Source organism: Sporosarcina sp. JAI121 (assembly GCF_013408665.1).
Classification (GTDB): domain Bacteria; phylum Bacillota; class Bacilli; order Bacillales_A; family Planococcaceae; genus Sporosarcina.
The window spans coordinates 284,914-342,584 of record NZ_JACCCL010000001.1; the positions used below are offsets into that span (position 1 = coordinate 284,914).

General features: G+C 46.3%; 58 protein-coding genes (1 of these 58 running past the window's edge). 52 read left to right on the top strand and 6 right to left on the bottom strand.

From position 1 onward, the window contains the following. Positions 1-523 precede the first annotated feature (523 nt). Both rpoE and HDC33_RS01425 read left to right on the top strand, forming a co-directional pair. On the top strand, positions 524-1,138 hold the full coding sequence (gene rpoE / locus HDC33_RS01420; RefSeq protein ID WP_370457390.1) for a DNA-directed RNA polymerase subunit delta: 615 nt from the start codon (positions 524-526) through the stop codon (positions 1,136-1,138). A gap of 266 nt (positions 1,139-1,404) precedes the next feature. Continuing rightward, a complete protein-coding gene (locus tag HDC33_RS01425) occupies positions 1,405-3,000 on the top strand; it encodes a CTP synthase (RefSeq protein ID WP_179390755.1) in 1,596 nt (531 codons plus the stop codon). Between the two features lie 5 nt (positions 3,001-3,005). On the opposite strand, the gene HDC33_RS01430 is transcribed toward HDC33_RS01425, so the two are convergent. Beyond that, positions 3,006-3,260: a hypothetical protein gene (locus HDC33_RS01430; protein WP_179390756.1), complete on the bottom strand. Its 255-nt coding sequence runs from the start codon at positions 3,258-3,260 to the stop codon at positions 3,006-3,008. Between the two features lie 3 nt (positions 3,261-3,263). Further along, positions 3,264-3,782: a DUF2529 family protein gene (locus HDC33_RS01435; protein ID WP_179390757.1), complete on the bottom strand. Its 519-nt coding sequence runs from the start codon at positions 3,780-3,782 to the stop codon at positions 3,264-3,266. 142 nt (positions 3,783-3,924) lie between these two features. Between HDC33_RS01435 and HDC33_RS01440 the strand changes: the two genes are divergently transcribed. The 34 genes from HDC33_RS01440 to HDC33_RS01605 all read left to right on the top strand — a co-directional run bounded on the left by HDC33_RS01440 (position 3,925) and on the right by HDC33_RS01605 (position 36,057). Continuing rightward, positions 3,925-4,284: a response regulator gene (locus HDC33_RS01440; RefSeq protein ID WP_179390758.1), complete on the top strand. Its 360-nt coding sequence runs from the start codon at positions 3,925-3,927 to the stop codon at positions 4,282-4,284. 109 nt (positions 4,285-4,393) lie between these two features. After that, entirely contained in the window at positions 4,394-5,251 is an 858-nt protein-coding gene (locus tag HDC33_RS01445; RefSeq protein ID WP_179390759.1) for a class II fructose-bisphosphate aldolase, read from the top strand. A 133-nt stretch (positions 5,252-5,384) separates the two neighbouring features. Further along, the gene (gene fsa, locus HDC33_RS01450) at positions 5,385-6,032 is read left to right on the top strand and encodes a fructose-6-phosphate aldolase (RefSeq protein WP_179390760.1); all 648 of its coding nucleotides are present in this window, start codon (positions 5,385-5,387) and stop codon (positions 6,030-6,032) included. A gap of 19 nt (positions 6,033-6,051) precedes the next feature. Continuing rightward, the gene (locus tag HDC33_RS01455) at positions 6,052-7,329 is read left to right on the top strand and encodes a UDP-N-acetylglucosamine 1-carboxyvinyltransferase (RefSeq protein WP_179390761.1); all 1,278 of its coding nucleotides are present in this window, start codon (positions 6,052-6,054) and stop codon (positions 7,327-7,329) included. Between the two features lie 86 nt (positions 7,330-7,415). Then, positions 7,416-8,381, top strand: a complete 966-nt coding sequence (gene glpX, locus HDC33_RS01460; RefSeq protein ID WP_179390762.1) for a class II fructose-bisphosphatase — start codon at positions 7,416-7,418, stop codon at positions 8,379-8,381. A gap of 132 nt (positions 8,382-8,513) precedes the next feature. Continuing rightward, positions 8,514-9,797, top strand: coding sequence for a transcription termination factor Rho (rho, locus tag HDC33_RS01465; protein ID WP_179390763.1), 1,284 nt, complete (start codon positions 8,514-8,516; stop codon positions 9,795-9,797). Between the two features lie 193 nt (positions 9,798-9,990). Then, positions 9,991-10,221: a 50S ribosomal protein L31 gene (rpmE, locus tag HDC33_RS01470; RefSeq protein ID WP_179390764.1), complete on the top strand. Its 231-nt coding sequence runs from the start codon at positions 9,991-9,993 to the stop codon at positions 10,219-10,221. 351 nt (positions 10,222-10,572) lie between these two features. After that, a complete protein-coding gene (locus tag HDC33_RS01475; protein WP_179390765.1) occupies positions 10,573-11,178 on the top strand; it encodes a thymidine kinase in 606 nt (201 codons plus the stop codon). Positions 11,179-11,395: 217 nt separating this feature from the next. After that, on the top strand, positions 11,396-12,472 hold the full coding sequence (prfA, locus tag HDC33_RS01480) for a peptide chain release factor 1 (protein WP_179390766.1): 1,077 nt from the start codon (positions 11,396-11,398) through the stop codon (positions 12,470-12,472). Further along, entirely contained in the window at positions 12,465-13,319 is an 855-nt protein-coding gene (prmC, locus tag HDC33_RS01485) for a peptide chain release factor N(5)-glutamine methyltransferase (RefSeq protein WP_179390767.1), read from the top strand. The genes prfA and prmC overlap by 8 nt, the downstream gene beginning before the upstream one ends. Before the next feature lie 44 nt (positions 13,320-13,363). Then, positions 13,364-13,930, top strand: coding sequence for a stage II sporulation protein R (locus HDC33_RS01490; protein WP_179390768.1), 567 nt, complete (start codon positions 13,364-13,366; stop codon positions 13,928-13,930). A gap of 60 nt (positions 13,931-13,990) precedes the next feature. Next, positions 13,991-15,019 carry an L-threonylcarbamoyladenylate synthase gene (locus tag HDC33_RS01495; protein WP_370457391.1) on the top strand — a complete coding sequence of 343 codons (1,029 nt, stop codon included), beginning with the start codon at positions 13,991-13,993 and terminating at the stop codon, positions 15,017-15,019. A gap of 69 nt (positions 15,020-15,088) precedes the next feature. After that, positions 15,089-15,592, top strand: coding sequence for a manganese efflux pump MntP (locus HDC33_RS01500; protein ID WP_179390769.1), 504 nt, complete (start codon positions 15,089-15,091; stop codon positions 15,590-15,592). A 58-nt stretch (positions 15,593-15,650) separates the two neighbouring features. Continuing rightward, positions 15,651-16,091 carry a low molecular weight protein arginine phosphatase gene (locus HDC33_RS01505; RefSeq protein ID WP_179390770.1) on the top strand — a complete coding sequence of 147 codons (441 nt, stop codon included), beginning with the start codon at positions 15,651-15,653 and terminating at the stop codon, positions 16,089-16,091. A gap of 2 nt (positions 16,092-16,093) precedes the next feature. After that, positions 16,094-17,410 carry a methyl-accepting chemotaxis protein gene (locus HDC33_RS01510; RefSeq protein WP_179390771.1) on the top strand — a complete coding sequence of 439 codons (1,317 nt, stop codon included), beginning with the start codon at positions 16,094-16,096 and terminating at the stop codon, positions 17,408-17,410. A 494-nt stretch (positions 17,411-17,904) separates the two neighbouring features. Then, positions 17,905-18,342 (top strand): ribose 5-phosphate isomerase B, encoded by a 438-nt coding sequence (gene rpiB, locus HDC33_RS01515; RefSeq protein ID WP_179390772.1) that lies wholly within the window; start codon positions 17,905-17,907, stop codon positions 18,340-18,342. Between the two features lie 48 nt (positions 18,343-18,390). Continuing rightward, positions 18,391-18,957, top strand: coding sequence for a TIGR01440 family protein (locus tag HDC33_RS01520; protein ID WP_179390773.1), 567 nt, complete (start codon positions 18,391-18,393; stop codon positions 18,955-18,957). A 4-nt stretch (positions 18,958-18,961) separates the two neighbouring features. Continuing rightward, positions 18,962-20,221, top strand: a complete 1,260-nt coding sequence (locus HDC33_RS01525; RefSeq protein ID WP_304625678.1) for a serine hydroxymethyltransferase — start codon at positions 18,962-18,964, stop codon at positions 20,219-20,221. A gap of 72 nt (positions 20,222-20,293) precedes the next feature. Then, on the top strand, positions 20,294-22,438 hold the full coding sequence (locus HDC33_RS01530) for a putative bifunctional diguanylate cyclase/phosphodiesterase (protein WP_179390774.1): 2,145 nt from the start codon (positions 20,294-20,296) through the stop codon (positions 22,436-22,438). 90 nt (positions 22,439-22,528) lie between these two features. After that, entirely contained in the window at positions 22,529-23,158 is a 630-nt protein-coding gene (gene upp, locus HDC33_RS01535; RefSeq protein ID WP_179390775.1) for a uracil phosphoribosyltransferase, read from the top strand. A gap of 19 nt (positions 23,159-23,177) precedes the next feature. Continuing rightward, entirely contained in the window at positions 23,178-24,296 is a 1,119-nt protein-coding gene (wecB, locus tag HDC33_RS01540) for a non-hydrolyzing UDP-N-acetylglucosamine 2-epimerase (protein ID WP_179392576.1), read from the top strand. A 594-nt stretch (positions 24,297-24,890) separates the two neighbouring features. Then, positions 24,891-25,262, top strand: coding sequence for an ATP synthase subunit I (locus HDC33_RS01545; RefSeq protein WP_179390776.1), 372 nt, complete (start codon positions 24,891-24,893; stop codon positions 25,260-25,262). Positions 25,263-25,349: 87 nt separating this feature from the next. Continuing rightward, positions 25,350-26,060 carry a F0F1 ATP synthase subunit A gene (atpB, locus tag HDC33_RS01550; protein ID WP_179390777.1) on the top strand — a complete coding sequence of 237 codons (711 nt, stop codon included), beginning with the start codon at positions 25,350-25,352 and terminating at the stop codon, positions 26,058-26,060. 66 nt (positions 26,061-26,126) lie between these two features. Further along, a complete protein-coding gene (atpE, locus tag HDC33_RS01555; protein ID WP_179390778.1) occupies positions 26,127-26,339 on the top strand; it encodes a F0F1 ATP synthase subunit C in 213 nt (70 codons plus the stop codon). Positions 26,340-26,491: 152 nt separating this feature from the next. Then, entirely contained in the window at positions 26,492-27,046 is a 555-nt protein-coding gene (gene atpF, locus HDC33_RS01560; protein WP_179390779.1) for a F0F1 ATP synthase subunit B, read from the top strand. Beyond that, positions 27,043-27,582, top strand: a complete 540-nt coding sequence (locus tag HDC33_RS01565) for a F0F1 ATP synthase subunit delta (protein WP_179390780.1) — start codon at positions 27,043-27,045, stop codon at positions 27,580-27,582. Before atpF ends, HDC33_RS01565 begins: the two co-directional genes overlap by 4 nt. Positions 27,583-27,607: 25 nt before the next feature. Beyond that, positions 27,608-29,116 (top strand): F0F1 ATP synthase subunit alpha, encoded by a 1,509-nt coding sequence (gene atpA / locus HDC33_RS01570; RefSeq protein ID WP_179390781.1) that lies wholly within the window; start codon positions 27,608-27,610, stop codon positions 29,114-29,116. A gap of 80 nt (positions 29,117-29,196) precedes the next feature. Beyond that, positions 29,197-30,054, top strand: coding sequence for an ATP synthase F1 subunit gamma (atpG, locus tag HDC33_RS01575; protein ID WP_179392577.1), 858 nt, complete (start codon positions 29,197-29,199; stop codon positions 30,052-30,054). A 180-nt stretch (positions 30,055-30,234) separates the two neighbouring features. Continuing rightward, on the top strand, positions 30,235-31,650 hold the full coding sequence (atpD, locus tag HDC33_RS01580) for a F0F1 ATP synthase subunit beta (RefSeq protein WP_179390782.1): 1,416 nt from the start codon (positions 30,235-30,237) through the stop codon (positions 31,648-31,650). Positions 31,651-31,806: 156 nt separating this feature from the next. After that, entirely contained in the window at positions 31,807-32,214 is a 408-nt protein-coding gene (locus tag HDC33_RS01585) for a F0F1 ATP synthase subunit epsilon (RefSeq protein ID WP_179390783.1), read from the top strand. 102 nt (positions 32,215-32,316) lie between these two features. Then, the gene (locus HDC33_RS01590; RefSeq protein ID WP_179392578.1) at positions 32,317-32,541 is read left to right on the top strand and encodes a DUF1146 family protein; all 225 of its coding nucleotides are present in this window, start codon (positions 32,317-32,319) and stop codon (positions 32,539-32,541) included. 431 nt (positions 32,542-32,972) lie between these two features. Continuing rightward, positions 32,973-34,271, top strand: a complete 1,299-nt coding sequence (gene murA, locus HDC33_RS01595; RefSeq protein WP_179390784.1) for a UDP-N-acetylglucosamine 1-carboxyvinyltransferase — start codon at positions 32,973-32,975, stop codon at positions 34,269-34,271. Between the two features lie 156 nt (positions 34,272-34,427). After that, the gene (spoIID, locus tag HDC33_RS01600; RefSeq protein ID WP_179390785.1) at positions 34,428-35,396 is read left to right on the top strand and encodes a stage II sporulation protein D; all 969 of its coding nucleotides are present in this window, start codon (positions 34,428-34,430) and stop codon (positions 35,394-35,396) included. Between the two features lie 10 nt (positions 35,397-35,406). After that, positions 35,407-36,057 carry a M23 family metallopeptidase gene (locus HDC33_RS01605; protein WP_179390786.1) on the top strand — a complete coding sequence of 217 codons (651 nt, stop codon included), beginning with the start codon at positions 35,407-35,409 and terminating at the stop codon, positions 36,055-36,057. 10 nt (positions 36,058-36,067) lie between these two features. Here the strand turns inward: HDC33_RS01605 and HDC33_RS01610 are convergent, their stop codons facing one another. Then, positions 36,068-36,385 carry a hypothetical protein gene (locus tag HDC33_RS01610; protein ID WP_179390787.1) on the bottom strand — a complete coding sequence of 106 codons (318 nt, stop codon included), beginning with the start codon at positions 36,383-36,385 and terminating at the stop codon, positions 36,068-36,070. 91 nt (positions 36,386-36,476) lie between these two features. Here HDC33_RS01610 and HDC33_RS01615 point away from each other — a divergent pair, with 91 nt between their 5' ends. The 8 genes from HDC33_RS01615 (at position 36,477) to HDC33_RS01650 (ending at position 41,515) form a co-directional block, all read left to right on the top strand. Next, on the top strand, positions 36,477-36,746 hold the full coding sequence (locus HDC33_RS01615) for a sporulation transcriptional regulator SpoIIID (RefSeq protein ID WP_179390788.1): 270 nt from the start codon (positions 36,477-36,479) through the stop codon (positions 36,744-36,746). A 215-nt stretch (positions 36,747-36,961) separates the two neighbouring features. Continuing rightward, positions 36,962-37,957 (top strand): rod shape-determining protein, encoded by a 996-nt coding sequence (gene mreB / locus HDC33_RS01620; protein ID WP_304625752.1) that lies wholly within the window; start codon positions 36,962-36,964, stop codon positions 37,955-37,957. Positions 37,958-37,997: 40 nt separating this feature from the next. After that, positions 37,998-38,837, top strand: coding sequence for a flagellar hook-basal body protein (locus HDC33_RS01625; protein WP_179390790.1), 840 nt, complete (start codon positions 37,998-38,000; stop codon positions 38,835-38,837). 30 nt (positions 38,838-38,867) lie between these two features. Next, the gene (locus HDC33_RS01630) at positions 38,868-39,704 is read left to right on the top strand and encodes a flagellar hook-basal body protein (RefSeq protein WP_179390791.1); all 837 of its coding nucleotides are present in this window, start codon (positions 38,868-38,870) and stop codon (positions 39,702-39,704) included. A gap of 50 nt (positions 39,705-39,754) precedes the next feature. After that, positions 39,755-40,081: a DNA-directed RNA polymerase subunit beta gene (locus HDC33_RS01635; protein ID WP_179390792.1), complete on the top strand. Its 327-nt coding sequence runs from the start codon at positions 39,755-39,757 to the stop codon at positions 40,079-40,081. A 52-nt stretch (positions 40,082-40,133) separates the two neighbouring features. Beyond that, entirely contained in the window at positions 40,134-40,580 is a 447-nt protein-coding gene (gene fabZ, locus HDC33_RS01640; RefSeq protein ID WP_179390793.1) for a 3-hydroxyacyl-ACP dehydratase FabZ, read from the top strand. 85 nt (positions 40,581-40,665) lie between these two features. Continuing rightward, entirely contained in the window at positions 40,666-41,055 is a 390-nt protein-coding gene (locus tag HDC33_RS01645; protein ID WP_179390794.1) for a hypothetical protein, read from the top strand. A 94-nt stretch (positions 41,056-41,149) separates the two neighbouring features. After that, positions 41,150-41,515: a hypothetical protein gene (locus HDC33_RS01650; RefSeq protein ID WP_179390795.1), complete on the top strand. Its 366-nt coding sequence runs from the start codon at positions 41,150-41,152 to the stop codon at positions 41,513-41,515. A 230-nt stretch (positions 41,516-41,745) separates the two neighbouring features. On the opposite strand, the gene HDC33_RS01655 is transcribed toward HDC33_RS01650, so the two are convergent. Further along, positions 41,746-42,189 (bottom strand): YwpF family protein, encoded by a 444-nt coding sequence (locus HDC33_RS01655; RefSeq protein ID WP_179390796.1) that lies wholly within the window; start codon positions 42,187-42,189, stop codon positions 41,746-41,748. Positions 42,190-42,454: 265 nt separating this feature from the next. On the opposite strand from HDC33_RS01655, the gene HDC33_RS01660 reads away from it, so the two are divergent. Together HDC33_RS01660 and HDC33_RS01665 are read left to right on the top strand one after the other, a co-directional pair. Beyond that, positions 42,455-42,895, top strand: a complete 441-nt coding sequence (locus HDC33_RS01660; protein WP_179390797.1) for a single-stranded DNA-binding protein — start codon at positions 42,455-42,457, stop codon at positions 42,893-42,895. Between the two features lie 396 nt (positions 42,896-43,291). Next, entirely contained in the window at positions 43,292-43,453 is a 162-nt protein-coding gene (locus HDC33_RS01665; protein WP_179390798.1) for a hypothetical protein, read from the top strand. Positions 43,454-43,529: 76 nt separating this feature from the next. Here HDC33_RS01665 and HDC33_RS01670 read toward each other — a convergent pair whose 3' ends face one another. Both HDC33_RS01670 and HDC33_RS01675 read right to left on the bottom strand, forming a co-directional pair. Beyond that, positions 43,530-46,274 (bottom strand): DEAD/DEAH box helicase, encoded by a 2,745-nt coding sequence (locus HDC33_RS01670; RefSeq protein WP_179390799.1) that lies wholly within the window; start codon positions 46,272-46,274, stop codon positions 43,530-43,532. Next, positions 46,271-47,851 (bottom strand): SWIM zinc finger family protein, encoded by a 1,581-nt coding sequence (locus tag HDC33_RS01675; RefSeq protein ID WP_179390800.1) that lies wholly within the window; start codon positions 47,849-47,851, stop codon positions 46,271-46,273. The genes HDC33_RS01670 and HDC33_RS01675 overlap by 4 nt, the downstream gene beginning before the upstream one ends. Positions 47,852-48,668: 817 nt before the next feature. Here HDC33_RS01675 and HDC33_RS01680 point away from each other — a divergent pair. From HDC33_RS01680 to HDC33_RS01700, 6 genes are all read left to right on the top strand, one after another. Continuing rightward, positions 48,669-49,118 carry a transcriptional regulator gene (locus tag HDC33_RS01680; RefSeq protein ID WP_179390801.1) on the top strand — a complete coding sequence of 150 codons (450 nt, stop codon included), beginning with the start codon at positions 48,669-48,671 and terminating at the stop codon, positions 49,116-49,118. A 508-nt stretch (positions 49,119-49,626) separates the two neighbouring features. Beyond that, positions 49,627-50,322 (top strand): hypothetical protein, encoded by a 696-nt coding sequence (locus HDC33_RS01685; protein WP_179390802.1) that lies wholly within the window; start codon positions 49,627-49,629, stop codon positions 50,320-50,322. Next, complete coding sequence (locus HDC33_RS01690) at positions 50,315-51,613, top strand: efflux RND transporter periplasmic adaptor subunit (RefSeq protein WP_179390803.1); 1,299 nt, start codon at positions 50,315-50,317, stop codon at positions 51,611-51,613. The genes HDC33_RS01685 and HDC33_RS01690 overlap by 8 nt, the downstream gene beginning before the upstream one ends. A gap of 167 nt (positions 51,614-51,780) precedes the next feature. Beyond that, positions 51,781-52,251 (top strand): general stress protein, encoded by a 471-nt coding sequence (locus tag HDC33_RS01695; RefSeq protein ID WP_179390804.1) that lies wholly within the window; start codon positions 51,781-51,783, stop codon positions 52,249-52,251. A 383-nt stretch (positions 52,252-52,634) separates the two neighbouring features. After that, entirely contained in the window at positions 52,635-52,763 is a 129-nt protein-coding gene (locus HDC33_RS16435) for a hypothetical protein (protein WP_255457266.1), read from the top strand. A 424-nt stretch (positions 52,764-53,187) separates the two neighbouring features. Beyond that, positions 53,188-57,671 carry the 5' portion of a S8 family serine peptidase gene (locus HDC33_RS01700; RefSeq protein ID WP_179390805.1) on the top strand. Its footprint extends 505 nt past the window's final position, so 4,484 of the gene's 4,989 nt are visible here — the first part of the coding sequence; its start codon is at positions 53,188-53,190; its stop codon lies off the right edge, out of view.

Below are 57,671 nucleotides of genomic sequence, written 5' to 3' on the forward strand. Positions count from 1 at the left end.
TTCTGCCCGGCTTATCGCGGGAGGCATCCACAAGCGCCAAAGCGTGTATGATGGAAAATCCTTTGTCCCATTCTATAATAATGGCCACCCCAGTTGTCTCACTTTTGGCGGAAGGCATCCCAAAGGGCCGTAGCGGATTCAGTATGATTTTCTATTTCAGCTTATAAAGTAACAATATTTTTCATTTTAATGGATATTGGTTGTTGCTACCACGTATAATAGTATAAAAGGAATGATTGGAATGGGGTGTCGGCATGAAACTTTATATACATATATCGATCATCGCCACCCTTGCCACTCTAACTTTTTTGCTATATGATAAAGGTTTAGGAGCAATCCCTTTTTTACTCTCCGGAGTATATTTGGGGTTTATTTGTGTGAAAGAACTCCGACACTTCAATAAGAGTAAAAGATTGTAGCATATTCCTGGCTGCATTGTTTATAATGATAAGTAAGTTTTTATTTATCCCGAAAGGCTTGGACCAATAGGATGTTGGTGACTCGAGGGAGAGGGATTAAGTTTTTGCTTTATAGAAAGGACGTGCGTTTATTGAATATCCGTGAAATGACGAAGGAACAACTGTTTGAAGAATCAATGATCGACATCGCTTATGCGGTCTTAACGGAAAGAAAAGAACCACTTACATTGCTACAGCTGTTGGACGCAATCCGTAAGCTGAATGGTATGACAGAACGGGTTATGAGAGCGAAACTGCAACAGTTCTATACGGACATGAACATCGATGGAAGATTCCTTGCCATCAATGACAACCGTTGGGGACTTCGTGAATGGTACCCGGTTGACCAGATCGAAGTAGAAACGGCTCCAGTCGTAAAAGTACGCAAGAAAAAGAAAAAGAAGAAAATCGAACTTGAAGACGATGATATCATTGAGGACGAAGACGATGAGGATGAGTTGTTCGACGAAGAATTCGACGAATTGATCGATGAAGACGACGAGGACGACGAAGATGATGATGACGATGACGACGAGGAAGAAGAGGACGTTGTCGAAATCGAAGTGGATCTCCTTGAACCTGATGACGACCTTGAAATCATCCCTGATGATGAAGATCTGGATCTTGAAGATGAAGACGAAGACGAAGAAGAGGAAGATGAAGACGAGATCAAAGAATAAATACTTGACTTCACTCGTCTGGCACTATAAGATTTTACTGGGCTCCTTATTAGGACAAGAACCAGTGTATACGCGCTCCTCCTGTAGATACAGACTACAGACGGGGCGCTTTTTTATTGTTTTTAACTTGATTCAAGTTAAGCCTCCGGCGGATGTCACAAATTTTGAAAAGAGTTAATTGCACAAGTGCAATTCAAAATTTGGACGCAATTACGCCGAGCCGTAATTGATTTAAGTAAAATGAAAAACAAATGGAGGAGTAAAACATGACAAAATATATTTTTGTAACAGGCGGCGTCGTCTCATCACTTGGTAAAGGGATCAATGCGGCATCACTTGGACGATTGTTGAAAAGCCGGGGACTTCAGGTGACAATCCAAAAGTTCGACCCATACATTAACCTTGACCCGCGGATGATGAGTCCTTTGCAGCACGGGGAAGTTTTCGTCACGGAAGATGGAGCGGAAGCGGATCTGGATCTTGGTCATTACGAGCGTTTCATCGATATTAAATTGAATAAATTCTCAAATGTCACGATGGGTAAAGTATATTCTTCCGTACTGAAAAAAGAACGTCGCGGTGAATATAATGGAGCGACTGTCCAGGTCATCCCCCATATTACAAATGAAATCAAGGAACGGATCATACGCGCTGGAAAAGAGACGCATGCGGAAGTCGTCATTACAGAAATTGGCGGCAGCGTAGGTGACATCGAATCTCTACCGTACCTCGAAGCGATTCGTCAGTTAAAAACCGATCTTGGGAAAAGTGACGTCATGTACATCCATAACACGCTGATTCCCTACTTGCATGCGGCGGGGGAAATGAAGACGAAACCGACGCAGCATAGCGTTAAGGAACTTCGAAGCCTCGGTATCCAGCCGAATATGATTGTCGTGCGTAGCGAGTATCCAGTACCGCAAGAAATGAAGGATAAAATCGCTTTGTTCTGTAATATCAAACCGGAAGAAGTCATTGAAGCACTTGACGCGGAAACACTGTACGAAGTGCCACTGCGATTGCATGAACAGCATATGGACAAAATCGTTGTCGATTTCCTTGAACTTGAAACGATCGAACCTGACTTGACAGAAATAAAAGAACTGATAAATAAGGTGAAATCCCTTTCGAAAAAAGTACGCATCGCGCTCGTCGGGAAGTATGTCGAATTGCAAGATGCCTATATTTCTGCGGTCGAGGCACTACGCCACGCAGGTTACGGCTTCGATACGGACATCGAAATGAAATGGATCAACTCGGAAGAAGTGACAGCACAAAATGCAGCTGAACTTTTATCCGATGTCGATGGGATCCTCGTGCCTGGAGGATTTGGAGATCGAGGAATCGATGGGAAAATTGAGGCAATCACATATGCGCGGGAAAATAATGTTCCATTCTTCGGAATCAGCCTCGGCATGCAATTGGCTGCAGTGGAATACGCACGTAACATCATGGGGATCAATAATGCTCATTCAGCTGAATTTGATAACGAGACTACAAATCAAATCATCGTGAGCCCTCCAGAAAGCAACGGCAATCCGGAAGATTATTTCCGTCTAGGCGTCTATCCGTGTAAATTAAAAGAAGATACAAAAGCGCGCGCTGCTTACGGCGAAGAATTGATTTACGAACGCCACCGCAACCGTTATGAATTTAATAATGAATACCGTGAACAATTCGAGGCGGCAGGCATGACTCTTTCAGGTATTAGCCCGAATGACCAGCTAGTGGAAATCATCGAATTGAAAGGTCATCCGTTCTTCGTCGGCGTTTCGTTCCATCCGGAATTCGCATCGCGCCCGACACGCCCGCAACCGCTATTCCGAGAATTCATCGGAGCAGTAATCGCAGGGAAAGAATAAGGAGTTCAGCCGAAAATTGAAAGACCGATTATATATGGCGCACGACCGACCATATAGGGTGCATGACCAATCATATCCGTCGGTCGACCGACCATATAGCATGCATGACCAATCATATCCGTCGGTCGACCGACCATATAGCGTGCATGACCAATCATATCCGTCGGTCGACCGACCATAACCGGCGACTCACCCATCAAATCAAACAACAAAAAAGCTGCACATGAACGGGAATCCCCGCATGTGCAGCTTTTTTTCAATCGTTAATCCTCATCGGAAACCATTTCGTCATATGCGAGCTTCACGGCTTCATAAACAAACAAAGCAGCAAGCGCATGCGGCTGGACGATGCGTCCTCCTTTATCATCCGGGAGTAAACCGCGCGTCAGACCGGTTGATATATACGTATAAGCTAAATCTTCTAGTTCATTGCCATTGCCCGGTTTTTCCGCAGCAAGCACCGCGAAAGGAATGAAGCTGTCCGCAAGTTGCTGTGCGAGTTCAAGCGCTTGTGCATCAGTAGCTGACCGGGTCAATAACCAGACGCGGTCGGCTGTCGCAAATTCCATTCCTTTTTCGTAACGCACGGCACCACTAAGCGGCTCGACTCCAAAAAGTGCGGTTTCCGTAACCGCCGCCATTTCGCCGAATCCCGCAAGAATGACACGTCCTTCGCCAATTGTCGCCTGTGCGAGCAGACGTGCTGTCTCCTCAATCGACTCTTCACTGTTTCCCGCGATGCGCTGAAGAAGTCCGTTAATTTGTGTCGTCAACATTTTCATAGAAAAACACCTCTCTTTCATTATAAGAAGTGAGTGCGTAGAAAGCAAAATGACAGAAGTTTGACGAAAAAGGAGGATATCTTAGTTGTATGTCAAATATAGATTAATAGGCTAACAGGACCAGGGAAAGAAGGGGTGCTTATTGAAGAATCTTTTAATCGTTGATGACCAAAAAGGGATTCGACTTCTGCTGGACGAAGTTTTCCGGCGCGAGGGCATTAAAACGACGCTTGCGGCCAATGGAATGGAAGCGCTTCAAGCTGTAGATGCGGAAGTTCCCGATTGTGTCCTGCTCGACATGAAGATGCCGGGTATCGATGGGTTGGAAGTGTTGAAAAGATTAAAAGCCGGTTGGCCGGACGTTCCGGTCATCATGATGACGGCGTATGGGGAAATCGAATTGACGGAAGATGCATTGAAAACCGGTGCTGTGAAGTATTTTACGAAACCATTCGATATATACGAAGTCCGTGATGCAGTGATTGCGATTTTTGAAGGATGACAAAGCAGGCAGTGGTAAACACTGTCTGTTTTTGTTATGATAATAGAGGTATATAAGATGTATAAATAAACAAACATAATTCATTTCGATATCCCGAGGAGGAATTCGCATGGCACTGGTTTCAATGAAAGAAATGATGATCAAAGGGAAAAAAGAAGGATATGCAATAGGTCAGTTCAACTTGAACAACCTTGAATATACGCAAGCGATATTACAGGCGGCACAAGAAGAACAATCCCCTGTTATTCTAGGTGTATCCGAAGGTGCGGCGCGTTACATGGGCGGTTTCACTACGGTTGTTCACATGGTGAAAGGACTTATGCATGATTATCAGGTCACTGTTCCTGTTGCAATTCATCTGGACCACGGTTCAAGCTTCGAGAAATGTAAAGAGGCGATTGAAGCCGGTTTCACTTCCGTCATGATTGACGCTTCATCGAAACCGCTTGCGGAAAATATTGAAATTACGAAAAAAGTTGTTGATTATGCACATGAACGCGGCGTTTCCGTAGAAGCGGAACTGGGTGTCGTCGGTGGTCAGGAAGACGATATCATCGCCGACGGTGTTATTTACGCAGACCCGGCGGAATGTAAAGAACTTGTCGATAAGGCAGGCATCGATTGTCTTGCACCGGCACTTGGATCTGTTCACGGGCCTTATAAAGGCGAACCGAACCTTGGTTTCAAGGAAATGGAAGAAATTTCGCAGCAATCCGACTTGCCACTTGTGCTCCACGGCGGAACGGGTATTCCGACACGTGACATTCAACAAGCTATTTCACTTGGAACAGCTAAAATTAACGTCAATACAGAAAATCAGATTCAAGGAACAAAAGCTGTCCGCGAAAAACTTGCGGCGGACTCCGATGTTTACGATCCTCGTAAATTCTTGACGCCGATGCGCGATGCCATCAAAAAGACGGTCATCGGCAAAATGCGCGAATTCGGCAGTTCACAACAAGCGTAACGATACGAAGATAGAAAGAAGAGGAGAAGCATCTGTAAGGATGTGTTCTCCTTCCTTTCATTTTTTGCGGACATGAATCAATTTGAAATACTTATCAACAGCTCTTTCCATACAAAATAGGGGGAATTCATCCATGAAATTTTTCATTGATACAGCAAACTTCGACGAAATCAAAGAAGCACACAGTTGGGGGATATTGTCGGGGGTAACGACAAACCCGTCACTTGTAGCGAAAGAAGATGTACCGTTCCATGATAGATTGAAGGAAATCACAGCGCTTGTTCCTGGTTCGGTAAGTGCGGAAGTTATCGCGCTTGACGCGGAAGGCATGATCAAAGAAGGACGCGAATTAGCGGAAATCTCCCCGAACATCACAGTGAAACTACCGATGACACCTGAAGGGTTGAAAGCTTGTTCAGTCTTCGCCCAAGAAGGCATCAAAACGAACGTGACGCTGATTTTTAGCGCGAATCAGGCACTTCTTGCAGCACGTGCAGGAGCAACATACGTATCTCCGTTCCTTGGCAGACTTGACGATATCGGGCAAGATGGGATGACTCTGATTTCCACGATTGCAGACATTTTCACAATCCATAACATAAAAACAGAAATTATCGCAGCATCGATTCGTAGCCCGCAGCAGATTACAGACGCTGCGCTAAGCGGTGCAGATATAGCCACGACGCCATTCAAAGTATTGACACAATTGTTCAAACATCCACTTACTGATAAAGGGATCGAAGCTTTTCTTGCAGATTGGGAAACAAGAAAGAATAAGTGAGGCACCAAAGGAGAGTAATATGGACGTTTATAAAATAACAGGCGGTAGACCATTGCAAGGATCCATTAAAGTGAGCGGTGCTAAAAATAGCGCCGTCGCACTAATCCCTGCTTCCATTCTGGCTGATTCACCAGTAACAATCGAAGGACTTCCGGAGATTTCAGATGTTTTGACACTTCAAGCGCTTCTGGAAGATATCGGCGGGAAAGTCGATTTTGATAAAGGCACGATGCACATTGATCCAACAGAAATGATAGCGATGCCGCTCCCGAACGGTAACGTCAAAAAACTACGGGCATCTTACTATATGATGGGCGCGATGCTGGGCAGATTCAAGCACGCGGTTATCGGACTTCCGGGCGGTTGTCATCTGGGCCCTCGGCCGATTGATCAGCATATAAAAGGTTTCGAAGCGCTTGGCGCAAAAGTGACGAACGAGCATGGTGCCATTTATTTGCGTGCAGATGAACTACGCGGTGCGAAAATCTATTTGGACGTCATCAGTGTCGGTGCGACAATCAATATCATGCTCGCAGCTGTTCTCGCAAAAGGGCGGACGACAATTGAAAACGCAGCGAAAGAGCCAGAGATCGTGGATGTAGCAACGTTGCTGTCCAATATGGGCGCGAAAATCAAAGGCGCGGGAACGAATGTCATCCGGATTGACGGTGTAGAAAAACTTCACGGAACAAGGCATACAATCATCCCTGATCGAATTGAAGCTGGAACATTCATGATCATGGCGGCGGCAGCGGGCGACGGGGTCACGATCGACAACGTCATACCGTTCCACGTTGAAGCACTGACGGCAAAGCTTCGTGAAATGGGCGTCGATATCGTTGAAGGGGAAGAGCAAATCTTCATCCCGAAATCCAGGAACCTCCAAGCGGTAGATGTGAAAACGCTCGTCTATCCAGGCTTCCCGACAGATCTACAACAGCCGTTTTCTGTATTGCTCACACAAGCGGCAGGACCATCCGTCATTACAGATACAGTTTATTCAGCGCGATTCAAACACATCGATGAGCTTCGTCTAATGAATGCCGATACTCGCGTTGAAGGACGTTCAGCCATACTTGCAGGACCGACCCCGCTTCAGGCGGCAACAGTCCGTGCATCCGACCTTCGTGCAGGTGCCGCACTCGTCATTGCCGGGCTCATTGCTGATGGCGTGACGGAAGTCCAGGAAATTCAGCATATCGAGCGCGGATACGGTTCTCTCATCGAAAAACTTCGAGGAATTGGAGCGGATATCCGCAAAGTGACCATTTCGGAAAAAGCGATCGTTAAAGAATAAACCGATTCGGTGCCAGAAATGAGTATGTTATAATTAATCAGAATGGCAAAAATTACGGGTTTGACCGTACATCAGGAGGAACACAAATGGAGCGCAGTTTATCGATGGAATTAGTTCGGGTCACAGAAGCAGCGGCGGTTTCGGCCTCTCGTTGGATGGGACGCGGTTTGAAAAATGAGGCGGACGACGCTGCAACAACAGCGATGCGTACCGTTTTCGATACAATTCCGATGCAAGGGATCGTCGTGATCGGTGAAGGGGAAATGGACGAAGCGCCGATGCTTTACATCGGTGAAGAGCTGGGGACAGGAATCGGTCCTGAAGTGGACGTTGCAGTCGATCCGCTTGAAGGAACGAATATTGTCGCGGCAGGCGGCTGGAACGCACTTGCAGTCATTGCTATCGCGGATAAAGGAAATCTGCTGAATGCACCCGATATGTATATGGACAAAATCGCTGTAGGACCCGAAGCGGTCGGCAAAATCGATATTGATGCGTCCGTGACGGAAAACCTCCTGGCTGTAGCTAAAGCTAAAAATAAAAATATCGGCGACGTTGTTGCAACGGTTCTTAACAGAGAGCGGCATACAGCGATCATCGATGAAATCCGTGCTGCAGGCGCGCGCATCAAGCTCATCAATGACGGTGACGTGGCGGCAGCTATCAATACTGCGTTCGATGAAACTGGAGTGGACATTCTATTCGGACTCGGCGGTGCACCGGAAGGCGTTATCGCTGCAGTCGGACTAAAATGCCTCGGCGGAGAAATCCAGGGACGTCTCGTTCCTTCGAACGACGCTGAACGCGAACGTTGCCTCAAAATGGGGATCGACGTCGACAAAGTGCTTTACATGGATGACCTCGTCAAAGGTGACGATGCTATATTTGCCGCTACGGGTGTAACCGACGGAGAGCTTCTTCGCGGCGTACAATTCAAAGGTGGTTTCAGCGAGACGCATTCATTAGTCATGCGCTCGAAGTCGGGGACAATTCGTTTTGTCGAAGGCCGACACAGCATGGAGAAAAAACCTCTGCTCGTCATGCAAGACTGACGGAGCTCATCGCCCGGCCATACGCCGGGCATCTTCGCTTGCACAGGAAGTACCTGGAAACGTTTGTATAAGAAGCCTTCCTTCATTAACCTCTACTAAATAACCCATTAACCTAAAGAGTGGTGCCGAAAGATGACAATGTTAACGATATCAAAGTTGGAAAATATGACTTTAAAAGAATTATATGCCCTCGCAAAAGAATACAAAATCGCTTATTATAGCAAGCTGACGAAAAGGGAACTTATATTTTCCATATTAAAATCAAGGGCCGAACAGGAAGGCTTCTTTTTCATGGAAGGTGTACTTGAAATCATCCAATCTGAAGGCTACGGTTTCTTGCGGCCTATCAACTATTCGCCAAGCTCGGAAGACATCTATATTTCTGCCTCGCAAATCCGGCGGTTTGATCTTCGGAACGGTGATAAAGTGAGCGGGAAAGTCCGTCCTCCGAAAGAATCGGAACGCTATTACGGTCTATTGCAAGTGGAAGCCGTCAATGGCGAAGACCCGGAAGTGGCACGTGAACGTGTGCATTTCCCGGCACTTACACCGCTTTATCCAGATCGTCATATCAAGCTGGAAGTAGACCCGGTTAAACTGTCGACGCGTATTATGGACTTGATCTCGCCGGTTGGTTTCGGTCAGCGCGGATTGATTGCTGCTCCGCCGAAAGCGGGCAAAACCTTATTGTTGAAAGAAATTGCAAATTCCATTACAACGAATCATCCCGACGCGGAACTTATCGTACTGCTTATCGATGAAAGACCCGAGGAAGTCACCGATATCGAAAGGTCCGTCAAAGCGGATGTCGTCAGTTCGACATTCGATGAATTGCCGGAGAATCATGTCAAAGTGGCGGAACTTGTTCTGGAACGGGCTATGCGGCTCGTCGAACATAAACGGGATGTTATCATTCTGATGGACTCCATCACGCGGCTGGCGCGTGCTTATAACCTTGTCATTCCGTCAAGTGGCCGCACACTGTCAGGCGGTATCGACCCCGCCGCATTCCACCGCCCGAAACGGTTTTTCGGAGCGGCGCGTAACCTTGAAGAAGGCGGTAGCCTGACTATTCTTGCAACGGCTTTGATTGACACGGGTTCACGTATGGATGAAGTCATTTATGAAGAATTCAAAGGGACAGGCAACATGGAGCTGCATCTTGATCGCAGTCTTGCGGAACGCCGGATCTTCCCGGCGCTTGACATCCGACGTTCAGGTACGCGGAAAGAGGAATTGCTCATCCCGGCCGATCAGCTTGAAAAGCTATGGGCCATCCGGAAAACTTTCTCCGACTCGCATGACTTCACGGAACGTTTCATGAAAAAGCTGCGTCTGACGAAATCGAATGAAGAATTCTTCGACAAACTGAATGAAGAGATGAAAGCCCATCGGAACGGCAAAGGACTGTTATAAGTAAATTCATGAGTATTTCAGCTTATGGATGAAATAAAAACAGTTGCACAGGACTGCTGAATTTGATATAATATATGGAGTAACTTGAGTACTATCTGCGTGCATATACGGTTGACGAACACGGGCCGTGTAAGGCATCAGTCTTATAATTTAACTCTGTACCAGATGGTCCAGGGCGAAGGGAGAGAGATTGATGAAAGCAGGAATTCATCCAGCTTATAAAGTAGCAACTGTTACTTGTTCATGTGGTAACACATTTGAAACAGGTTCTGTAAAAGAGGACATCCGTGTTGAAGTTTGCGCGGAATGCCACCCATTCTACACTGGTCGCCAGAAATTTGCTGCAGCGGACGGACGTGTCGACCGCTTCAACAAAAAATATGGTCTCAAAGAAGAAGGCCGTCAAGAAGAAGGCCAAGAGTAAGACTCTTAAAATACCCGTCAGGTGCACATGCGCCGGGCGGGTATTTCTTTTGGGGAAAATACGCAAAAAACTACATATATTTGCTGAACAAATGAATATCTATATTATCCAAGCAAAGGCGCCTTCCAAGGGGTAGCCGAAGCCATAAGACTAGTAACGAAGCAGCTAGGATTATGGCGGGAGGCATCCCCGAGCGCCATAGCGGATTCAATGGAATTCAATATTTCATCTTATATAGCACACATAGACGTGAAATAAAATACGTCAAATTTCACTGTTTTTAGGGTATGATAGGTATTCACGATGCAATTAAGAAATCTTTATATATAAGCAACTGGAAGGAGATTTAACATGTACGTAACGATGCAAGGCGGTTGGATTGAAGTAATTTGCGGCAGCATGTTTTCAGGAAAATCAGAGGAATTGATCCGGCGCATAAGGCGCTCACAATTCGCCAAACAGAAAATAGCGGTATTCAAACCGGAAATCGATGACCGTTACAGTGAAGAAGCCGTCGTCAGCCATGATGGGACAACCGTCATTGCGAATCCGATCGCCAGCTCATCTCATATCGAGGAGTTCATCACGGACGACTATGACGTCATCGCCATCGACGAAGCCCAATTTTTTGACGATGGTATCGTCGACGTAGTAATGGGATTGGCAAACCGTGGATTCCGCGTCATCGTCGCCGGACTCGACCAGGATTTCCGTGGCGAACCATTCGGACCGATGCCGCGTCTCATGGCCGTCGCCGAACACGTGACAAAACTGCAAGCGGTCTGCACAGTATGCGGCTCGCCTTCCAGCAGGACACAGCGCCTCATCAATGGCACCCCCGCCGGTTATGATGATCCTGTGATTCTTGTCGGGGCCTCAGAAGCATACGAGGCACGATGCCGCAAGCACCACGAAGTGCCAAAAGGCGTAACAGCCAAAGCGATTGTAAAAGGATAACAGCAAGGAGTGGAGCCCGTCCGGCACAATCGGGCGGGTTTTTTATTGCATGGCGGGGAGGAGTGGTCGGGTTAGTTTGAAAATGTTTCGAACTTCCACACACGCTCTATCCTGCCCTGCGCATCAAGAACGCCTGCATCAGCGAAATAACTGTATTTACCAAGCAAATTCCCGTACAATGAACGTACAAAACAGTCCTGAAAATGAGGTGTCCATAATGTTTGAAAGACTTCAAGCAGTAGAAGACCGCTACGATCATCTGAATGAAATGCTCAGTGATCCCGCGGTAGTGAGCGATATGACAAAACTTCGAGAGTATTCCATCGAACAATCCGGCCTGCAGGAAACGGTTGAAACGTACCGTTCCTATAAACAGGCAACAGCGGAACTGAAAAGCGCCAAAGAAATGCTGAACGAACAGCTTGACGACGATATGAAAGAACTAGTCAAAATGGAAGTATCCGAGCTTGACGAACAAATCGAATCATATGAAGAAAAGCTGAAAGTGTTGCTTGTGCCGAAAGATCCGAACGATAACAAAAACGTCATCATGGAAATTAGGGGAGCGGCAGGCGGCGATGAGGCGGCACTGTTTGCCGGCAGCCTTTTCCGCATGTACAGCCGCTACGCGGAGATGAACCACTGGAAAGTGGAGGTACTGGATTCATCGCCGACAGAACTCGGCGGTTTCAAAGAAATCATTTTCCTTATCAACGGCAATGGTGCCTATTCGAAACTGAAATATGAAAACGGGGCGCATCGTGTGCAACGGGTACCGGAAACCGAATCGGGCGGACGGACACATACGTCGACCGCGACCGTTGCATGTCTTCCGGAAGCAGAGGAAGTTGAAATCGTCATCCATGAAAAAGATATCAGAACCGATACATTTGCATCATCCGGTCCCGGAGGCCAGTCTGTCAATACGACGATGTCCGCCGTCCGCCTGACGCATCTTCCGACCGGTATTACCGTATCGATCCAAGATGAAAAATCGCAGATCAAAAACAAAGAGAAAGCGATGAAAGTGTTGCGGGCGCGCGTTTCCGATAAATTCACACGCGAAATACAAGATGAGTACGATGAAAAAAGGAAATCCGCAGTTGGTACAGGCGACCGTTCCGAGCGGATTCGCACTTATAATTTCCCGCAAAACCGTGTGACCGATCACCGTATCGGCTTGACGATCCAGAAACTCGATCAGATTATTGAAGGCAAACTCGATGAAGTCATCGACGCACTCATCCTGGAAGAGCAGGCATATCGCCTGGAAAGTTTGGATCGCAATGACTGAAAAAGTGTATGAAGCTCTCCAGAGGGCTTCTTCTTTATTGGGACAAAAAGGGTTTGAGCCTAATGCCGCACAACTTCTCATGGAATTCGTCACGAATAAGTCAAGGGCTTCCTTATTTGCTGATTTACGCGAACCGCTCACGGCCGAACAGCACAAAGATTTTTGGGATAAAGCCGCTGAACTGCTGGAAGGAAGACCCGTTCAATACGTCATCGGTGAAGAAGGTTTTTACGGATATACATTTAAAGTGGATGAAAATGTACTTATCCCCCGTCCTGAAACGGAAGAACTCGTCCACGGCGCCATTGAACGAAGCCGTAAGTTATTTTCTCACAAGTCAATCGACGTCGCAGACATCGGTACGGGCAGCGGGGCAATCGCGGTTTCATTCAAAAAAGAATGGCCCGAAGCGAGCGTCACTGCGACCGATATTAGTGAAGGTGCACTTACGATTGCGAAGCATAATGCACAAGCGAATGGTGCAGATGTCAATTTCCTTCAAGGAGATTTAACAACACCGATTGCAGGGGATAAGTGGGACGTCGTCTTATCGAATCCGCCTTATATCGCACGCGACGAAGCGGTTCTAATGTCGGGCACCGTTGTCGACCACGAACCGCATAGCGCTTTGTTTGCGGATGAGGACGGGCTTCACTTCTATCGGCGACTTGCAGAAACCTTGCCGCCGCTAATGAAAAAGCCTTCCTTCATCGCAGTCGAAATCGGTTATTTGCAAGGTCCTGCTGTGCATGATTTATTCACAAAGTCATTCCCGGAAGCTGTAATTGAAACGGTAAAAGATATCAACGGCAAAGATCGGATGATATTTTGCGAGATTCATGAATAAACTCCCTTTTCTCTGGCAACAATGCAGAGTAGGAGGGGATGAACATGTTACAAGACTACGAGATTATCAAAAAGAAAACTAAAATTGAAAAAGTATTGCCCTATATAGAATTTATCATCGTACTTATTATCATTCAGGCCTTCGTATCGGTATTCACGTCGGCGAATGATGAAGACAGTGCAATCCGTTTCAGATTGCTTGCCCATTCGAATGCGCCTGCCGATCAGCAGATAAAAATCGGCATTCAACAAGAAATCCAGCCGCTCATCGAACACGCAGTGAATACATCACGGACGAAAAAGGAACTTGGGGATAACTTGGCGGCGCTCGAAGGCACGATACTCGAAATTGCCAATTCGAAGTCAAACGGGGCAGCTATCTCCCTTGAACGGAAGGAAGCACTGTTTCCGCCGAAGCGATCCGGTTTATTTATCCTCCCGCAAGCTGAATACGATGCATATATTTTGACGATCGGGAGCGGACGTGGTGATAACTGGTGGTGTGCGATGTTCCCGAAAGTCTGTTTCCCGGATAAAAAAGAAGATGAAAAAGAAGAAGAGGAAAAAGTCACTTTTTTCGTCTGGGAGTGGATAAAAGGAGTATTCGTATAAAGTTACTAACAAAATTTGTGGATAAAGTAGATAAAATGTGTATAAGTGGGGGATTAATGCGTGGAAACGAAATTAGTTTCAGTGGATAACTTTCTGGATAACAAAATGAATTATGAACAGGCTGTGGATATATTAAAAAACGGCGGCGTCGTCGCATTTCCTACGGAGACGGTATACGGCTTAGGTGCATTGGCAACGGACGAATTGGCCGTACAAAGAATCTTCGAAGCGAAAGGGAGACCTTCCGACAACCCGCTTATCGTACATATTGGCAACAAAGAACAAGTTTCCGATTATGCGGAAGCTATTACGGAAGACGCGGATAAACTGATGGATGCATGTTGGCCAGGTCCTTTGACGCTTGTCTTCCATAAGAAACCCGGCGTCATCGCGTCGAACGTAACACCCGGTTTTGAAACGGTCGGCATCCGCATGCCCGATCACCCCGTGGCGTTGGCGCTTCTTCGTGCGCTTGGGCAGCCGCTTGCAGCTCCGAGTGCCAATCGCAGCGGGAAGCCGAGCCCGACGGAAGCAGCTCACGTCTACAAAGATCTTGAAGGGCTTATTCCGCTCATTTTGGACGGCGGACAGACCGGTGTCGGAGTGGAATCCACAGTACTGGACATGACAACAAACCCACCAACTATTTTACGGCCAGGCGGTACAACGCAAGAAACAATTGAAAGTATTATTGGAAAAATACACTCTGAAAATGAATTTCCTGGTGAACAAGCACCGCGTTCACCGGGCATGAAGTATTTGCATTATGCTCCGGAAGCTCCTTTATTCATCATTCAAAATGATGCACAGCACATCGGTATCGCGCTCGATTCGCTTCATGCTGAAGGGCGGAAAGTGGCGCTCATTGCTCCCGACGAATTTGGGGACTTGGGGGCGGACTGGTATTTTTCGACTGGTCCGGCACACAACAATGAAGCGACGGCGACGAATTTGTACGCTGCAATCCGCAAATGTGACGCGACGGAGGCGGATATTATTCTTGCAGTCGAAACCGATTTGGCGGGGGTGGGTGCTGCTGTCATGAACAGGTTGATGAAAGCAGCCGAAGGAAAACGTTATATGAACTGAATCTGCAATGAATGACCTCCCTGAATGCCGCATAAGATTGACAGACGCGGTATTCGGGGAGGTTTTACTTTGGCGGAAATTTTCGCGGCTGGCATCACGACCTTGGACGTTATAGTGGTATATTCATTTTTGCAGATAAAAAAAGGAAGATTTGTATTAGCATTATGGACGGCATTTCTAAATGTGGTTTTTCCGTTCCTTGGATTCGTAACCGGAGAGTTATCGGCGGATATATTTACAGTTTGGAGCAGTATTTTATCAGGCGTCATGCTCAGTTTGATAGGAATACATATGTTGTTGCAAGACGATGAAACGGGTTCTTCGTCAAAACAGATTCCACCATTTTTTATCGCATTTGCAGTAAGTGTAGATGCCTTTTCAGTGAGTGTTTCATTTGGTATGCTTCAGATGGATAAAACGCTTTTCATAGTGGCATCGGCATTATTTACATTAGTTTTTTCTTATGGAGCACTCATACTAAAAGGGCGTCTGGGTCTTAAAGATGGAAAGGGACTGAGGCTAATTGCAGGATTCGCTTTGTTGGCGTTAGGAATATTGTCATGCTTTAGTTGAAATTGGTTATTTCTTTACTCACAAAAATCAGCTATTCTATAGAAAGAAGGCGATAGTAATGAATATATATTTGATTTGTACAGGGAATACATGCAGAAGCCCGATGGCGGAAGCGATTCTTCGTTCCAAGGCGATTGACCATATATCCGTCCGCTCGGCAGGTATTCATGGACGGGACGGCTGGCCGATTTCCTTACATGCGAAAACGCTTATCGAAAAAGCGGACATGCCTTATACGCCTGTTTCAAAAGCTGTTTCAATCGAAGATTTGGAGTGGGCGGATGTCGTTTTGACGATGACAACAGCACATAAGGATGTACTTTTATATTCTTATCCAGAAGTCGATTACAAAGTATTTACGTTAAAAGAATTTGTTAGGCCGGATGCAGCCGGCGATGTACAGGATCCGTTCGGAGGGGACCTTGAAACATATCGACAGGCATTCAGTGAGTTGTCGGGGATCATCGATATGCTTGAACAGAAATTGACGGAGGAATAAGCATGAGGGAAAAAGGGAAAAAGAAGTTTGGATTAAAGAAAAAACTGGTTTTATTCATCACAATACTTGCCATTGTCACGTATACGACAAGTGCCTTATTCATCAACTTTGTGCAACCACAATTTTTTCCACAATTTAATCCGTTCTGGTTTGCGGTGATGACGTATGCAATGGGGATATTTTGGTCAGGTGTATTAGCAGCGCTGTTCAGTACAATCTTAACGAAACCGCTGCAAAATCTTGAAAAGGCGGCTATCAAAGTGGCGGATGGAGAAATCGGTACGGATATCGTGCTGCCGAAGTCGTCCGATGAAATCCACTCCGTGGCGGAAGCATTTCAGCATATGGTCCTCAACTTACGAACGATAGTGGGGCAAATTGAATCGAATTTCGAAAAGACAGCCAGTACAGTGGACAACTTATCGGTCGAAACCGGCGCTGCCGCAAGACAAGCGGATGCCGTAGCGTCAACGATCAAGGAGATTTCTGCGGGTGCAGAGGAATCGGCGATCGCTATCCAAGAAACTGCGGAAGCGATTGAAGATGTCCGGTTGCTTGCTGTTGAAGTGAGCAGCAGGGCGGAAGATTCCTCCGAACGTTCAACAGAGATGCTAGAGGAACTTGTGCGGACAACGGATGTATTCCGCATGCTCGTCAAGGGAATTCAAAATATGTCTTCCCAGAGCGAACTGTCACTCGGCACCATCAGGCAGCTGGATCATAATGCGCAGAAAATCGGAGAAATCGTCCAGCTCGTCGGCAACATTGCGGCACAGACGAATTTACTCGCGCTGAATGCATCCATCGAAGCGGCCCGTGCCGGCGAACACGGTAAAGGATTTGCAGTTGTTGCCGAAGAAGTCCGCGTGTTGGCGGATGAAAGTGCCAAGGCGGTAAAAGGGATTTCAGATCTCGTGGTGACCATCCAGACGGACGTAACGAAAGTCGTGAAGGATATGGAACAACAAGTGAAGACGGCGGCAATCGAAGCGGATCGTGCAAATGAAACAAGCGGAAACGTCGAAGAAATGGCGACAAAAGTAAATGGGATGGCTGACTCTGTAGTCGAAATCACAAAATTCGTCGAGTTGCAGCTGACGAACATTGAAACGACCGCACGCCAATCACAGGAAGTTGCCGCAATCGCAGAAGAAACATCCGCCGGAGCACTCGAAGTCGGTACAGCAACGGAAGAACAAGTCCGCTCGATTGAACAAGCAGACGCGATGGCAAGTGAATTAAAGAAGCAATCCGAAGAGCTTTACAACGTCATTAAACAATTCGATCGGGGTAATGAAAAGCAGAAGCGGCCCGAATAAATGCGACAGGCATAAGGCGGGTCGACGTAGCAGCGTACTTTGCCGCGTAGTTGAACTGACTTATGACCCGAGCATTTGGCCGCTGTAGCTAGACATAATGAAAAGCAAAAGCGGCCCGAATAAATGCGACAGGCATAAGGCGGGTCGACGTAGCGGCGTACTTTGCCGCGTAGTCGAACTGACTTATGACCCGAGCATTTGGCCGCTGTAGCTAGACATAATGATAAGCAGAAGCGGCCCGAATAAATGCGGGAGGCATCCACAAAGCGCCGAAGCATGTATAAAGGGAAATTCTTATTTCGGTCTATAATGGTAGGCTTTTTCAGTACCCTGAATAAACGCGATAGGCATAAGACGAAAAGGCATAATTGACCTATTATTTCCCAAGAATATGAATAATAAATACGAAATACAGCCCAATTACGACTGGGGCTGTATTTTTTACGTAAAAATGATAGAATGAGTTGTGAGTATATTATGAAAAGAGGGACGCTGTGAAAATCGCGATATCTTCAGACCATGGCGGAAACAATCTCCGACATGAAATCATCAAATTAATGGCAGAGTTAGGGTTGGAGTTCGTAGACTTTGGCCCTGATTCGAACGAGTCCGTCGACTATCCGGATTTTGCGGCACCTGTCGCAAATGGAGTGGCATCGGGGAATTTCGACCGTGGAATCCTAATTTGCGGAACGGGAATTGGAATGTCCATCGCGGCTAATAAAGTGAAAGGCATCCGATGTGCACTTGTTCATGATGTCTTTAGTGCGAAAGCGACGAGAGAACATAATGATTCGAACATCCTTGCAATGGGAGAACGCGTCATCGGACCGGGACATGCTAGGGAAGTCGCCGCCGCTTGGTTGAACACACATTTCGAAGGCGGTCGCCACGAACGCCGCATCGGGAAACTGATGGAACTGGAAAACTAAGAAAAGCGTAAGCGGTCTTCCGGAAACCAAAAAGGTAGGTGGAATAAAGTGGATGCTTTGAATTTATGGAAGCTTCAACTTGAACAACTGTTAGCGGAAATGGCTGAGCAAACAGATTTGATCCCTGGAACATTGTTCGTCGTCGGCTGTTCGACCTCTGAAATTGCCGGCAGACGAATCGGAACAGGTGGTGCGCTTGAAGTAGGAGAAGCGTTATACGCTCCGCTGAAAGAGTTTGCCGATCAACATAAACTGTTTCTCGCATTCCAAGGCTGCGAACACATCAATAGGGCTTTGACAATTGAACGTCAAGCAGCCGAAAAGTTCATGCTTGAACCGGTCGCGGTCATTCCTGTCATACATGCGGGCGGCTCAATGTCAGCCTACGCCTATCAGCAGATGAACGATCCTGTAGTAGTAGAAGAGATTCACGCAAACGCGGGTATCGATATTGGACAAACGTTGATTGGCATGCATTTGAAACGCGTGGCCGTCCCATTACGCACATCAATCGGGAAAATCGGCAATGCAGTCGCTACGGTCGCAACAACAAGACCGAAGTTAATTGGTGGAATAAGAGCAATATATAAAATAGATGATAATGAAGGGGATTGAGAAAATGGAGAAATTGGAATTGAACAAATTGGGCAACGTACAACGTGAAGATGGGGCAGTATACGAAGCGATTATGGCGGAGAAAAAGCGCCAACAATCGAATATTGAATTGATTGCATCTGAAAACTTCGTAACAGAAGCGGTTATGGAAGCACAAGGCTCATATTTAACGAATAAATACGCAGAAGGTTACCCGGGTAAACGTTACTACGGCGGTTGTGAGCACGTTGACGTTGTCGAAAACATCGCACGTGATCGGGTAAAAGAAATCTTCGGTGCGGAATACGCAAACGTTCAACCGCACTCCGGTGCACAAGCGAATATGGCTGTCTATTTTGCAGTGCTTGAGCCTGGTGATACGGTTCTTGGCATGAATCTTTCGCACGGCGGTCACTTGACGCACGGAAGCCCGGTTAACTTCTCCGGAGAACTATACAACTTTGTGGATTACGGTGTTAGCGAAGGGGACGAGCTCATTGACTACGAAGATGTCCGTCAAAAAGCGCTTGAGCACAAACCGAAAATGATCGTTGCGGGTGCAAGTGCATACCCTCGCGAAATTGATTTCGCTAAATTCCGCGAAATTGCAGATGAAGTCGGTGCTTATCTATTCGTAGACATGGCGCACATCGCCGGACTTGTTGCAGTAGGCGAGCATCAGAATCCGGTTCCACATGCACATTTCGTCACATCGACAACACATAAAACATTGCGCGGACCGCGTGGTGGAATTATCCTTTCTACACAGGAGTTCGAGCGTAAGCTGAACAAATCAATCTTCCCGGGAGTCCAAGGCGGACCATTGATGCACGTCATCGCTGCAAAAGCGGTTGCATTCGGCGAAGCACAGAAACCTGAATTCAAAACATATATTCAACAAGTGAAAAGCAATGCAAAAGCATTGGCTGAAGCGCTAATGGCTGAAGGCGTTGACATCGTATCAGGCGGCACAGATAATCACCTGGTCTTATTGAACCTACGTTCCCTTGAAATCACTGGTAAAATTGCAGAACATGTATTGGATGAAGTCGGCATCACTGTGAACAAAAACACGATTCCGTTTGATACGGAAAGCCCGTTCGTCACATCAGGAATCCGTATTGGTACACCTGCAGTGACAACTCGTGGCTTCAAGGAAGAAGAAATGAAGGAAATCGCATCTATTATGGCGAGCCTATTGAAAAACCATGAAGACGAAACTGTGAAACGAGAAGCACAGAAACGCGTTGCGGCATTGACGGATAGATTCCCTCTTTACGCATAATCGTGCATTGGGATAAGCCGCTATCACTAAGATGGCGGCTTATTTTTTCTTTTAATCGAAAGGGGGGAGAGGATGAAAATTCCTCGGAAAGCATATACGGATAAAGCGGAGAAAATGATTTTATACAGCTGGCTACAACGTTTCGGAAGCCGCTTTCAGACGGGTTTCATCTTGACGAACCCATCTGCCGGAAACGATCCTGTTGTTTTTGTAAATGAAGCGTTCACTGCTATTACGGGTTACACATCCGCGGATGCAATCGGGCGGAATTTGTGTTTTTTGCAAGGGGAAGAAACCGATATGGAGCTGATTGGTGAAATCGACAAGAAGCTTCGGGCTGGTATGCCTGCCAATGAGGAAGTCCTTTATTACAAGAAGGATGGGACTCCTTTCTGGAATGAGCTTGTCATTCAGCCGCTCTTAGACGAAAAAGGGGAAATTCTTTTCACGGCCTCTTTCATACTTGATGTGACCGAAAGGAAAAAAGATGAATCGCTGCTCCGTTTGCAGGAATCCATTTTTTCGGGCATCAATGAGGGAGAAGAACTCTGTGATTTATTGCAAAAAATAGGAACTGTCGTCGAATCGTTCTTTCCGGAAGGATCTGTTTGTGCAATCCTCTTCAAGGAGCAAGGGGACGGCTGGTATATCGGTGCGGCAGACTCCGTGCCGGATTGGTTGCTCGGCGAAATGTTGAACAGCAAAGCATTGGAAAATGGAAATGCGCCGGAAGAAGTGATTGTCATTGAAAATAGCCCGAAGGACGAGGCTGAGTTCCAGTCGAATTGGTCCGTGCCGACATTTGACAATGAAGAAGAATTGAGTGGGCTGTTAACCGTCTTTATGAAAAAATCGGGAAATCCGACGGAAACGCAAATACAATTCTTGAAAAAAATGGTGCCGATTGTACAACTGACGAGAAAATATTATGCCCAGCAAGCTGAGTACCGCAGGCTTGCTTTCACTGATCCGCAAACGGGGTTGCCGAATCGCCACGCATTTTTGACCAGACTTAAACAGAATATAGATGAGGGCGGGGAACATTTCGTTGCAGTCATTCAACCGGGCGAGTATGCAAAAATCGTCGATTTGTATGGAAGGGATGCCGCTGATGAACTGTTCATTCAGCTGGACAAACGGATTGAACGATTGGGATGGAAAAATCCGGTCTATATAGGCCGCTATTCTAGCGCATCACTCGTTATAACGAGCGACAGTAGCGAGGGTGACGAAAGTTTTTGTCTTCTGGAATTAGATACGATCGTCAGAGAACCATTCATCATTGCAGGACAGGAAATGTTCCTCACATTGAAAATAGGGGTTTCATTTTCCACAAGTGACCAAAGAAGCGAAGAGGAACTGGTGCGTAGGGCGGACGTTGCCATGTCAGATGCCAAAATGAAACCTGGCAGTGCAATGTCATTTTACAGAGACCTCCAAAATGAGGAAATGGTAAGAGAAATGAGGATTTTCAACGAATTGTCAAAGGCGCTTATGACGCAAGAAATCGATATCCATCTTCAGCCGAAAGTCAATTTGACAGATGGCGGGATTATCGGTTTTGAAGCGTTGGCCCGATGGTTTTCACCAAACCTCGGAACCGTGCCGCCAAATCTCTTTATTCCAGCAGCAGAGAATATGGGTAAAATCATAGACTTGGAAATCGTCGTTTTATCGAAAGTGATGGAGTGGCAACGGAAGCGCAACCAAGCCGGTGAAAAAATGTTCCCGGTCGCCGTCAATATTTCCGTCCACCACTTCTTTAACCCCACCTTCGTTGATGAACTGACGAGACTAGCAAACCGTTATGATCTTTCCCCGAGCCATATCATGCTTGAAATAACGGAGAGTATCGGACTCGTCGATTTACCAAGGGCGAAAACGATTTTCAAGGAACTGATTGCGGCAGGTTTTGAACTATCCGTCGATGATTTCGGTGTCGGATTTTCATCGCTCAGCTATTTACCTCAACTGCCTCTTTCCGAATTAAAGATAGATCGAAGTTTCATCAGTGCGCTAGACGAACCGGACACGCTTGCCGTCGTCAGAACGATTATCCAGCTCGCTGAAAACCTTAACCTGTTGACGGTTGCAGAAGGGATCGAGCAGGAAAGGCATATTGAAGTGCTGCGGAATCTGGGCTGCAAAGTTGGGCAAGGCTTTTACTATTACAAGCCGATGCCGCTGGATGAAATTGACCGATTGCTTGCGGAATAGTTAGACATCAAACGGTCGGCTGTTCGGTGTGCCTGAATGGGAACATATCTGTTATAATGAACAGGACATTCCGAAAAGGGGCGAATAATAATGCCGAAAGTACACGTTTTTGATCATCCACTAATCCAACACAAACTTACGTACATACGTGACGTCAACACAGGAACAAAAGAATTCCGTGAACTCGTCGACGAAGTGGCGACACTCATGGCTTATGAAATCACTCGCGAACTCCCGCTCATGGAAGTGGAAGTCGAAACGCCAGTTCGTCTGGCCAAATCCAACGTACTTGCAGGAAAAAAACTTGGTATCGTCCCAATTTTACGTGCAGGCATCGGAATGGTAGATGGAATCCTCAATCTCATTCCGGCTGCAAAAGTGGGACATGTCGGACTTTATCGCGACCCGGAAACATTGCAGCCGGTTGAATATTACGTGAAACTCCCATCTGACGTATCAGTGCGCGACTTCATTCTTGTCGATCCGATGCTTGCAACGGGCGGATCCGCAATTGCAGCGGTCGATTCATTGAAAAGCCGCGGCGCTAAAAACATTAAATTCATGTGTCTGATCGCTGCTCCAGAGGGTGTAAAAGCAATGACGGAAGCACATCCTGATGTGGACGTCTATATCGCTGCCATGGATGAAAAACTCGATGAAAAAGGCTACATCGTACCAGGACTCGGCGATGCAGGCGATCGTCTCTTCGGAACAAAATGATTTGGAAGGCGTGAAGGTCTTGACAAAGAAATGGAAAGTGATGACGATTTTCGGTACGCGTCCAGAAGCCATTAAAATGGCACCGCTTGTGCTGGAACTGCAAAAGCATCCGGACGATATCGAATCGATCGTAACGGTTACGGCGCAACATCGCGAAATGCTGGACCAAGTACTCCACACATTCGGTATCACACCTGATTATGATCTTAATATCATGAAAGACCGGCAAACACTCGTCGATGTTGCAACCCGCGGACTCGAAGGGCTTGACCGGATCATGAAAGAGGCGCAGCCGGATATCGTGCTCGTCCACGGCGATACGTCGACAACTTTCATCGGCAGTCTTGCGGCGTTCTATAACCGGATTTCAGTCGGACACGTTGAAGCGGGACTCCGTACATGGGATAAATATTCCCCGTACCCGGAGGAAATGAACCGTCAGCTGACAGGCGTCATCGCTGATCTTCATTTTTCACCGACGGAACAATCGGCCCGCAATTTAGTGGCTGAAGGGAAGTCGGAAGAACGTATCTATATAACAGGCAATACGGCAATCGATGCACTTCAGACGACTGTGCGTGATCAATACTCGCACCCGGTTCTCGATAAAATCGGATCGGACAGGCTTGTATTGCTGACGGCACATCGCCGCGAAAATCTTGGTGAACCGATGCGCAACATGTTCCGTGCCATCAACCGACTGCTTGCAAAACATGATGATATCCAAGTGATCTATCCTGTGCATATGAACCCGGCAGTCCGTGAAGTGGCCGATGAACTTCTTGGCAACAACAATCGTGTCCATCTGATTGAACCGCTAGAAGTCGTCGATTTCCATAACTTTGCGGCACGTTCACACATCATTTTGACGGATTCCGGCGGCATTCAAGAAGAAGCACCGTCACTCGGAAAGCCCGTCATCGTCCTGCGTGATACGACCGAACGGCCTGAAGGTATCGAAGCCGGTACATTGAAATTGGCAGGCACCGATGAAGAAACAATCTTCACGTTGACAGATACACTTCTATCCGACGACTCGGAATACAACAAAATGGCAAAAGCGTCGAATCCATACGGTGATGGCCACGCTTCTGCACGTATTGTTGAAGCGTTGAAAAAATATTTATCTTCTATATAAATGGCAAACCGTACGACGACCGGAGCAATCCGGTCGTACTTTTTTTCGGGAGTGGATGTCGGAGTTATTCATGACGTCTCACAAAACGATCCCGACAACCCCAACTACCCATATTTCCAAAAAAGAACCTACCAATTTTGTCGATTGTTTGACAAAGCATAGACTTTGTGAATAATTTCACTGTAATCAATTGACATCAAAATATGCCTATTGTATGCTTACAAAGGGTAAGAATGATAGGGTTTTCATATATGAAACGGCAACACAATGTGAATGTTGAGGCTAAGGCGTTATTCTGTCGTTTTTTGACGGATGTGCGGAGGCTTTATATAGCATCTTGCATTTGAGTAAACGTACTTTATGCCGAATTGCCTTCCATTCGACGATACTCGCGCAATCAAAAGGTTCCATCCTTTTCAGAGTCTTGCCAAGAAAAGTGTAAGCGGCCTGCTTAGACTGGACAAATAACTGGCTGGACAGCGAAACGGAACCACCCCGCTTTTCCTTGTGACTTGCTTGCTTCTAAGTCTTTTCTTAGACGGAGTCGTAAGGCCCCATACAATCTCGAAATACGAATCAGGAGAATAACAGACCATGCAGACTTTGCAACAAATTCATAATAGGCAAAAGAAGGTTCTCTTTTTTTTGCTCGCATTGTTCGTCCTGGGATGGCTTCTAACTGATTTAAAACCGATATTTGCTGGATTATTTATCGGATCTCTATTCGGATTGTATAATTTCTGGATTCTTGTCCGTAGAATGGAAAGATTTGATCGGATTTTTACGGAGGGGAAGAAAAGGGCTTCACTTGGAACGACGATGCGTTTTGCATCAGGTGTGGCTGCGGCAGCAGTCGCAATTTCGCTGCCGGAACATTTTAACCTGGTTAGTTCGGTTATCGGGCTTATGATTCCTTACATCCTATTATTGGCTGGTGGGATTATATTCCGTGCAAAAAACCATTAAAGTTTTTTCGCAGAAAAGAGCTTACATTGAACTTTTCATTTTCTCAGAAAAAGCTTAATCCGATTGTGAAAGGGAGGTGAACGAAACGTGAACCATGAAAATCCGACGGTAGAATGGCTCGGATTGACATTTAACTTGTCAAATGTCCTTATGCTCTTCATTACGTGCCTGGTTGTATTCCTTATCGCATTCGTCTCAACACGAAGAATGCAACTGAAACCTACGGGTATGCAGAACTTTATGGAATGGATCATGGATTTCGTAAAAGGTATTATCAAGAATAACATGGACTGGAAAACAGGCGGGCGCTTTCATGTACTTGGAATAACGCTATTAATGTTTGTTTTCGTAGCCAACGTGCTCGGACTTCCATTCGCAATAACGTGGGATCATAAACTTTGGTGGAAATCACCGACAGCAGATCCAACAATTACATTGACGCTTGCTGCAATGGTCGTTATATTAACGCATTACTATGGTATTAAGTTGCTTGGCCTCAAAGAATACGGGAGTGGCTATCTGAAACCGATGCCGTTTTTATTCCCCTTGAAAATCATTGAGGAGTTTGCAAACACGCTGACACTCGGTCTGCGTCTTTACGGTAACATCTATGCAGGTGAGGTCTTGATCGGTCTTATTGCATCGCTCGGAGCAGGAAGCATATTCGGCTTTGCCGGCGCTTTGGTTCCAGCACTCGCTTGGCAAGGGTTCTCGCTCTTCATCGGGGCAATCCAAGCATTTATCTTTGTTATGTTATCGATGGTCTACATGGCGCATAAAGTCAACACGGACCATTAAACATATACTGCCCGTTTAACGGGTGAACAAACAAAAAACTCGAAAATATTAGGAGGAAATTATACTATGGGTCTATTAGCAGCGGCAATCGCAATCGGTCTTGGTGCACTTGGTGCAGGTATCGGTAACGGTTTAATCGTATCTAAAACAGTTGAAGGGATCGCTCGTCAACCAGAAGCACGTGGCGTTCTTCAAACAACAATGTTCATCGGTGTTGCACTAGTTGAGGCAGTTCCTATCATCGCGGTAGTAGTTGCATTCATCGTAATGAACAAATAAGTAGTACCAACATCTACAAAATGGCGAAGTGCGCACTATAATGTCCTTCGCCATTAATTTTATGGATAAAAGTGCAAGATCTGAATTACGCTATATAAAGAACGATTTCTATATTTGATGAATTATAAGCTCTTGAAGGGAGTGAAACAATCGTGTTTTTGGATACCTTCGTCCTATTGGCAGCAGATGCAGCCGATCCAGGATTTTTAGCAAGTCTGAATGATAGACTAAACCTAGGCGATATCATCGTTACACTTTCATTCTTCACGATTCTCATGCTTCTTCTGAAGAAGTTTGCTTGGGGCCCGCTTATGGGTATCATGGATCAACGTGCTGAGTTGATCGCGAATGAAATCGAATCGGCTGAAAAAAGCCGTGCGGAATCACAACAGATTCTTGAAGAACAACGTAACCTCTTGAACGAAGCGCGTAACAACGCTCAGGCGATTGTTGAAAACGCCCGTAAGCAAGGCGAAGCGCAACGCGGAGAAATCATCACGGCAGCTCGTTCTGAAGTCGGCCGTATGAAAGAAGAAGCGACACTTGAAATTGCATCAGAAAAAGACAAAGCCGTCGCGGCAGTTCGCGAAGAATTCGTATCTCTTTCTATCCTTGCAGCGTCTAAAGTTCTCGGTAAAGAAATTTCCGAGGAAGATAATCGCGCATTGATCGAAGAAACGATTGAGAAGGCAGGCGAAGGCCGATGAGCCAATCGGTTGCAGCAAAACGCTATGCACTCGCATTGTTTGAATTAGCACAAAAGAATGGGCAAACCGGCCCGATTCAGGAAGACCTTCTTGAATTGAAAAAAGTTTTCCAATCGAATAAAGAGCTCGGTCAATTACTTGATTCACCGAGGTTGAAGGCAGCCAAAAAGAAAGAGCTTATGGCGGATCTATTCAAAGGTGCGAATCAGCTCGTTTTGAATACATTGTTTGTAATGCTCGACAAAAAACGCATGAATGAGGTAGTACACCTTGTTGATGAATTTACCGTATTTACGAATGACGCGGCAGGTATCGCCGATGCGAAAGTGTATTCCACACATCCGTTGACGGCTGATCAAAGCCAAGCCATCTCTGCTGCATTTGCGCACAAGATCGGTAAAAAAGCATTGCGTATTGAAAATATCATCGATCCGAATCTGATTGGGGGCATCCGTCTCCAAATCGGTAACATAATCTACGACAGCAGCGTGAGCGCGAAGCTTGAGCGACTGAAACGGGATCTCATCGGGTCATAAATCAGAAATTTGAGGGGTGACATGCATGAGCATCAAAGCTGAGGAAATCAGTGTTCTCATAAAACAGCAGATTGAAAATTATCAATCTGAGATGAAAGTGAGCGAAGTAGGTACGGTTATCGCAATTGGTGACGGTATCGCACGTGCTCATGGCCTCGACAACGTCATGGCCGGGGAACTATTAGAGTTCTCTACTGGCGTCATGGGTCTGGCTCAGAACTTGGAAGCGAACAACGTTGGTATCGTTATCCTAGGGCCTTACACAGACATCAAAGAAGGCGATGAAGTACGTCGTACAGGTCGTATTATGGAAGTTCCTGTCGGAGAAGAATTAATCGGACGCGTCGTTAATCCACTTGGGCAACCAGTTGATGGATTAGGTCCGATTGCAACGACAAAAACTCGTCCAATCGAAAGCCCTGCACAAGGGGTCATGGCGCGTAAATCCGTTCATGAACCATTGCAAACGGGTATCAAAGCGATCGATGCACTTGTACCAATCGGCCGCGGACAGCGTGAATTGATCATCGGTGACCGTCAAACAGGTAAAACGACTGTCGCAATCGATACAATTCTGAACCAAGCTGACCAAGATATGATTTGTATCTATGTAGCAATCGGTCAAAAAGAATCAACAGTTCGTGGAGTTGTTGAAACGCTTCGTAAAAACGGCGCACTTGATTACACAATCGTTGTTACGGCATCCGCTTCACAACCGTCTCCACTACTATTCCTTGCACCATATACAGGAATTACGATGGCTGAAGAATTCATGTTCCAAGGTAAGCACGTTCTAATCGTTTATGATGATCTGTCTAAACAAGCTGCGGCATACCGTGAACTTTCTTTGCTACTTCGTCGTCCTCCGGGCCGTGAAGCTTATCCTGGTGACGTTTTCTATCTTCACTCCCGTTTACTTGAACGTGCAGCGAAGTTGAACGATACACTTGGCGCAGGTTCAATTACGGCATTGCCATTCGTTGAAACACAAGCTGGAGATATTTCCGCTTACATTCCAACGAACGTTATCTCCATCACTGATGGACAAATTTTCCTTCAATCTGACCTATTCTTCTCGGGTGTACGTCCAGCGATCAACGCCGGTCTTTCCGTTTCCCGTGTAGGTGGATCAGCGCAAATCAAAGCGATGAAAAAAGTTGCGGGTACACTGCGTCTTGACCTTGCGGCATACCGTGAACTTGAAGCATTCTCGCAATTCGGATCTAACCTTGACCCTGCAACTCAAGCGAAACTGGACCGCGGAGCGCGTACAGTTGAAATCTTGAAACAGGATTTGAATAAACCATTTAAAGTTGAACAGCAAGTTATGGTTCTTTACGCATTGACACGCGGATTCCTAGACGATATCGCAGTCAAAGACATCCTTCGTTTCGAAAGCGAACTGTTAAGCTGGCTTGAAACTAACCACACTGACGTTTTAGATCAAATTCGTACGACGAAAGACCTTCCGGCTGATGAATTGATGGCAGAAGCACTCAATGCATTCAAGAAAATCTTCGCGCGTTCTGAATAAATCTAGATGGAATCAACTTTGACAAAAACCGTCAAAATGATTGATTGAACCAAAAAACAATAAGGTGGTGAGAATTGCCAATGGCATCTTTACGCGACATAGAAAACCGTATTAAATCAACGAAAAAGACAAGTCAAATTACGAAAGCTATGCAAATGGTCTCCGCTTCCAAATTGAGCCGTGCCGAATTGAATGCGAAAGCGTTCATTCCGTACATGGAGAAAATTCAGGAAGTTGTCGGATCGATTGCAGCTGGAACAAGTGACTTGAGTCACCCGATGATGGTATCCCGACCTGTCAAAAAGACCGGTTATATCATTATTACATCGGACCGCGGACTCGTTGGAGGATACAATGCCAACATCCTGCGTACCGCAAAACGTGCGATTGAAACGCGCCACTCTTCAGCGGAAGAAGTGAGCATCCTTGCAATCGGACAAAAGGGTTACGACTTTTTCAATCGACTTGGTTTCAACATCGTAGAAAGTAAGATCGGTCTATCCGACCACCCAACTTTCGATGAAATAAAAGATATCGCGAAGCGTGCTGTTGGCATGTTCACAGAAGGCGAGTATGATGAAGTGTACTTGTACTACAACCACTACGTCTCCGCCATCTCAAGTGAAGTGACGGAAAAGAAATTGCTTCCGCTCACTGACATCACATCGACTTCCGCTACAATTTCGTATGAGTTTGAGCCTTCAGGCGAAGCAATTCTTGAAGTGCTTCTTCCGCAATACGCGGAAAGCCTTATTTACGGAGCTGTAATCGACGGTAAAGCGAGTGAACATGCTTCCAGTATGACAGCGATGAAAACTGCTACGGATAATGCATCTGATCTAATAGATTCTTTAACACTTTCATTCAACCGTGCACGACAAGCTGCGATCACTCAAGAAATTACGGAGATCGTCGGCGGCGTCGCAGCTCTTGAATAAGATTAACTTGAATCAGCAGAAGTCACAGACTCCCTGCTGATTCAAGTTTAGCCTCCGGCGGATGTCAGGGATTTTGAATGGAGTTAATTGTGCAAGCACAATTCAAAATCCCGACGCAATTACGCCGAGGCGTAATTGATTAATACTGTACGGCAAAGAGTAAGACAGGAGGGAAAAAGTATGAATAAAGGACAGGTTCTTCAAGTTATGGGACCGGTTGTTGACGTCAAGTTCGAAGACGGTCAGCTTCCAGCGATCTATAACGCATTGAAGGTTCAGATTGAACGTCCGAACGCCGAGCCTGAAACGTTGACACTAGAAGTCGCGCTTCACCTCGGGGATGATTCTGTACGTACAATCGCAATGTCATCAACAGACGGTCTGCAACGTGGCGCTACAGTTGATGATATGGGTTCTGCAATTTCAGTTCCGGTTGGTGACGTTACACTCGGACGTGTATTTAACGTACTTGGAGAAATTATCGACCTTGGTGAGGAAGTTCCGGCATCAGAACGCCGCGACCCGATTCACCGTTTAGCTCCAGTATTTGAAAACCTTTCAACTGAAGTTGAAATTCTTGAAACAGGTATTAAAGTTGTTGACCTGCTTGCTCCATACATTAAAGGTGGTAAAATCGGCCTCTTCGGTGGTGCGGGTGTAGGGAAGACAGTTCTTATTCAGGAATTGATCAATAACATCGCTCAAGAACACGGTGGTATTTCCGTATTCGCAGGCGTTGGAGAACGTACACGTGAAGGTAATGACTTGTTCTACGAAATGACGGATTCCGGCGTTATCACGAAAACGGCAATGGTCTTCGGTCAAATGAACGAGCCGCCTGGCGCACGTATGCGTGTAGCTTTGACGGGTCTTACAATGGCAGAATATTTCCGTGACGAACAAGGTGCGGACGTTCTTCTGTTCATCGATAACATCTTCCGCTTTACACAAGCGGGATCTGAAGTTTCAGCACTACTTGGCCGTATGCCATCAGCTGTTGGTTACCAACCGACATTGGCAACGGAAATGGGTATGCTACAAGAACGTATCACATCTACAAACCTTGGTTCAGTTACGTCCATCCAAGCTATCTATGTACCGGCGGATGACTACACTGACCCGGCTCCGGCAACGACGTTCGCTCACCTTGACGCAACGACGAACCTTGAGCGTAAACTTTCTGAGATGGGTATCTACCCGGCTGTTGACCCGCTCGCATCGACTTCCCGTGCACTAAGCCCGGAAATTGTCGGTGAAGAGCATTACGAAGTTGCACGTCAAGTGCAGCAGACGCTTCAGCGTTACCGTGAGCTCCAAGATATCATCGCAATCCTCGGTATGGATGAGCTTGGCGAAGAAGATAAGCAGTTGGTTGGACGCGCACGTCGTATCCAGAACTTCCTATCACAAAACTTCCACGTTGCTGAGCAGTTTACAGGACAAAAAGGATCTTACGTACCAGTAGCTGAAACGATCAAAGGCTTCAGCGACATCCTAAAAGGTATGTACGACCACCTTCCAGAGGATGCATTCCGACTTGTCGGTCGCATCGAGGAAGTTATTGCAAAAGCGAAATCTATGGGTGTTACCGTTTAATTCAATTCAGCAGGATTCAAATCCCTGCCGAATCAAATAAAAGCCTCCGGCGGATGCGACAGATTTTTTTAGGGGAGTTATCGAGCCCTGCTCGATAAAAATCTGCGCCAAATTCGCCGAAGCGAATTTGATTTTAAGGGACCAGGAGGGGAAAAAATGAAGACAATTAAAGTCAATATCGTCACTCCCGACGGCCCTGTTGTTGAAACTGAAGCGAACATGATCATCGCAGTTACCGAAACAGGCGAAATCGGGATCCTTCCCGGCCACATCGCGATGGTTGCGCCGCTTCAAATCGGTGGGCTTCGCCTGCAGAAGGATGACTCGACTGAACATATAGCCGTTCATGGCGGTTTTATCGAAGTCCGTCCGGATGTTGTCACTGTTTTAGCACAAACTGCGGAACTGGCTTCTTCTATTGATGTCGCTCGCGCGAAAAAGGCGGCGGAGCAAGCGGAAGAGACACTTCGGGCAAAAAAAGAAGGCGTTGATTACAAATTGGTGGAACAGGATTTGGAACGTGCCATCAATCGTATCAATGTCTACGAATCAAGAAAAAAGTAAGTTGTTGAGGATGGCGGACAGAGGGGGAAATTCTTCTGTTCGCCTTTTCAATATTGAGGCTTCAGGACGTTAAACAAGGGAGGTCGTCAATTGGATGGTATAATGAGTTATCAACCATTGCTGGCAATCGTTTCGCATACGGTTTTCATAGCTGTAGCATTTTTTGCACTGCAGGCGATCATGCCGGAGAAAATCATAAAAAAGAACCGTGTCTTCCAGGCACAACTTTTATATATTTTATTGAGCATCGCCATCGGATCGACCGTATCAAATTTCTTTTTGGAGTTATCCTATTGGTCAGGAAGACTTCCATTCATGTTCGGTTGAATGAATTCCATATTTATTCAACGAAAAGAACGTTTTGAACAAGGGATTGGTGAAATCCATGTTATCGCGATGTATACGAAAAAAGCTCCATTGGCCGCCTTTCGGAACGCCAATCTAGCTTAGGGGAATATCGTATATAAGGCGATGACATGAAAATCATCATTTTGTGTTTGAGAGAGGTTTGCTGAGTGCGAGCACGGGGAACTTATACTACGAGTGGGAAGTTTTGTGACACAAAACGTCAAAAGTGTACATATTATAGACTACTTAGTACTTAAGCGGAAAAATAGCCCAGACGTTGCTTGTTATGTAGGCAAAGTCATTGTAAAATAGTATATGTTTTAAAAATAAAAATATGACATTTAAAATGAGTATATATGATATTGAAAACAGTATAACAAGCTACAACTTAGGAGTCGGAGGGACTTATTTTGGATAAAATTATTATCACCGGTGGACGTGTACTAAAAGGCACTGTCCGGGTCGAGGGTGCGAAAAATGCAGTATTGCCGATACTTGCAGCAGCATTGTTAGCATCAGAAGGTGTAAACGTAATACGCGACGTACCCAATCTTTCGGACGTAGGAACAATCAATTCAGTTTTAAAAAGTTTGAATGCAGAAGTGGATCACTACCCGAAAATGAATGAAGTCATCATCGATTCTTCAGAAAGGCTTTCATCTGAAGCACAATTCGAATATGTAAGGAAAATGCGTGCATCAATCCTTGTCATGGGACCGCTTCTCGCACGTAACGGTTTTGCACGGGTTGCACTACCAGGCGGTTGCGCAATCGGATCTCGTCCAATCGATCAGCACTTGAAGGGCTTCGAAGCAATGGGAGCGGAAATCACATTCGGTCATGGCCATGTTGAAGCGAAAGCGGAAAACGGATTGAAAGGCGCTAAGATCTATCTAGATTTCCCAAGCGTCGGTGCTACTGAAAATATTATGACGGCAGCTGCATTAGCTACCGGAACAACAATCATTGAAAACGCGGCAAAAGAACCGGAGATCGTCGACCTTGCAAACTTCATCAATGAAATGGGCGGTAAAGTAGTTGGAGCGGGCACGGATACAATCCGGGTCGAAGGCGTGAAGAAACTGGTTGGTACAATTCATCATATTATTCCGGATCGTATCGAAACAGGTACTTTCATGGTGGCAGCTGCTATTACTGGCGGCGATGTCATCATTGAAAATGCAGTTCCCGAACACAATGCGGCCCTCATTTCAAAATTGACAGAAATGGGCGTTGTCATTACAGATTTAGATGAAGGAGTTCGTATCACTGCAGAGCATCCTTTGAAATCCGTTGATTTGAAAACGATGCCACATCCAGGTTTCCCGACTGACATGCAGTCCCAGATGATGGCGCTTATGCTGACGTCAACGGGCACGGGTATCTTGACTGAAACGGTATTTGAAAATCGCTTCATGCACGTGGAGGAATTCCGCCGGATGAATGCTTCTCTTAAAATTGAAGGTAGATCCGTCATCATATCAGGTCCATCCAAACTACAAGGCGCTGAAGTGGCGGCTACGGATCTTCGCGCAGCAGCAGCCCTCATTTTGGGAGGACTTGTCGCGGAAGGCGTAACACGTGTTACGGAACTATCGCATCTTGACCGGGGCTATGTGAACTTCCACGGAAAACTTGCAGCCCTTGGAGCGGACATCATTCGCATTTCACCTGAAACAAAAACTGAAAAAAAGGTTCAACTAATTTAATCGAACTTCAAATGTTATTGAAAAAGGCTGTAGATCATGGACTACGGCCTTTTTTGTATGTATTTTTTGATGGGCAGCCGCAAGTGCCGCTATATCCTTTCGCTAGTATGCCCAAAATAACATGAATAATACCAAGCCTGGTTCATATAATCAATTATGGACAAACTACTAACAGCGTTATTCATCATACTCTTATTTTTCATCCCTTTTTTATTGAGAGAAACGCCGGAAGTCAGTGAAGAGGTTGAAGAAGCGGAGGCTGAACTATGCCCCGTGGAAATCACCGTTGCCGGCATGGACAAGCCGATTCCGCTCGAGGAGTATGTAGTAGGCGTTGTGGCAGCTGAAATGCCTGCCACGTTCGAGGCGGAGGCTTTGAAAGCCCAAGCGATTGCTGCCCGTACATATGCACTCCGGACGACGGATAACGGCACTAAAGCAATTGCAGCAGACGTTTCTGCACAAGTCCATTCCGCCGAAGCGAAACGGAAAGAGCGATGGGGTAAGGAATTCAAGCGCAATGAACGCAAAGTACGTGCAGCGGTGGAGGCGACTGCAGGGGATATTATCGTCTATGAGGATGAAATGATAGCGGCCATGTTTTTTTCTACATCTAATGGTAAGACGGAAACCGCACAGAACTTCAGCGGCAATGATGTGCCGTATTTGCAGAGCGTGGAAAGTCCCGGGGAGGGGGACGTTGAAGCGAACGTGGAGCGGAAATCCGAGATGACACTCGCCGAATGGAATAAAGTGATGGGCGGCAAGTGGAACGCCGACCGTTTCAAATCATTACAACTCGTAAGAAATGGCACAGGGCGTGTGCAGAAAGTCATCTCTACAGGTTTTGAGGCAAGCGGCAGGGAAATGCGGGATTTGTTGGGACTGGCATCTACAGATTTTGATATCGCATTCGACGTCACGAATAAGATTGTACATGTGACGACGACCGGATATGGGCACGGCGTAGGCATGAGCCAATACGGGGCGGAGGCATACGCCCAGAAAGGATGGACGGCCGAACGTATTCTTTTACACTACTACACAGGTACAGAAATAAAAAAGTTCACATTACTTGATTCGAAATGTTTAAAAACTCTCTCACTTGCAGATAATAGCCAGTGAGGTGATGACAATGCGAGAAGAAAAACCGAAAGCCCCTTCTCAGAAGAACACAAGTGCAAAGACAAAAAGCTGGTTTTGGCCTGTAGTCTATTCGGGTATCGCAATAGTCTTCGTCGGCATGATCTGGGGTTATAATGCATTCATGAAAGAGGAATCCCCAGGCTTTGCAGGCGATGCAGAAAAGAACCCGGTAACCGTCGAGACGACAGCAGCGAAGGAAACACTTAAATATCCATTCGCGGAAGCGCTACTGGATGAAGTGGCAATCCTGCAAGACTATTATGATGTCAATGCAGAAGAAGCCAGTCGTGAAAGTGCACTACTCGTCTTCAATCAGACGTATGTGACAAACACAGGTGTATCGATTTCGGTACAAGGCAAGGAATTTGAAGTTGTCGCTGCATTAAGCGGTACAGTGGAAGATATCTTGCTAGACCCATTCAAAGGCGATGAAATCGTAATCTCTCATGCCGATGGGGTAAAAACAGTCTATCGATCCGTCACAGGAATCCTTGTTAAAAAAGGCGACGAAGTGGAACAAGGACAAGCACTTGGTACATCAGCACAAAATGAATGGAATCCGACGGCCGGCATCCATCTTCATTTCGAAGTACAAGAAGATGGGGTAGCCGTAAATCCACGCTCTTATCTTGCATTTTAACAGTACGTTTTCAGCCATTCCAGAGCCAATCCGGAGTGGCTTTTTCTTTGGATAAATAAGGTGTGGCGGTCGACGGTAAACAGCGGGGACCGATCATATATGTTGAGAGACCGACCATAACCGCGTGGCAACCGACCATATCCATTCGCCGACCGACCATATCCCCGCGTCGACCGATCATATATGCAGAGAGACCAATCATAACCGCGCGGCAACCGATCATATCCACTCGCCGACCGACCATAACCGCGCACCAACCAATCATATCCACTCGCCGACCGACCATATCCCCGCGGCAACCGACCATATCCCCTTGCAAACCGACCAAAACAAGCTCCTCCTGCCATCCGCCCGCATATCGTGCCTATTTATCGCATAGGATATAGGAAGATTCGGACCTCAGAGGAAAGGAAGAGGGCGTGCACGAGCAAATACGGAGGCGATGCGTGCGCCTCGGCAAAATGTTGCTGGAAACTGGACTTACGGTACGGGCATTGGCAAAAGCGACAGGCTATTCGAAAAGCACGGTTCACAAGGATTTGACGGAACGTTTGCCGAACGTCGATGTGGCCTTGTCGGAAGAAGTCGCAAAAATACTTGCTTATCATAAGTCTGTCAGACATTTACGAGGCGGCGAGGCGACAAGAATCAAGTGGATGAACGAAACGAAAAAAGTAGGAAGCAGTTAGTAACTGCGGGCGGTATCGCATCAACATCGCGATCCGTTTTTTTAATTGACCGCGACTGCACTACAAAATTTCCCTGTTCGGAATAAAGGGATTTCTTGCAGGAAACTGGTTCTTAATTATATTCTTTACTGGCTGTCTATGATAAAATGAGTAGTTAGAAGCGAATACATACACGGGAATATTCGATGATGCAGTCGGAAGGGGAAACAGAAACAATGTTTGCAAAAGATATCGGGATCGACCTCGGTACAGCCAACGTGTTGGTGCATGTTAAAGGAAAAGGGATCGTTCTAAACGAACCCTCGGTCGTAGCCATTGATAAACACACGAATAAAGTGCTGGCAGTCGGAGAAGAAGCAAGACAGATGGTTGGCAGGACGCCCGCTAATATCATCGCGATCAGACCGATGAAAGACGGGGTTATCGCAGATTTTGACGTTACGGAAGCGATGCTGAGCCACTTCATCAATAAATTGGATGTGAAAGGTTTTTTATCAAAACCGCGGATTCTCATCTGTTGTCCGACGAACATTACTAGCGTTGAACAGAAAGCGATACGACAAGCGGCTGAAAAGTCGGGCGGCAAGAAAATATACCTCGAGGAAGAACCGAAAGTCGCGGCAATCGGTGCCGGCATGGACATTTTCCAGCCAAGCGGCAACATGGTCGTCGATATCGGGGGAGGAACGACAGATGTTGCGGTCCTATCGATGGGGGACATCGTCACTTCGCGCTCTATCACAATAGCAGGTAATACATTTGACAACGACATTACACAATATATTAAACAACATTATAAATTATTGATCGGGGAACGGACAGCGGAAAATATTAAATTCACGATTGGCAGTGTTTTCCCCGCAGGTCGCAAAGAGCAGATGGATATACGCGGACGGGACATGGCGTCGGGGTTGCCTCGTACGATTACGATTCATTCCGAGGAAATCGGACTGGCGTTGAAGGAATCGGTCTATGTGATTGTCCGCGCAGCAAAAAACGTATTGGAAAAAACGCCGCCTGAATTATCGGCTGACATTATCGATCGCGGAGTATTTTTGACAGGTGGCGGGGCATTGTTGCATGGCATCGACCAATTGCTCGCACAAGAGCTGAAGGTTCCTGTATTCATTTCAGATAACCCGCTTGACTGCGTCGCACTTGGGACAGGCATTTTATTGGATAATATCCATAAGGTTTCAAGCCGCAATTAAGAAGTTCCATCATTAGCACTAAGGAAATGGGGATGAGCACATGTTCCGTGGATTTTATACAGTCGGGTCGGGAATGATTGCGCAACAGCGGAAAACGGAGATGCTTGCCAATAATATGGCGAATGCCAACACACCGGGGTATAAGGCGGAGCAGGCGACGATCCGATCATTTCCGGAAATGTACTTATCAAGCATAGAGACAGCAAGAATACCGTCCGAAAACAATTTTCGGATGAAAGGGCTGTCGCCGGTCGGAGGAATTTCAACGGGTGTCTACATGCAGGAGACATTGCCGTTATTCGCTCAAGGCCAATTGCGCGAAACAGAGCTGACGACGGACGTGGCTCTGATCGACGGCCGCTTACCGGTTGATGAGCAAACTGGGACTCCGGGTGCTGTCTTCTTCAGGCTTGAAAGCGAAGGCGGGCGCGAACAGTATACGAAAAACGGCAATTTCGCAATTGATGCAAGCGGTTTTTTGACGAGTTCCACGGGGGCATTTGTGCTCGATAGCAACGGTCAACGGATTGCATTGCAAAACGATGATTTCCGAATAACGGACAAGGGCATCATCATGGAAGGTGAAACTGCCGTCGCAACGCTCGGAATTTCATTCGCACAGCGTCCTGATACACTTCTCAAACAAGGGGACGGCATGTTTGTGACGGAAAGTGGTGAAAACCTGACAAGCGCAAACGGCATGGCAAACGTTACGTACTCGACGCAACAGGGTTTTCTTGAAGGATCGAACGTGGACGCGGCCCGAACGATGACGGACATGCTAACTGCCTACCGTGCATTCGAGGCCAATCAAAAAATACTTCAAGCCTATGACCGCAGTATGGAAAAAGCGGTAACGGAAGTCGGTCGCGTCAATTGATGACACGCCGTACGAAAGGAGTCGGAATGCATGATTCGCACCATGACGACAGCTACTAATACGCTCAATCAGTTGCAGAACCAGCTCGATATTATCGGAAATAATCTTGCGAATGTTTCAACGCATGGCTATAAATCGAGCGATGCATCGTTCCGTGAAATGCTGGTGCAGCAATTCAATAACGATAAGGCGGATACGTCGCCGCGCCAATCGCCGCTTGGCATCCGCTACGGTTCCGGAGCTATACTCGGACAAGCACAAATGAATTGGAAAGCTGGTTCGTTACAAATGACGGGGCGTGAACTAGATTTTGCCCTGACAACTCCTAAACAGTATTTTAACGTCATTGTACCGGATGGGGAAGGCGAAAAGACCGTCTATACGCGGCAAGGGAACTTCTACGTTTCCCCTATTGAAAACGGGCAGGTCATGCTTGTCAATGGCGATGGTTTTCCGGTCGCCGATAGTGCAGGATCACCGGTGACTTTTTCCGGAGATGTCAAAAACTATACGGTCAAACCGGGCGGCGTCCTTGAATTGACACATTCGAACGGCACGGCGGAAACTGTTGAACTGGCTGTGACGGTGATGGAACGCCCGAATCTTATGTCACGCCTATCATCGACGACATTTGGACTGCCCGAAAACCTGGCAGATCTCGGCGTCACCGAACAGGATGTCTTGACGGAACTTCAAGGTGCCGCGCGTAATGGAATTGGTTTGGAAAATCAGGCGCTGGAAGCATCCAACGTGAATTATCAGAAGGAAATGACCGATCTCATCGGCATCCAGCGCTCGTACCAGTTCAACGCGCGTGCCGTGACGCTTGCGGATCAGATGCTCGGCTTGATCAATGGCATCCGGTAACTTTGTGCAAGAGTGGCATCTGAAGAGTAGACAATTAGGGAGCACTGAAAATGACAGATGAAAAACGACATAATTTAAAACAGGAAGAGCCGAAGAAACCGCAAAACAATGAGTCAAAGTTGCGTTCCAAGCGTAAAGAGCAAGGACGGCAAAATGGCCAAGTCAAGGAAGCGGCACCTAAAAAGAAAGTTTGGGTGCAGATCCGTCTTCTTCCGATTTGGTTACGTATCATCCTCGTTCTTGTGCTTCTCATCGGGGCGGCGCTACTAGGAACGATGATCGGCTATGGTTCCCTCGGCGACGGAAATCCTACAGATGTCTTCAAAAAAGAGACATGGACCCATATCTTGGATATCATCAATGGGGTAGAATCATAAAGAATATTTTTTTGTTTACTAAAATACATAGTAAAATGGTAGGAGGATGAACATGCTAACAGCAGAGCAGATTCAAGCAATTTTACCGCACCGTTATCCATTTCTTATGGTGGATCGGATTCTTGAAGTCGAAGAAGGAAAACGGGCAGTAGGTACAAAAAATGTTACAATCAATGAAGATTTCTTCAATGGGCATTTCCCCGGATATCCGGTCATGCCGGGTGTCCTGATCGTGGAAGCGCTCGCACAAGTCGGAGCTGTCGCTTTATTACAAAAAGAAGAGAATAAAGGACGTCTCGCTTTTTTCGCAGGTATCGATAATTGCCGTTTTAAAAGGCAAGTGACGCCGGGCGATACATTGAGACTTGAAGTGGAAATCACACGCCTTCGCGGCACGATAGGAAAAGGGAAGGCGATTGCAACTGTTGATGGCGAAATCGCGTGCGAGACGGAAATTACATTTGCCCTTGGCCCGGTTGTATCAAATGGGGAAAACTAAATTTGCGAACTACTGGAAATTTAGTTACAATGGTCATTATGGTGCCCTCAAAACGCACTTCTAAAGTGGGAGGTTTCAAATCAGTATGTTTAAAGATCTTTCTCCAAATTTAAAAAGCAGTATAACAAGGTCCATTACACAGACTTTCGAACAATACATGAGCGATATTGAATGGTCCGGCGAGAGATTCCGTATCGATGACTATTTTGCCAACTGGCGCGAATACATAACTGTGAAAGCGCTCTGGTATTCAAAAATTCCGGATGAAGTGAAACTGGATCCAAAATTCCATGAGGATCTTGCGCAGCGTATCAATGAAATCATCGCCCGCATCCTAAGTGAACCGCCATCCGAAGATCAGATTGCGGCAATTCAAAGCATGCAGGAAGAGCTGGATACTCACTATGAGTATAGCTGTAAAGCCGAAGCGGTATACGTTGAAACATTGCTTAAAAAATATGTGGAATCTAAATAAAAGAAAATGGATAGTTCCCTCGTTTCTGGCTAACCTACGAAGTATCATACAACATTGTGTGATAGACGGCTTGTGGAGAGGAGGGAAACTTTTCATGTTCAAAAAAGCGATACCGTTAGTTCTAGTGTCGGGACTTGTACTTACAGCTTGTGCAAACAACGATGAAGTTCCGAAAAACAACGAAACTCCGATGGAAAATATGGAGGATCGAGCGAATGATGTGCTGCCTGAAGTGAACGATGGGCAAACAGGACCGAATATGGATGGTCTTGAGAACGATCGGGATATGAACGGCAACGGTATGGATAACGGAGTCATCGATAACAACAACGGAGTACGTAACGATGAAGTTCCGAATGATGGCGTTATGAACAATGGAGATACGAACACAGATCATCCAACTGGCACGACAGGAGAAAATGATCACGACCGTAATAAAACGAACGGTAACAACCGCTAACCGCAAGCCGTGCGGGAACCGCCTCTAAACAATTGAGGCGGTTTTTCTATTTTGAATGAATGTTAGGGAAGTCTTGCGAATGAAACCGTTTCAACGTTACATATTATTCAAATAGAAGGCGGCATGTCGTTCAAAATCGAACGACATGCCGCCTTGTTAAATTCAGATTTACTTACTTTAAACACATAAGTTTTCTGAGATTCTGCTATTTGGGACAGCACACAATAACTTCATTCATTCGAATCGTCTTGATCTTGCTTTAAACGTGGACGGGAACGCATGTCTGACTCGAAACGGTGCAACAATTCGTCTCCCCCTAATCCTTCACCGATCAATTCCTCCAAAAGCTGTTCTGCATATTGTGCCCTCGCGCGTTTCAACCGGCCTTTCAGAAGAACGGAAATATTATCGCCAATCACCTTCACAGCTTTGACGGCAACACTGAAAGCGGCGGGTTCGTTCTCAGGATATGAAATGACAACTTTCGTCTCGAGTAATTCTTCTTGGGCTTTCCATTCTTCAAAAATGGCTTGGTGTTTCTTGTCGATGAACATTTCAAGAATCCACATACGGTGGCTATTCTCTTGATTGATAATGATTCCATCGTTCAGTGGGAAATCCTGCAAGGCATCATTGTGCAGGATTCCAACCGATAGCATTTTAAACGTTTTCACAGTCATCCGCCCCGATCATTTTTCTTTTATTATACCATAGGAACAAATTTCAATGAAAAGATGCCAATACCGAATTATCGACAAATTATGCAAACTCGATTAAAGCGCAGGGGTATGCAAGAAGAGGGGATCATTCACATTGCATAGCCGATATGAATTAAGGATTTAGCACTCTAAAGTGACTGAAAATTGAAACATATGATGTTGCACGAATCAGAGTAGACCGTTTAAGATGAACTCAATAAACTGGAAAGGAGGAACTTGGTTGAATCAGGTTGCACTTGTTGGTCGCATCACAAAGGATCCCATTCTGAGAAGAGTATCGCAAGGAAGGGTACAGACGAGCTTTGTTCTTGCGGTAAACCGTAACTTCAAAAATCAGAAAGGAGAAGTGGAGACAGACTTCGTCCTTTGCACAATGTGGGGGAAACCGGCGGAGAATACAGCGAAACATTGTGGAAAAGGATCTCTCATCGGCATAGGCGGACGAATCCAGGCTAGGTCATACGAACGTGCCGACAAAAGTCGAGTCTATGTAACCGAGGTGATTGGTGAAGATGTCCGGTTCATCTTAACGAAAAAACGTGCCAATGATGACCTGTACAGCGAACATGTAGTGAGTACGCCATCACGGGCAGCGGAAACAGGAGATGCTGAGCATTTCAATCTGCCGAATCATGAGACGGAAGGATTACCGATATTTTAACCAGGCGAAATGATACATAATATGCCGCCGAAATATCGGAAAGAGGGAGGGGATCCGCCTGCCGGGAGTAGAATCCGGTGCCGCAACGACAATTTAACAGGGATAGTTTGTGAAAAAAAGTCCGATGCATCCGCTGAAGGCTGTGTGAGGAAATGAATGCTGGACATGTCGACAGATGGGGATCTGCCCATGTCCATTAGAGTGAAGAAAAAGCTGAAGCCAGTTGCTCCAGGGATAACTTTAAGTGAAAAGTATGGGGAAATTTATCGCTGATATTCGATGGGGATCGGATTCATACGCCATGCAATACCAACCGCTGAAGGAGTTCCGGGTACGTATACACCTGCGTTCCCGGGATTCGTACAGGCGGAAAATCAGGGAAGGGAAGTGTGGAATGTGGGCACATTAGAAAAAGACATTAAACGAATGGAAATACAAATCGAGCAATTGATAAGCATCATCGCAAATCAGAACAGTCGTCTCAATCGGATAGAAGACGTGGAACGACAGAAAAGGCTGAAAAATATTCGTATGATTCCGCTGGCCGAACGTGGCTGATGACATTACCGTATTGGCAAATGAAAACCCCAGTGCCACTTGGGGCTCTGGGGTCCATAAGCTGGTAATTCAATTTTCATTGGAGGTCGAATGATAATAAATCTTCGAGTTCCGTATCGGATAAATCGCTGAGCCATTGACTTGATTGGATGAGATCGGCAGACAGTGCCGCCTTCTCAACAAGCATCTTATCAATTTTTTCCTCAATTGTTCCAAGTGTCACAAATTTATGGACATGGACGAACTTTGTCTGACCGATCCGGTATGCCCTGTCGGTTGCCTGATTTTCGACAGCTGGATTCCACCATCTGTCAGCATGTAATACATGATTCGCACCCGTCAAGTTCAATCCGGTTCCGCCCGCTTTCAACGAAAGAATGAAAATAGGGAATTCACCTTCTTGGAAAGCCTCGACAAGCCGGTCACGCTGTCCTTTTGGCATACTGCCAGTCAAAAACGGAACGTCAATTCCATGTAGTTCCGATAAACATTGGCGGATGAGTTGCCCCATGCCGATGTATTGCGTGAAGATAAGGCATTGCTCTTTATTGCTAGCGATTTCAGCTGCCATTGACACAATCAGATCCAGTTTATTGGACCGTGACAGCATCTGTTCTGCGGGAGCATTCGGCTCTTTAAGGAACAGCGCGGGATGGTTACAAAGCTGTTTCAATCGACTGAGCATTTTTAAAATAAGCCCTTTCTTTTCAAAACCGGTAAGTGTCTGCAACTTAAATTTAGTTTCTTCAAGGAAACTTTCATACAAAGCGGCCTGTTCGGTCGTTAACGGGCAATATTCATTTTGCTCAAGTTTTTTAGGCAGATTGAGCTGTAAATCGGGATCGCTTTTTGTTCTACGAAGAAGGAAAGGACGTATTTTAGCCCGCAGTTTCCGTTTATCCGCTTCGGAATCATCACGCTCAATCGGAATGATATAGTTGTCCGTAAACTTCCGGAAACTGCCGAAATATCCTTTGTGAATAAAGTCGAAAATTGCCCATAGTTCGGATAAGCGGTTCTCGATCGGTGTGCCGGTCAATGCGATATGGTGCTTGCCGCGGAGTTTCCGGATGACACGGGACTGCTTCGTTTGCATATTCTTGATGTTTTGCGCTTCATCGAGGGTAATACTCGCAAACTCTGTTTCAGCGAGCATTTCGCCATCCTGTGAAGCGGTGCCGTATGTCGTAAGGACGACATCGGGTTGCAACTGCTGAATGAGCTCTTTAAAGTTTTCATCCTTTGCACGTGTAGGTCCGTAATGTGTATGGATAGTTAATGACGGTGCAAAGCGTTCGATCTCTTTCTGCCAGTTGCCGAGAACACTTGTAGGACAGACGATAAGAGATGGTGAATCGGTATCGGTCCTGGCATGGACGTTCAGCAGATAAGTGATGAGCTGAATCGTCTTTCCAAGCCCCATGTCGTCGGCAAGACACGCACCGAAACTGTTATCCCGCATGAAGATGAGCCAGTTATAGCCATTTTCCTGGTAAGGCCGCAGCTCGGCAAGTAAATTTTTCGAAATACCGGCTGAAGGAAGTCCTTTTTTATCAGACAGCATATCCATATAACTGCGAAGTGACTGTTGCATTGAGAAAGCGAAAAGCGGATCATCGTTCTCTTCATCCTCTTCAAGAGGGACCAGTTCTTCAGGAACATCCTGGAAAAGCAAATCTTTAACAGTCCACTCCCCGGCATCCGCTCGATCCATCAGATCACGGATTTTTCGTAACCAAAGGGGATCTATATGGAACCATTCGTCGCCGGAGCGGATGTATTCCCGATTTTCATCGACAAGTTTGCGGAAGGCATCACGGTCGATGGCATTGCCGGCAAGTGAGAAATTCCAATCGAATGACAGTACCTCGTCTAAGCCGGTGGCGGATTTATACGATTGTACCCCGGCATTTGTACGGATCCTCAATTTTGATTCGGTCACAGATTTCAGCCATGCAGGAAGGATGACAGGGTAACCGAATGACTGAAGCAACGGCAGGTCATTCTGGATGAATGTCCGCACCTCGGGATCCGACATTGGGGTGGACAGAAACCTTTCATCTGAAACAAATTCCACTGAGCCAATGAATGAGGTCATTTCAGATTGCTTCTTCACAATCTCATCTGCGTAAGGCTTCCATTTTGCCGGAAGTGCTTCTGCAACGGGCGCATTCGCTTTCCGCATGGAAGGTGTCCAATGGGCTCCGCGTTCACCGACAATAACCGATTCCAGAAGCCATTCAGTATCCGTGCTGACTTCCGGCTCAGTCAGGCGGAAAGCGACATTGATTGGAATCGTTGAAACAGATTCACCAGGCCAGCCATACGTCCGCAAATGGGGAAGCAATGACGGTAGCAGTTCAGGATTGATGGCGGACGCAGAAAGTTTACTGCTGACCGCATGGCTGATAACAGCTGCCGCCTTTTCCGAGATTCCCGCTTTGTTGCTGTCAAAACGGATGCTGGTGCCATCCACTTCCGCATAATTCCATAAATCGGGATCGGTCCAAGCTTTGGCAGCCTGGCGAATGGAAGTAAGCTGCGAATCATCCGCAGCGGTAAGTCCTTCAAAAGTGACATAGGGATGTACAACGGAAAAAACTTGTAAAAGCTGGTCCGCATGCAAATAAGCGACTTCAGCGTCTGTAGCTGCATTAAGTCCATACAGGGCGCGTTCATTGTTAAAGAACAGGAAGGAAACAAGTTCATCCGGTTCGACTTTCCACCCAGTGCCGTCCATTGCGGCAATAGAATATAGTCCGTCTTCCATCAAGCGGATGCTCATGCGGAAAAGGCGGTTCAATGTAAATGTTCCGGTCATAAGTTCAAATTCCCTTTCTCCATTTCTTCCATCAATGCGCGAAGTCTGCGGTTTTTTTCACGCACTGTATCAATGTATTGATTCCAGAAGTCGATCTTTCCACTTTTCTTCGAACCCGCTTTCATTTGTTTAAACAGTTTGACGGCCCGCCGATAACTATGCCGGTTCTTTTCTTTGATGAAATTCATGGCAAACGTATGCAAGAGAGGCAAGACGGCCGACGGATCTGATGTCAGTGCCACTTTCAAACCGCCCGCTTCGGCACCATCATAAGAAACGCCATATCTGTGCATCAGGGCTGCCCATTCGGCAAAACGTTCACGTTCAACGAGAAAATCCGCATAAACGTCGACACCCGGTTCGCCATATTGTGCAAACATACTTTCACGCAATTCCTCCGAAAAATCGGCCGCTTCGAATAAACCGTCAATGTTACGGACGAACTGAGGGCGGGTTGCCAGAGGGACCGATTCGCTTACGTAATCGCCGATGAACGGCAACAATGCATGCATAATAACGGCAAGCGCATCCGTTTCTTCATTGCTTTCCGCAAGCTGTGCAAGCGGTAACCATGTCATGATGTTTTCAGCCGACACATGGTCGACGAGTTTCGTCAATGCATCATGCTCGCCATGCATCAAGTGGAAAAATGCGATAAAGATCCGGGCTTCCTCTGAATCCTCATCCATAAGAATTGCCAGCTCGGCGTCACGGGCCGCTTTGAAAGGAAAGAGATGCTGCCAAAATAGGCGGTAGACATGGAACCTTTCTTGGAAAAGTCCCGAATTACCAAGCGCGAAAGAACGGACAAGATCCTTCACACGCTCGTGGAAAGCGTCCGCTTCAAATAGTTTCGGTTTTGCTCCGATTGCAGTTACGCTATCATTCAATTTTCCAAGCTGTTCTGACAGCCAGTTTTGCACATACCATTTTCCGTAAAAGAACGAAGTCGGTTCACCACCAAGATGCCCTTTTACATAAGGCCAACCAGCATCTAGTACATGTAACCGATAATAAAGTTCAAATAGTGGTTTCCATTCGTATTCAAAAGGAATAAGCGAAGTCGCTCTTTGATCGATCAGGGATGTTTCATGGATGAATACGCCGGGATTTTCGGACAACCCAATTTTTCGGAGCGGTTGGGTCAGGCGTTTCAAAACATCGATCCATGCATCGGGAGTACGTTCCGATATGGATAGCACCATCTGTTGTGATTCCGTGCTGCGCCACTCATGTAGCCAATCGGTAAGGGAATGATGTTGTGAATAAAGGTGGAATACTACGGCGATCCGGTGTGAACACCAGCCGGAGTGTCTGCACGTACAGCTTGTTTCCATGTGTTTGAAAGAAATGCGGACACGTTCGGTTTCCACGCCAAGGAGCCCGGCGACAACTGTACTTTCGGAGGTGTCGTACGTATAGGAGTTTGTTGCACCGTTTCTGATGAGTGCCACGGCACGTCTGACCTCTAGGGCATCGGCTTCTATCCCCGGCCCAAGTGTGTTTTTGATGGCATTCATTAATTCATCTATTTCATTTTCGTGCAAGTAGGATACACGTTCGACAGTTATGTTCATCGGACCACTCCCTAAGAAAAGCATTCCTTCTATTATAGCGCTTTTCTGCAGTGAGCGGAAATGATGTTATTCAATATCGAGGTCTTTTGTATGTTTATTTATTATGGTAGGGATTAATTTGTTGGGATAAAGGGAATTCGACGGTCTTTTCCAGTTGCGTCACCTTGGAATCCATTACTGATTTTAATGGCGTTTCAAGAAAAACTTACAGGAAGTATTTAACATAAATTGGTTTTTGAGTGGCATGAGAGACATATTGACAATATAATAGAACTATTATACTATATTGGAATAGTTGCATAGTTATATAGTTACTATTATCACAGAGAGTAGGGGTGGGGCATTGGAAAAGCTTGTTCTGTACATACCTGATTTGGAATTTCAATTTTATCGGAAGAAGGGATTTCAAGAGAGTATTACACAATTATCTTGCGGGGTGTCGAATACAACCAGCAGTGTCATCTACGCATCCGATGAGCGTAAATTGTATTTTCGTTCGGTGGCTTTTGGAACGATGAAATTCCATTTGGTGTTGCTCGATTTCAAGTACAATACCATGACGTTTTTGAGTAGAACGGATGTACCTGGGGACATTAATCAGGGAGTCCATGAATTGCTGTCCTCGCTACAATTTAATTTTCAACCCCAAAAAATGTCTTTCGTCATGGAAAGACCCGAAAATAAAAATTACACCAAGTAGCGGCATACATAGACGGCTAATATAATAGACTAATAAACAAACAAAACATTCACAAAACCTCCACAGATGTGATAAACTAATAGTAATCAGAATATTCAATAACTGGAGGGGGAAAAGATGCTATCAGTACAAAGAATGACACCCTTTTTTACAACGCAAGAAGATTTCCGTCTTCGATTAGTGTTTGCTTACCAATATTTCTCCATCATTAAAGGAGGTGACGTATTTCAGTTCATTCCATCTGAAGGAAAAGAAATCGTTGTTAATATGAAAAGTCTACAAGTTGAAAACTTAGGAGAAGTATTTGTTTTTCAACGGGGTAACCGGTTTATTCGACTACCACTCTACCAGTTGCTCCTTATCTCGGATCTCCATATGCACTTGACGATTATACTGGAAGGGAAGATGGGTATCGAAATGCAGGAGGCGACACCGGAAGTTGTCTTGCTAGAGGCCGCGAGTATCATCGAGCAGTTGGAAACCGACAATAGAATGCGCATGATTGATTTTGCGCTTGAGACTGAGAATATAAAGATGTTCAATGAATTGACGGAGGGACTGCGGTAGATTTGAATAATGAAACTTGAAGAACACCTGTCGTTAGCTGTTAACGGGAGGTGTATTTTTATTGCCGAATTCCGGTTACTCGAATGAATATCCCATGGCAAAACGGTCTGTTATTTTTGTTTGCCATGCGTGGAAGACGCCATCCCCCTCATTGCGCTTGCAGCTTGTGAAGACGTAACGGGCGGATTTGAAACCCGACCTGAAAAACTTGCCGGCCACATACAGACTTTCCCCCTTATTCACAAAATCCGCCCTATTGTCGATTTCCCGGGAAATAACCAGATTTTCATTTCCGAGTAAACTTCCCCATTGTAGAAAAAAGGACAAATAGCCCGCCTTTTAAGCAGATATTTATATATATATCACTCACTGTCGTGTAAAATAGGATATATAAACCTATCTATTAATCCTGAAACATTGCAAATCTCTCAAATTTTGCTAAAGTGATTATAGTAGTATTGGTGACTTTAACAAATTCAGCCATAGTTAGCAGAAGGGGATTACCGCAATGTTTTTTGACTATAAGTTTTGGCAATTCTTGACGAATCCGTCTAAATTGGCGGACCAACTTCAAACGTCTTCGATGCACGGTTTCAAAAAGCGTATCCTATGTGTATTCCTTGTCGGTGTTCTTTTATTCGCCCTCCGTGATATATGGGGGATGAATACAGAATCCGTCACTTCACTTCTTTCGACGATGACAACTACGGATTACACAATAGCCCGGTATGTGTCATTGGTGGGGGCAATCGTATGGTCATTCATTTATATGGCATTTCATTTCTTCGGATTTGCATACATAGTTAGTCGATTAACAACGATTCCATTTAAAAAATTATTTCCATTGCAGCTGCTTGTGATAGGAGTTCTTTTGATTGAAAAGGCGGTCGTCTTCCTCGTGTTTGCCATGAAGGGGGCAGCAACCAGCGTGTCGTTCCTCTCTCTCGGACCGCTCGCCGCAACTTTTCTTGATAATTGGTATGCCATCCTATTCCTCAATCAGCTGACAGTGACAACTGCATTCATTATTGTTTTGCAATATCAATTCATCCGAACGTATACAGGAAATATCGAGCGAAAAGGGTTTATCTGGCTGTTGATCGGAATTCATGTCGCAATGGCACTCATTGTAGCGGCAGTCGGTTTCATTCCATTGGAAAGCTTGTTCCATTCCTTGATAGAAGGGGGTGCCGGCAATGAGTAAAGTGAAGACTATCGCAGTTTCCATCGCAATCAGCTCATTCCTTGCGGGAAATCTCTATTTGCTTTTCTCCGATAAAAGCGTCATCACGAAATCTGTTTATGTCGAACGATATGAGCGAGCGACAAACAGTAATCATCAAGAAAAACTTGCGAAAGAAGGATTCATCGCACCCGAGGAAATCTATACAGTCTATGTCGGCAATGAGGACACAGTTGATTCATGGCATGTAAAAGAAGGGGATTTCGTAACAGTTGGAGATGAAATTGCCACATTGCAAACAGAGCGTGCAGAAGGTCAGCGCGCGGTCTGGGAAGCGGAGCGTGATGCGCTTCGACAACAGGATTCAGCTGTGCGGAGCATGATTTCCAATCTCGAATCCGAACGCAGGAATGCGGAGTCCGATAGTTCTTCAAATGTAAATCGGAAAGACAATGTCTCGGAAAACAAGGAAGACACGAAAGTGGAAGTCGGCTTGAATGTGGATGTCCAGGTGGATGTGAAACAGGATGGGTCTTTTGCACAGGCGATTGCGGCGGCTGAACAGGATCTGGCGGAAATCGAACGCCAGCAAGCAGTTGTCGATGCGCAACTGTCGCAAGACTCTGCGAGACCATCACTTATCAGTCCCGTTGACGGTGTCGTTTCCAAAGTGACCCGTTCCGGTTCTATACTTGCGGTGGATATTTTCAGCTCACAAAAAGTGGTTGTCACATATGCGAAAAATGAAGAATGGCAGCAGATTGAAAACGGGGACACAGTTCTGATCCAGGGGAACGGCTTCGAAAATGCGGCGGAAGGAACAGTGCTATCGGTTTCCGAAGCGCCAGCCACAGATAATGAGTGGCTTAGCGCCTACAAAGCGCTTGACGACACGAAAGTGAAAAACCCGCTCAGTTATTACGAAGTTCGCATCTTGACTGATGCATCGGTGGAAGCGGTGCCTTTCGGAGCGAATGTCAACGCAGTCGTCATCGTCAATGAAGCACTGGAAGCCATGACAGTGAACGAAAAATGGCTGCATGATTTCTACAAGGAATCAGCTTATGTTTGGGTGATCGACGATTCAGGGCGTGCCACAAAAGTGGATGTTACTATACCATTTACATGGAAAACGCGTGCAATCGTGGCAGATGGTCTGCAACTTGGTGATGTCGTATTCCATGAACCTTCGCTTAAGACGGATGAATACGCACCTAAGGTATTCCTACCACTCCCTTCTGATTTACCGTCAAAAGCACAATGGCGTGCATTCGGTTGGAAAAATTATTTGAAATATATCTTAATACAGTAAAACGAGAACCTCGCATTTGCGGGGTTTTTCTTTGATTTAAAGGCTATATCTTATGAAACTGTCATGTGGCTGTTTAAATTTAAATGTTTCATAACTTGGAGACGGGGTATTTTCTATACTAGTTAGCCGAAAAGCTTATTGAAAAAATACTTAGGAGGCGTTTGGAAATGGTAAAAAGACATGTAGTTGGATATTACAATACAGAAGTGGAAGCCATCGCGGCAATCGAAGATTTGAAAAGACAGGGGTACGTGTCGGATGACATATCGGTCATGAGTAAACATTCGGAAAACGTGGAAGCCATCGCTGATGAAACCGGTACACATGCAGCGGACGGTGCAGCTACGGGAGCAGCGACAGGCGGTGTCCTTGGCGGTCTCGGCGGTGTCCTTGCTGGAATCGGAGCACTCGCAATTCCTGGAATCGGCCCGATCATCGCAGCTGGCCCAATCGTAGCCGGCATCACTGGCGCAGCAGCTGGTGCAGGAGTTGGCGGACTGGCCGGAGCACTTATCGGTATGGGTATCCCGGAAGAAGAGGCGGCCCATTACAATGATCGCTTCAATGAAGGGAAAATCCTTGTCCTTGTTGACGGCGACTATACTCGACCGGACAATCCTTACCGACCACTTGTCTAAAAGTGAATAAAAAAAATCAAGCCACCCGAATCCATTCGGGTGGCTTTTTTCTTTTTACTGTTTTGTTTGTGCTTGCTATAACATGAGTTGAATCGATCAAAACATACTCTGAGCTGAGTAGCCCACAATCTGCGATTTCCATTAACATTCTTTAAGAGATTTGTTCGAATAGGCCTGTCTGCAAAACGACGAGCATAGTTCTTTCCGAACGTACAGAAGTGGAGAAACCGAAGCCCAGAAACTAGCTATATGCCATATTGGATTCAATTACTTTACTATTTTGACGCACCGATCGAGCAGCATTTCCATCTGCTCCCGTTCATTGATTTGATTCTTCGTCTCCATATCCATTATCTCATTTGATATTTAGGAGACACCGTTGATTGGAGCGGAGAGCGGCGACTCCTGTGGGAACAGCGCGAGCTGAAGACCCTGGACTGAGAGCAGCGAGGGAAGCGGCTGAAGCCGTGCCCGCGGAAAGCGTCCGCTCGCAGTGGAAATCAACTTTTTAGGCTTTTTACCATTTTAGTAGAAAAGACTGTAGGCAAGTCTATAGTCTGAAGCCACCCGAATCCCATCGGGTGGTTTTTGCTTGGGTGAAATTTTATTTTCGAGCGATGAATCGCTTTATAGTAGTAGAGATGTTAACTAGAGTATATCGAAATAAAATGAGCGGAAGGCATCCCGAAAGCGTATTTGAAGAAATTCTTTAATTCAACTCACATAGGCTAATATAACCATTTCCACCATTATCCATAAAACATACGAACTACAATTCGACAAATCCTGTAAAGTCCATTTGTACGATTTTTCAGAAAACAGTCAGTTTACGCTAAAATGAACGGTTTCACTCATATTAAATCCTATAACCTTGTGGTAAATTGCTAGTGTTGGACTATTTTGACAAATGTGATAATAGTAAGGGGGAGATGGGATTTGAAGAGGAATAATTTCAAGAAATTCTTTAGTGTATTACTGGCTATCGTAATGGTTCTGTCATTATTGACACCGTTCTCTGCGTCTGCGGACACCGAAACAACAAAACCGTTCAAGCCGGAAAACTACGATGAAAGCATCATGCAGCAAAAAGCGGCAATTGCCGAGCAGTTGAACCTGTTACATGGTGGTCCTAAGCTGCACAAAGATTTACAAGGGTTAACCGGTAGTGGACAAGTAGCGGTTATTGTTCATTTATCCGAAAAGCCGGCAGCTCTTGAACAGGGGATCAAAGAGCTGAAAGGACAAAAATTCACTGCGGCAGAAGCAACTGCGGTAAAAAAGAAAGTAAAAGCACAGCAGGCATTCTTGAAAAAGGAAATGGTTATCAAGAAAATTAAATTCACCGAGAAGTTTGCATATGATACGGTACTGAACGGTTTCTCCGTGACAGTGGAAGCGGCTGATCTTGAAAAAATGCTTGATCTGACCGGCGTTACATTGATTGAACCGGACACGGAAGTGCATGCATTTGAAGAGGTGGTTCCCACTTCATCCGGAACGGTTGATGCTGCTATGGATACCAGCATTTCATTCCTCGGTATCGAAAAGCTTTGGGCTGAAGGAATTGAAGGGCAAGGGATCAAAGTTGCGGTGCTCGATACGGGCATCGATAAAAATCATCCCGACATAGCTACTATCTATAAAGGCGGAAAGAACTTCATTCCGAACTCATCCACCTACACGAAAGCACGTCAAGACGACGATGCGTCCGAAACATTGCCGTCCGAACGTCCTGCAGGCACGCCTGAGTTCAACTCAAATGGAAGCGCATTCTATACTTCGCACGGTACACATGTAGCGGGGACAATTGCTGCAATCGGTGAAAATCCGTATGGTGTTAAAGGGATCGCGCCAAAAGTGGATCTTTATGCTTACCGTGTTCTGGGCGCTTATGGCAGCGGATCTACATCGGGCATCATCGCTGCAATTGAAGAATCGGTTAAACAAGAGATGAACGTCATCAACCTATCACTTGGCGGAGGGGCAAATTCCGAAACCGATGCGGGTTCATTCGCCATCAACAACGCAATGATGGCCGGGACAATTTCAGTGATCGCTACAGGAAACTCCGGTCCGAAACGCGGAACGATGGGTACGCCGGCAACAGCTCGTCTTGGAATCGCAGTCGGGAATACGACAAATCCTGAAGCGCATTTCGACAGCAACGTGACAGTCACAGCCGGGGACTATCAATTATCCAGAAGAGTCAACCTGATGGGAACAACATTCGGGGCAGATCCGGCAACGCAACTTTCAGGCGAATATGAAGTTGTAGCCGTACCTGGAATCGGTGCACTTGCTGACTATACGGGTCTGGATATAGCAGGAAAAGTGGCGCTCGTTTCCCGCGGTGACATTGCATTCGTCGACAAAATCGAGTTTGCGAGACAAAAAGGTGCCATTGCAATCCTTATCCACAACTTTGCAGGCGGCACGAACGCACCCGAAGCTTCAGGAACATTCCTGGGCGATGCATTTGAATTCATTCCATCATACGACTTATCACAATCGGACGGCGAAGCAATTCGCGCTGCTCTTAAAAGCGGGCAAGGAACTGTAACGTTCGCGGATTTCAATAAAACAATGACAACCGGAGATGAAGTAAACAACTCCAGTTCACGCGGACCGTCAACTCCGAACTTTGATATTAAACCTGACGTCAGCGCGCCTGGCACGAATATCATGTCAACAATCCCGATGTACAAAGAAGACGACCCTACAGTAAGTTATGAAAAAGCGTTTTCACGCAAAACAGGTACATCAATGGCAACGCCGCATATCGCGGGCATTGCAGCACTTGTGAAACAAGCGAATCCTTCTTGGAACGCCTTTGACGTGAAAGTAGCACTCTCCAACACAGCAAAAATCCTGAACACTGAAAAGTATGATGTCATGTCCCAAGGCGCGGGGCGGGTGGATGCATATGCAGCGGCACATCCGACTATCCTTGCTTACGCAGAGGACGAGGCAGTACTTGACGGCAGTGGAACAGTCGTTAAAAACAGTAAAGGGACAGTGACATTCGGGCCGCAATCCCTTGCTGCGGGAAATCTTTCCGTGACGAAAGCGATTCGCGTGAAAGACAAGAAAGGCAACGGCGGAAATTACAGCGTGACAGTCGATACGAAGAAAACATTCGGCGATGCGAAAGTGACAGTAGATAAACCTTCATTCACGGTTAGCGGCGAACAACTGCTCAATGTGACATTAACGGCTTCACGAAATACGACGGCTAAACCGGGCGATGAAATTCAAGGGTATATCCATATTTCGAATGGGGATACAGATATTTCATTGCCTTTCGCAGCTGATTTCGGCGGAGCAGATGCGGCAGCAATAACCGATATGAGCATTTCAGGAACGGACTTGTCATTCAACGGAGATGGTGTGAAGGACGAAGCGACGCTCAGCTTCAAATTGACAGGTGACGTAACGACCAACTACATCGAACTGTGGGATATTATGGATCCGGAAGGCGGGGAATACGGGGATGGCTATATCGGATACTTGCATGCGGGCTCCTCACTTGCCGCGGGTTCTTACACATTAGCGGTCAAAGGCCAGTACACGCCATGGGGCGGCAGTTCCACCACCGCAATTCCCGACGGTCTTTACACGATTGATTTTACAGGACAAACTGTTTCCGGTAATCCCCCGATCATCGGTGACTATGTCGGACCGGTCGTTGTGAAATCAGAAGCCGGTACGATTGAAGGCACGGTCGAAGGCACAACAGCAATGGGTAGAATCATCGATAAATACGTTGATTATCAGGCTGAACTCGTAAACTATGGTTTAGGCTTCGACATCAACACGAAATTGAACGCTATATACGAAGTTCTGGAAAACGATACGGTCAAATCATCCGGAGCGGTTACATTAGAACAAGACGGCTCATTCACTTTCGAACTTGACGCGTTGAATAAAGCCACGGATTCCGTCAAAGTGAAATACACCGATGCAGCAGGCAATAAAGCGGAACAACTATTGATCGGGGAAGCGGCCGACGACCCTGTCGACTATGCGGTTAATAAAGACAGCCTCGCCCTTCAAATTGGCGGCACGGAACAATTGACAGTGACAGAAACGACAACGAAACCGGATGGCACGAAAGAAGAAAAAGACGTTACAACAGAAGCAACATTCATTTCCGCTGATGAAAAAGTGGCAACGGTAGAAAATGGCAACGTCACTGCAATCGGAACGGGTAAAACAACAATTACAGTAAGCTACAAAGAATTCATTGCAACAATCGCAGTTGAAGTGGCAGCACAATCAGGACAAGACCAAATCACTTATTCTGTCAGCACAACGAACCTGACCCTCGGCGTCGGTCAGCAAGAACAACTATTCGTCACAGAAAAGACGACGAAACCCGACGGCACAATTATTGAAAAAGACGTAACCGGAACGGCAAGCTACAATGTCGTCAACAACAAAATCGCGACGATCCACAAAGGACTACTCACAGCACTAGCACCGGGCAAAACACAAGCGCGCGTCATGATTCCGGGACAGGAAGTCATCTACGTTTACGTTGAAGTGACACAAGCACCGCAAGATCAGGTCACGTACTCGGTGAGTAAAAAGAACCTGACCCTCGGCATCGGCCAATCGGAACAGTTTTACGTCACACAAACGACAGTGAAACCGGACGGCACGGTCATTGAAAAAGACGTCACCGGCGCGGGAAGCTACAATGCAGTCAACAACAAAATCGCAACGGTCAAAAAAGGCCTGGTGACAGCACTGAATGCCGGGAAAACACAAGTGCGTGTCATGATTCCGGATGAAGAAACGATTTATGTCTACATCGAAGTGGTGGAACTTCCGCAAGACATCATCACGTATAAAGTGAACAAAACGAATGTGGAAATGGAGGTCGGCGAACAAGTGCAACTGAAAGTGACGGAAAATACGCTGACACCTCTAGGGAAATCCAGCGATAAGGACGTCACGGCGCTGACAACTTTCAAAGTCGTCGATAACACGATCGCAACCGTTCAATCAGGTCTCGTCACAGCGCATACAGCAGGGAAAACGCAAGTGCGCGTCATGATTCCAGGACAGGATCCGACCCTCGTATACCTTAACGTGGAAGAGGCGGAAAAAGACATCGTCATCCCGACGACAGAGTTGATCGCAAGCCCTGCAACACTGAACCTGAAAGTCGGAGAAGAATCCCGACTTTCCGTTCTATCGGTCGAAATGAACAACGGTGAAAAGACACCGACGAACGTTACCGAAATCGCTTCATACAGCGGATTCAATCCAACGATCATCAACGTCCAACAAGGTGAAATCATTGCACTCGGCGCGGGCGAAACGGAAATCACAGTAGCATATGGCGGAAACACTGCAGCCGTTTCCGTTACAGTCGAGGAAGTCCCCGTCACTGAAACGCCGAGGCATATCGTTTC

Excerpts from the sequence above, each read along its gene's own strand:
- HDC33_RS01425 (WP_179390755.1), top strand. The coding sequence starts at position 1,405 with ATGACAAAATATATTTTTGTAACAGGCGGCGTCGTCTCATCACTTGGT.
- HDC33_RS01435 (WP_179390757.1), bottom strand. The coding sequence starts at position 3,782 with ATGAAAATGTTGACGACACAAATTAACGGACTTCTTCAGCGCATCGCG.
- HDC33_RS01445 (WP_179390759.1), top strand. The coding sequence starts at position 4,394 with ATGGCACTGGTTTCAATGAAAGAAATGATGATCAAAGGGAAAAAAGAA.
- fsa (WP_179390760.1), top strand. The coding sequence starts at position 5,385 with ATGAAATTTTTCATTGATACAGCAAACTTCGACGAAATCAAAGAAGCA.
- HDC33_RS01455 (WP_179390761.1), top strand. The coding sequence starts at position 6,052 with ATGGACGTTTATAAAATAACAGGCGGTAGACCATTGCAAGGATCCATT.
- glpX (WP_179390762.1), top strand. The coding sequence starts at position 7,416 with ATGGAGCGCAGTTTATCGATGGAATTAGTTCGGGTCACAGAAGCAGCG.
- rho (WP_179390763.1), top strand. The coding sequence starts at position 8,514 with ATGACAATGTTAACGATATCAAAGTTGGAAAATATGACTTTAAAAGAA.
- rpmE (WP_179390764.1), top strand. The coding sequence starts at position 9,991 with ATGAAAGCAGGAATTCATCCAGCTTATAAAGTAGCAACTGTTACTTGT.
- HDC33_RS01475 (WP_179390765.1), top strand. The coding sequence starts at position 10,573 with ATGTACGTAACGATGCAAGGCGGTTGGATTGAAGTAATTTGCGGCAGC.
- prfA (WP_179390766.1), top strand. The coding sequence starts at position 11,396 with ATGTTTGAAAGACTTCAAGCAGTAGAAGACCGCTACGATCATCTGAAT.
- prmC (WP_179390767.1), top strand. The coding sequence starts at position 12,465 with ATGACTGAAAAAGTGTATGAAGCTCTCCAGAGGGCTTCTTCTTTATTG.
- HDC33_RS01490 (WP_179390768.1), top strand. The coding sequence starts at position 13,364 with ATGTTACAAGACTACGAGATTATCAAAAAGAAAACTAAAATTGAAAAA.
- HDC33_RS01505 (WP_179390770.1), top strand. The coding sequence starts at position 15,651 with ATGAATATATATTTGATTTGTACAGGGAATACATGCAGAAGCCCGATG.
- HDC33_RS01510 (WP_179390771.1), top strand. The coding sequence starts at position 16,094 with ATGAGGGAAAAAGGGAAAAAGAAGTTTGGATTAAAGAAAAAACTGGTT.
- HDC33_RS01525 (WP_304625678.1), top strand. The coding sequence starts at position 18,962 with ATGGAGAAATTGGAATTGAACAAATTGGGCAACGTACAACGTGAAGAT.
- HDC33_RS01530 (WP_179390774.1), top strand. The coding sequence starts at position 20,294 with ATGAAAATTCCTCGGAAAGCATATACGGATAAAGCGGAGAAAATGATT.
- upp (WP_179390775.1), top strand. The coding sequence starts at position 22,529 with ATGCCGAAAGTACACGTTTTTGATCATCCACTAATCCAACACAAACTT.
- HDC33_RS01545 (WP_179390776.1), top strand. The coding sequence starts at position 24,891 with ATGCAGACTTTGCAACAAATTCATAATAGGCAAAAGAAGGTTCTCTTT.
- atpE (WP_179390778.1), top strand. The coding sequence starts at position 26,127 with ATGGGTCTATTAGCAGCGGCAATCGCAATCGGTCTTGGTGCACTTGGT.
- HDC33_RS01565 (WP_179390780.1), top strand. The coding sequence starts at position 27,043 with ATGAGCCAATCGGTTGCAGCAAAACGCTATGCACTCGCATTGTTTGAA.
- atpA (WP_179390781.1), top strand. The coding sequence starts at position 27,608 with ATGAGCATCAAAGCTGAGGAAATCAGTGTTCTCATAAAACAGCAGATT.
- atpG (WP_179392577.1), top strand. The coding sequence starts at position 29,197 with ATGGCATCTTTACGCGACATAGAAAACCGTATTAAATCAACGAAAAAG.
- atpD (WP_179390782.1), top strand. The coding sequence starts at position 30,235 with ATGAATAAAGGACAGGTTCTTCAAGTTATGGGACCGGTTGTTGACGTC.
- HDC33_RS01585 (WP_179390783.1), top strand. The coding sequence starts at position 31,807 with ATGAAGACAATTAAAGTCAATATCGTCACTCCCGACGGCCCTGTTGTT.
- HDC33_RS01590 (WP_179392578.1), top strand. The coding sequence starts at position 32,317 with ATGAGTTATCAACCATTGCTGGCAATCGTTTCGCATACGGTTTTCATA.
- spoIID (WP_179390785.1), top strand. The coding sequence starts at position 34,428 with ATGGACAAACTACTAACAGCGTTATTCATCATACTCTTATTTTTCATC.
- HDC33_RS01605 (WP_179390786.1), top strand. The coding sequence starts at position 35,407 with ATGCGAGAAGAAAAACCGAAAGCCCCTTCTCAGAAGAACACAAGTGCA.
- mreB (WP_304625752.1), top strand. The coding sequence starts at position 36,962 with ATGTTTGCAAAAGATATCGGGATCGACCTCGGTACAGCCAACGTGTTG.
- HDC33_RS01625 (WP_179390790.1), top strand. The coding sequence starts at position 37,998 with ATGTTCCGTGGATTTTATACAGTCGGGTCGGGAATGATTGCGCAACAG.
- HDC33_RS01630 (WP_179390791.1), top strand. The coding sequence starts at position 38,868 with ATGATTCGCACCATGACGACAGCTACTAATACGCTCAATCAGTTGCAG.
- HDC33_RS01635 (WP_179390792.1), top strand. The coding sequence starts at position 39,755 with ATGACAGATGAAAAACGACATAATTTAAAACAGGAAGAGCCGAAGAAA.
- fabZ (WP_179390793.1), top strand. The coding sequence starts at position 40,134 with ATGCTAACAGCAGAGCAGATTCAAGCAATTTTACCGCACCGTTATCCA.
- HDC33_RS01645 (WP_179390794.1), top strand. The coding sequence starts at position 40,666 with ATGTTTAAAGATCTTTCTCCAAATTTAAAAAGCAGTATAACAAGGTCC.
- HDC33_RS01650 (WP_179390795.1), top strand. The coding sequence starts at position 41,150 with ATGTTCAAAAAAGCGATACCGTTAGTTCTAGTGTCGGGACTTGTACTT.
- HDC33_RS01670 (WP_179390799.1), bottom strand. The coding sequence starts at position 46,274 with ATGACCGGAACATTTACATTGAACCGCCTTTTCCGCATGAGCATCCGC.
- HDC33_RS01675 (WP_179390800.1), bottom strand. The coding sequence starts at position 47,851 with ATGAACATAACTGTCGAACGTGTATCCTACTTGCACGAAAATGAAATA.
- HDC33_RS01680 (WP_179390801.1), top strand. The coding sequence starts at position 48,669 with ATGCTATCAGTACAAAGAATGACACCCTTTTTTACAACGCAAGAAGAT.
- HDC33_RS01685 (WP_179390802.1), top strand. The coding sequence starts at position 49,627 with ATGTTTTTTGACTATAAGTTTTGGCAATTCTTGACGAATCCGTCTAAA.
- HDC33_RS01690 (WP_179390803.1), top strand. The coding sequence starts at position 50,315 with ATGAGTAAAGTGAAGACTATCGCAGTTTCCATCGCAATCAGCTCATTC.
- HDC33_RS01695 (WP_179390804.1), top strand. The coding sequence starts at position 51,781 with ATGGTAAAAAGACATGTAGTTGGATATTACAATACAGAAGTGGAAGCC.